The sequence below is a fragment of the uncultured Pseudoxanthomonas sp. genome (genome assembly GCF_947498795.1).
Lineage (GTDB): Bacteria > Pseudomonadota > Gammaproteobacteria > Xanthomonadales > Xanthomonadaceae > Pseudoxanthomonas_A.
In genome coordinates this window covers 1-56,488 of record NZ_CANMLQ010000008.1, presented here as the reverse complement: position 1 = coordinate 56,488, position 56,488 = coordinate 1, and the positions used below count along the sequence as shown (strand labels likewise).

Below are 56,488 nucleotides of genomic sequence, written 5' to 3'. Positions count from 1 at the left end.
GGACGGCGCGGTCAACGACTACGGCATGGACGATGCCTACCCGATCGACGATCTCGACGAGATCCTGCCGGGCTTGCTGGAAGGGCGTTCCCGCGTCTACTACCACTTCGGGCGCGACGCCGACTTCGATCTCAAGCTGATCGGCTGGGTGCGCCACGTGCGCGCTCACGTGAAGCAAGGCGCGCAGCCGCCGCACGAGTTCCTCGAACTCGGCCACCTGCTGCACGACCTGCGGCTGTTCAAGTCGAAGGACGAAGTGAAGCTGATGCAGCGCGCCGCCGACATCAGCGTCCAGGCCCACCTCGCTGCGATGCGCGCGGCGCGCCCCGGCATCCGCGAGTACGAGCTGCAGGCCGACGTGGAGCGCGTGTTCCGTGCCAATGATGCATGGCCCGCCTACAACAGCATCGTCGGCGCCGGCCGCAACGCCTGCGTTCTGCACTACCGAGCGAATACCGCGCAGGCGCGCGACGGCGACCTGGTGCTGATCGATGCGGGTGCCGAATACCGCGGCTACGCCGCCGACATCACCCGCACGTTCCCGGTCAACGGCCGCTTCACCCCCGCGCAGCGCGCGCTGCACGACCTGGTCGGCGAGGCCCAGCGTGCCGCGTTGGACTGCGCCCGCGTCGGCGTGCCGTACGAGGCCGGGCACGTGGCCGCGGTCGAGACGCTGACCGAAGGCCTGCTGAAGCTCGGCCTGTTGAAAGGCAAGCTCGAGAAGAACCTCGCCGAAGGCACGTACCGCCGCTTCTACCGCCACAAGACCGGCCACTGGCTGGGCCTGGACGTGCACGACGTGGGCGACTACCGCATCGACGGCGAATCGCGCCTGCTGGAAGCCGGCATGGCGTTCACCATCGAGCCGGGCCTGTACGTGGGCCACGATGACGAGACGGTGGACCCCAAGTGGCGCGGCATCGGCATCCGCACGGAGGACGACGTGCTGGTCACCGATGGCGAGCCGCGTGTGCTTACCGATGCGCTGGCGCGCAGCGCGGACGAGATCGAAGCGGTGATGGCGGCGGGCTGACCACGCCTCAGGGGCTATCCACCCGCACGTCGCGGATCCACAGCTGCCGCCACCGTGCGGCTTTCTCCTCGGGCGCCAACCGTTGCGGTGAGGCGGGCACGGGCGGCGCGAAGCCGTCGCGTGCATCCAGGCATCCGGCGTTGACCGCGGCGTGGCGCTGGTCGCCCTCTTCGAACACGACCGCCACCAGCACGCCGCAGTCGCCGCACAGCAGGAACTGCGCGGCCTCCGATCCCTGCCGATAACGGCGCAGGCGGTCCGGCCGTTGCACGCGGACGACCAGCTGCGCGTCGGTATCGGAAAGCCATGCGGCGCCGTGCGCGCGGCAGAAGCTGCAGTCGCACGCGCGGGGCGCCGTCGCGGCCGGCACCAGACGCGTGGAGAAGGCAAGCGTCAGCGCGCCGCAGTGGCAGCCGCCATCCAGCACCGAGGGAAGCGCATGCATCGGCAGACCTCAGCCTTCGCCGGAACGCCACGCCGACGGTGTTTCGTTGGCCACGACATCAACACGTGCGCGCGCCGCCTCCAGTGGCCGGATTTCCAGCGTCAGCCCGAAGGCCAGGCAGGGGTTCTCGGACGCGATCCGCGCGGCGTGGTCCAGCGACTCGGCGACGATGAACCAGTAGCCGCCGACCAGCTCCTTGGCTTCGGCGAACGGTCCGTCGGTGATGCCGGTGCGAGATACCTGTCTGCCTCGGTTCTCAAGGCGGCTGCCGGGCTTGAGCACGCCGTCGGCCACGCCTTTTTCGTACCAGGTGTAGAAGCGATCGATGGCGTCCTGCACGTCTTCTTTCGATGCGCTTTCGTCCCATTGGCCGCGGGAGATGAGGAGGTAGTCGGAGGTCGTCATGAGGGGTCCAGGAGGAAGGGCGGATTACGCGTGCGCCAGCGCTGCCTGCAGCAGCAGGCCCCACAGGCCCAGCACCGCCACGAAATTCGCGGTGAAGACGAGCCCCCGCAGGCGTACGTTCGTGGTCGCGACCTGCACGACGCTATGCAGGACACGACCGGCGACGAACAGCCACGCGAGGGCGATGGCAGCGTGGTTCGCGCCAAGCAACATCAGCACGACGCAGGCGACATGGAAGAACAGCGGCCACTCGAACTGGTTGGACAGGTTGGCGTTGATCCGCGGCTCGACCTTCGCCCACGGATTGCTGCCATCCGCGCGGCGGCCGATGCCCCAGATCGCCGGCGCCCGCGCGATCGTCAGCAGCACGTAGAGGCACGCGGCGAGCGCGACATGCGCCGTCATCGGTAGCAGCAGGGCGGTATCGAGGGGCGTGAGCGCGGTCATGGCAGCGACGGATTCGCCAGGTAGGCCGCACCCAAGGCGGCGACCAGGCCGAGGAGGACGAAAAGACCGTAGCGCAGGCGGAACGGGATATCCGGCTTGCCATAACGCCGTTCGGCCTGCAACCGATCCAGTCGCCAGCCATGGTGGCATTCCGGACAGGCCAGCTGGTAGCGCCGACCGTAGACGAAGCCGAACAGCAGGTCGAACTCACCGTACTTGTAGGCCAGCTGCGGCTGGAAGTCGCGCTCCTGATCGCAACGCGGGCAATGCTGCGGCTCCGGTTCGCCCACCGGCACCACGCGTTCGCCCTGGCCGATCATGAACATCATGCGTGCCGTCCGCTTGCGTGCATGCGAATCCTCCGTAGGCGTCAGAGTGGATGAAAGGCGTGGCGCCCGCTCCACGGATTATGTATCGAGGGTGATCGCGCCAGTAAGATCGGCTTGGCGAGGCCGGTAGCCACGGTCGATCAGTGCGCAGGCTAGCGCTGCTAAGCGCTCCTCTTGGCGAGCGCCCTGTCCGGTGAAGTTCGCCAATGGACCTTCGCTTAAAGACTCTGCGATATCCGGGCCTGAGAGGCCCGAGACAAGTTGCGAGGCCTCGTTGATTTCCTGTAGCTCAGGGAGCGAGGGCATATTGGCGAAGGCAGCGGGATTAGTGAAAACGAACTCGTGAGCGCGGTTCGCCGAAAGCGATGCATCAATGGCAGTCGTGCCGGCGCGGTCGTGAGCGACTCCCGTCTCGAGGTGCAGAGCGCCCCTCAGGAGATTGGCTGTCACGCAGGTATCTCTGGTGATCCCGCGTGTAGGGTCCACCAGTCTTATCTTGACGTAGTGAGGCGAAGTGGACATCGTGCGCATCGCCTCCATAAAGGCGTCGTGTGCCTGCACGCCTACGTCCTGACGCGCGCAGGACGCGAACAAAAAGGCGTATAACCCGAATTTCACGCGCTGTCCGACCATGAATAACCCCGTTGCGCACGTCTAGCGACCGTAGCCCGGGTAAGCGTAACGCACCCGGGATGCGTTACGCGGCACGTCCCCGCTTGCGGCCTTCGATCCGTTCCGGACTACGACGCTGTCGCACAGCGCGCCAAGCGTCCGCTGCTACGCATCCGCGTCGCGCTGGAGCGCGGGTGAGGCGGGGCCGTCCGCGACAGCGGACGTGATCGCGGGCCAATGCCTGCGCAGCCTGAGAGGAATGACGACAGCGGCGACCAAGGCTGCGGTACAGGAGACGATAGGCGTACCGTGTTCGGCGGCCACGAAGATTCCATTGGCGAGCGCCCGGTAGCCGCGTGCGTGCAGGTCGGAGGCGATGAATGTCTTGAGGACTTCTAGCGGCAGCAGCAACGCGGCCGCGAACACCATCACGCCATAGCTCAACAGCAGGCATGCGAAAGCGAACGACCGTCTGCAGGACCGTGGCATGCCGGACCGCCAGGCAATCGCCCATGCGATCCACGCCGGCAGCAGTACGGCGGCCACCAGGCCCGCGGCCGCCAGCAGGACTATCGTTGCCATCACGATCAGGTCGCTATCCATGGAGATACCTGATGACGTCGAGCGGTGAGTGGCCGGGATCGCGTTGCGAATCGCCGCCTCAGCCCGCTTTCGCGAACGCCGGCCGCGTCAGGTTGTCGGCATCGCCTTCGGTGCACAGCACTTCGTCCTCGATGCGGATGCCGCCGTACGGGCGGAATGCGTCGACGCGCGTCCAGTCGACGCTGGCGGCGTGGCCGTTCTTCTTGACCTCGTCCAGCAGCAGGTCGATGAAGTACAGGCCGGGTTCGATGGTCACCACCATGCCCGGTTCCAGCACGCGGGTCATGCGCAGGTAGGGATGGCCGGCGGGCCGTTCGATGCGGCCGCCACGATCGCTCGCGGCGAAGCCGGCCACGTCGTGCACCTGCAGGCCGATCGGATGGCCCAGCCCGTGCGGGAAGAACGCCGCGCTGACGCCGGTGGCAACCGCGGCCTCGGGCGATACCGTGATCACGCCGAAGTCCTTCAGGATGCCCATCAGCGTGTGGTGCGCATCCACGTGCAACTGCCGGTAATCCACGTCCGCCCGCACCCCGGCGCACATGCGCTGCTGCGCCGCATCCACCGCGTCGATCAGCGCCTGGAATTCGCCACCGGTGTCGTAGGCGTAGGTGCGGGTGATGTCGCTGGCGTAGCCATGGAAACTGGCGCCGGCGTCGATCAGGAAGCTGCGCAGCGGATCGGGCGCCACGCGCTGCAGTTCCATGTAGTGCAGGATCGCTGCGTGTTCGTTGAGGCCGATGATGTTGCCGTAGGGCAGGTCATTGGCGTCCTGGCCCACCGCCGTGCAGTAGGCCATGTGGATGCCGAACTCGCTCTCCCCCGCGCGGAAGGCAGCTTCGGCGGCGCGGTGTCCGCGCACGGCCAGGCGCTGCGCCTGCCGCATCAGCGCGATCTCGTAGGGCGTCTTGTAAGAGCGCTGGTATTCCATGTACTGGATCACCGGCTCGGGATTGTTCGGCGCGTAGTCGCCGAGCGTGCTCTGCGGCTCGCCGAGGATCGCACTGCGGGCCGCAGGCGGCAGCAGCGCCGCCGCTTCGTCCGGCTTGCGGATGATGTGGACATCGACGTGGTCCACCCACCAGCCGCTCGGTGCCCCTGGCACGACATGCCAGTAGTCGAACGGCTGGTAGAAGATCACCTGCGGCCGCTGGCCGGGCGTGTACACCAGCCAGCTGTAGGGCAGCCGCGTGAGCGGCAGCCAGGCCTTGAACTGCGGGTTCACCGCGTACGGATAGTCGCGGTCGTCGAAGACCTGCCAATGCTGGGTCCCACTGGGCACGACCAAGTGGTCGAAGCCGCCGCGCGCCAACGCTTCGTCCGCCCGCCGCTTCATCGTGGCCAGATGATCGGCGTACAGCGGGACGAGGTCGGTATCGAAGGAAGCGGGGGCATTCATGGCGTCGGCTCGTACTGAAGAGCCGCCATTCTGCCGCAATCGACCGGACCCGGCCGCAGCGGTGCGATCAATCGGCTTCGGGTCCGGCGTTGACCCACTGGCGCAGCCGTTCCAGCGGCTCGCGGTCGATGGTGAGGAAGCGCAGGCCGGCGAAGGCCTGCCCGGGCGTGTTCGCGGCGGCGGACCAGATCAGGTGCGCGCCCACATCGATCGGCTGATCCTGGCCGCGCGCGTCCTGCAAGTGGAAACGCAGCTGGTACAGCGCATCGTCGACCATCGGTTCGGTGGCGACCAGCAGCATGCCGGATTCGGAGAGGTTGCCGAGCCGGCCGATCACCTGTTCCGTCATCAGGTCGAAGACCGGCACCGGCTTCGGGACGTTGCGCCGGCGGGCGCGGCGGAACTCGCGCATCATGCGATGTCTCCTGCGGGTTCGCCGCCACGGCCCGTCAGGCTGCGCAGCGCGCTGAGGGTGGCGTTCCAGGCACGGTCGATCAGGCGGCCGCGATCTTCGGTGACCACCTGCGCCTGGCCCTTGGCCATCAGGTGCGCCAGCGTGTCCAGCGAATGCTCGCCCACGCGCTGGCCGCGCTGGTTGACGAACAGGGCGTTGCCGGTCACCGGACTGAACCACGACAGGCGCTGGCGCTGCACGTCGCCCTGCTGGTTGCGGGTGAATTCGAACCAGGTGCCGAACGGCAGCGTGCGCAGGTAGTCGTAGCACTCCTGCTCTTGCGGCGTACGTGGCTGCACCGGTTTCTTCTTGACCTCGCCCTGTCCGCCCAGCCGCGCGCGCGCCTTCAGCCGCGCGGTCAGCTCGGTGCGCGACGTGGTCTCGTCTTCCTCCGCACTGGAGAGCCGGCGCGAGATCGCGGCGGCCTCGTCCTCGTGGTAGCCCACCTGCACCAGCGACTTCTCGATCTTCGTCGCGAGCGCCGGATCGGCGGGCTGCGCCGAGGTCGTGGCGGCCACGATCTCCAGCGTGGTCTGCAGCTGGTCGGCCCATTCGGTGGAGGATTCGCCATTGCGCAGCTGGGTGAGCGTCAGCACGTCCGCCCACGCCTGGCTGAGCAGCGCCTGCACGAACTTCTGCGGTTTGGCATCGGCCATCGCCGACTCGATGGTGTCCGCGGCGCGCTGCTTGGCCACCTCCAGCCGGTCCTTGCCGCGTGCGGCTTCGATCTGCCGACGCTCGGCCAGCTCCGCCTTGCGCGCGGCCGCCTGCAGGTGCTGCTGCACGTCGCGGTTGGCGTCTTCGAAGACAGCCTCATCGCCCTCGTAGGTCTCGACGACGGTCTCCACCGCCTTGTGCAAGCGTTGCACCAGGTGGGGATCGACATCGTCGTCGCCGAGCCAGGTGGCGCCGGACTCGGCGACCGTGTTGAGCAGGTCGCGCGCCGGGTGCTGCGGCCGCAGGAAGAAATTGCGGTCGCGCAGGGCCGCCTGCACCACGGGTACCTGCAGGCGCACCAGCATGTCGGCGGCCGGCGCGTCGTGCTGCACTTCGCGCTCGATCTCGTTGTAGAGCAGGTCGAGCAGCTCGAACGTGTCGGAATCGGCGCTGGCCAGCGTGGCGCCGGGGCCGTGCTTGGCGCGGACTTCGGCGAGCATGGTCTGCTGGAGGTCCGCCACGGTGCGGCGCGGCTGGTCCGGTGTCCGTGCGGGCAGCGGTGCGCTCTGCAGCATCCGCAGCGTGTCGAGGACGTCCGGCGTCGGCAGCAGGCGGCGTGGCGCCGCATCGCGCGTCGCGCTGCCCCCGTTGGTCGAGGGCATTGCGGCAGCACCGCCCGTGCCTCCTTGTGCCTGGGGCAGACCGCCGCCGTCGCCCATGGATGCAGGGTGCGCGCCAACCCCCCCGTCGCGGGTCATCGCTGCGCCGTCGCCCGCCTGTCCCCCGAGCGACGCGATGTCACCGGCCTGCGCGAGTGCATCGGCCTGGAGTCCGCCGCGGCGGATGGCCAGCAGCTTCTGCAGGACGTCGAATGAGCCCGCCGTCTCCTTCGGCGCGTCCGCAGCGGTCGCGGCATCGGCTGCGGTGGGCGCAGACATTGCCGCCGGCGGGAAGGCGTCTCCACTTGCCTTGCCACCGGTCAGCGCACCCGCCACCGCATGCAGTTGCTCCGGCGTCAGCGTGGCCCAATGCGATCCGGCCGGCTGGCCCTGCCAGCCGGTCATGGGCCGGGCGCCGCCGCCCGCCTCGTCGCGGGGCGGCCGCACGATCTCGAGATTGCGTGCGCGCCGCGGCATGTAGACCAGGCCGGGCAGGATGCCCTCGCGCGCCAGGAACTGGTTCACCGTGTTCGCCCACTCGGTGTAGTTCAGCATCACCTTGTGGTCGAAACTGCGGTACAGCACGAGCTGCGCATCGATGGACAACTCGAGGCAGGCGGCGGCTTCCTTCAGCAGCTGGCACAGGCGGTAAGGGCCCAGCGGCAGCGTCTCGGCCTCGTAGGCCGGTTGGCCGGCGATGACGCCCATCCGCTGGCCCAGCATCAGGATCTGCGCGTTGCCGCGCTGCTCATGCCGGCGCGCGACTTCGCGCAGCACGATTTCCTGGTCCATCACCGCGTCTTCGACCAGGGTCATGGTCTGGAAATCCAGGCGGGCGGGGGCCTGTTCGCCGCCACCGCGCGTGCTGCGGATCGCGGCCAGCTCGGACTCCAGTGCGAACATGTACTGCGGCACCAGGTCCACACGGTTCTTCTGCAGCGACCGCAGGTCGACGAAGATCTGCGTCTGCATGTGGTTGCTGCGGGCCTGCTCGGCCTGCTTGAAGAGCTGCTGCTCGAACTCCACCAGCATGCCGTTCAGCGCGGAAACGAAATCCGGCGCGATGTGGTCGAACAGGTTCTGCAGCAGTCGCCGCACGCGCGGCGGCAGCGCCGACGATGCAATCGTGGTCGGCGCGGCAGCGGACGTCGGCGGTCGTGTCGCGGTCATCGGTGCAGTGGGCTCCCCCGTGGCGGCATCATTATCACACCCTGTGTCGCCTGCGCACCCATCCATCGCCATCTCACGGCAGGCGGGTGCCTAGCTGTCCAGGAACAGTTCGACCACATCGTTGGTGAACCGGCGTCCCAGCGCCGTGGGGCGCACATGGGTCTGCGAGACGTCCAGCCAGTCCCGTTGCAAGGCGTGTTCCAGCGGACCGGCGATGTTCGATACCGGCAGGCCGGTGGTCGCGGTGAAGTCCGCCAGTGCGAAGCCTTCCTGCAGCCTCAACGCGTTCAGCATGAACTCGAACGGCCGGCGATCCGGCGTGATGTCGTCGTCACCGCCGATCGCCGCCGGCGTGCCCGCGGCGGCGAGATAGGCGGCAGGGTGCTTGATCTTCCAGCGGCGCAGGATCCGCTGCGTCGCCCCCGCGGTGATCTTGCCGTGCGCGCCGGCGCCGATCCCGATGTAATCGCCGTAACGCCAATAATTGAGGTTGTGCGCACAGCGGCGTTGCGGACGGGCGTATGCACTGACCTCGTAGTGCGCGTACCCCGCGTCGGCCAACAGCGCCTGGCAATGCTCCTGCATGTCCCATGCGTGATCGTCGTCGGGGATGCCCTGCGGTGGCCGCGCGAAGAACACGGTGTTCGGTTCCAGCGTCAACTGGTAATGCGAGATGTGTGCGGGCTGCAAGGCGAACGCGCGCTGCAGGTCGTGCTCGGCCATGGCCAGGGTCTGGCCGGGCAGGGCATACATCAGGTCGAGGTTGAGGTTGTCGAAGCCGGCATCCTGCGCCAGCCTGACCGCGTGCTCGGCCTCGCGGCTGTCGTGGATGCGGCCGAGTTTTTCCAGGCTCGCGTCATCGAAGCTCTGGATGCCAAAGCTGATCCGGTTGACGCCCGCCGCCCGATAGCGGTCGAAACGCCCGTGCTCGGCCGTGCCCGGGTTGGTCTCCAGCGTGATCTCCAGCCCCGGCGCGAAACGCAGCCGACTGCTCGCACCCTGCAGGAAGCGGTCGATCGCATCCGGCGGGAACAGGCTGGGCGTCCCGCCGCCGAAGAACACGCTGTGCACGGTACGGCCCCATACGAGCGGCAGGTCGTGGTCCAGGTCGCGCAGCAGCGCATCCACGTAGTCGTCGAACGGCAGTGCGCCGTTGCCCTGGTGCGAATTGAAGTCGCAGTACGGACATTTGCGCACGCACCACGGCAGGTGCACGTAGAGCGAGAGGGGCGGGGGAATCAGCATGTCGGGTAAGCCAGTCTTGTCGTCCGTTCAAGCATCGGCAGGAGCGCCCGGTGGGCGCGATGCTTCGTCTCGCGGGGTCTGCGGAAAAGCATCGCGGGCATGGCCCGCGCCTACCAGGTCTCGAGCAGGCGCTGCTTCAGGCCGGCCAGCGCCTTGCCGCGATGGCTGATGCGGTTCTTGTCTTCGAGCGGCATTTCCGCGGCGGATTGTCCGCGCTGCGGATCGAAGAACACCGGATCGTAGCCGTGGCCCCCGTTGCCGCGACGCTCGCGCAGGATCTCGCCGCGCCACTCGCCCTCGACGATCAGGGGCTGCGGATCGTCCGCGTGGCGAAGCAGCACCAGCACGCAGTAGAAGTGCGCGCCGCGACGTTCGCCGTCGACGTCGTCCAGCGCTTCCAGCAGCTTGTCGATGTTGCGCTCGGCGTTGCCGTGTTCGCCGGCGTAGCGCGCCGAATACAGGCCCGGTGCGCCGTCCAACGCATCCACGCAGATGCCGGAATCGTCGGCCAGTGCGGGCAGGCCGGTCTGCAGGCTGGCGTGGCGTGCCTTGATCAGCGCGTTCTCCACGAACGTGGTGCCGGTTTCCTCGGCGTCATCCACGCCCAGGTCGGACTGCGCGACCAGTTCGATGCCGGTATCGGCCAGCAGGCCATGGAGTTCTTCCAGCTTGCCGTGGTTGGAGGAGGCGAGGACGAGTTTCATGGCGGATCAGCCCTTGGGTTGCAGCAGGTCCCAGCGATTGCCGTAGGCATCGCGGAACACGACGACGGTGGCGTAGCCTTCCTCGCGCGGCGTCTCCAGGAATTCGACCCCGGCGGCGACCATGCGCGCATGGTCGCGCCAGAAGTCGTCCGTCTGAAGGAAAAAAGGCCACGCGGCCGCCGGTCTGGTCGCCGATGCGCGCGCGCTGTTCGGCGGTGCTGGCCACGGCGAGCAGCAGGCCGGTGCCGCCATCGCCGGCCGGTGCCACGCGCACCCAGCGCTTGCCGCCGCCGAGGTCGGTGTCCTCGCGCACCTCGAAGCCCAGCGCATCGCGGTAGTGAGCGATGGCGTGGTCGTAGTCGTCGACGACCAGGGTGACCAGGCTGAGGGTCTGGGACATGCGGGGAATCCGTCGAAAGGGACCGACCAGGGTAGGGGTCAGCCCGCCAGCGCCGCACGCTGGGCGGCGAACAGCTCGCCGATGCCCTTCTCGCCCAGCGCCAACAGCGCATCCAGTTCATCGCGGCGGAACGCATGGCCTTCGGCGGTGCCCTGCAGTTCGATGAAACCGCCGCCGTCGTTCATCACCAGGTTCATGTCGGTGTCGCAGTCGCTGTCTTCGGGGTAGTCCAGGTCCAGTACCGGCACGCCGCGGTAGATCCCGACCGACACGGCGGCCACCGCGCCGTGCACCACGTCGCGCTTGATCTCGTTGCGCGATTTCAGCCAGTTCACCGCATCCACAAGCGCGACGTAGGCACCCGTGATCGCCGCGGTGCGCGTGCCGCCGTCGGCCTGCAGCACGTCGCAATCCAGGGTGATGGTGCGCTCGCCCAGCGCGCCGCGGTCGACGCAGGCTCGCAGCGTGCGTCCGATCAGCCGCTGGATCTCCAGCGTGCGACCGCCCTGCTTGCCGCGCGAGGCCTCACGATCGCTGCGGGTATGCGTGGAACGCGGCAGCATGCCGTACTCCGCCGTCACCCAGCCCTCGCCCTTGCCGCGCAGGAAGCCCGGCACCTTGTTTTCCACCGTCGCGGTGCACAGCACGCGGGTGTGGCCGAAGCTCACCAGCACCGAGCCCTCCGCATGGCGGGTGTAGTTGCGCAGGATGCCGACGTCGCGCATCTGGTCGGGCAGGCGGCCGCTGGGGCGGGAGAAGGACATGGGGACATCCGCGATGAGGGGGGGGAAGTTTAGCAGTCGCGTTCCGCCCGCCCCGGCGGCCGCCGTGCGGGCTGCTAAGATGCGCCGCTCACTGGTCCGATGGGCAACCGCATGATCCGCAGCATGACGGCGTTCGCCACCGCCGAACGCGCCACCGACGGCGGCACGCTGGCGGCTGAACTGCGCGCGGTCAACCACCGTTTCCTGGAACTGGGCGTGCGTCTGCCGGACGAACTGCGCGCGCTGGAACCCGCGCTGCGCGAGCGCGTGGCGTCGCGCGTGTCGCGCGGCAAGCTCGACCTGACCCTGCGCCTGCGTGCGCCTGAAGGCGGTGGCGCGCTGCAGCTCAATCCGCGCGTCGTCGCGCAGTTGGCGGACCTGGCCTCGGACCTGTCCGACCGGATGCCCAACCTGCGCACCCAGCTCACCGACCTGTTGCAGTTCCCGGGCGTGCTGCAGACCAGGGGTGTGGACATGGAGGCGCTGCAGGCCGAGGCGCTGTCGCTGCTGGATGCGGTACTCGACCAGTTCGTCGCCGCGCGCGAGCGCGAGGGCGGCAAGCTGGTGGCCGCGATCCTGGAGCGCGTGGACGGCATCGCCTCGCTGGCCGCGGAAGTGCGCACGCTGATCCCGCAGATCCGCGCCGGCCAGCGGCAGAAGCTGGAAGCCCGGCTGGCCGACGTGGCGCAGAACATGGAGCAGGGACGGCTGGAACAGGAACTGGTGCTGTGGCTGCAGAAGCTCGACGTGGACGAGGAGCTCGACCGCCTCGACAGCCACGTCAAGGAAATCCGCCGCGTCTTCACCCAGAAGGAGCCGCAGGGCCGCCGGCTGGACTTCCTGCTGCAGGAGTTCAACCGCGAGGCGAACACGCTGGGCTCCAAGTCCGTCGACATCCGCACCACCAACATCGCGGTGGAACTGAAGGTGCTGATCGACCAGATCCGCGAACAGGCGCAGAACATCGAATGAAGCGCGGAACCCTCTATATCGTCGCGGCGCCGTCGGGCGCGGGCAAGAGCAGCATCGTCAACGCCGTGCTGGCGCGCGATGCCGACATCGCGCTGTCCATCTCGTTCACCTCGCGCGCGGCGCGACCGGGCGAACGGCATGCGCAGCACTACCACTTCATCAGCGCCGACGAATTCAAGGCGATGATCCGGGCCGGCGATTTCTTCGAGTACGCCGAAGTGCACGGTGACTGGAAGGGGACGGCGCGCCAGTCCGTCGAGCCGCAGCTCGACGCCGGCAAGGACGTGCTGCTGGAGATCGACTGGCAGGGTGCCCGCCAGGTACGGGAGAAAGTGCCGGACGCGGTGAGCGTGTTCATCCTGCCCCCGTCGCGCGCCGCGCTGGAGCAGCGCATGCGCAACCGCGGGCAGGACAGCGAAGAAGTGATCCAGCGTCGTCTGGCGGCGGCCCGCGAGGAGATGTCGCACTACGACGAGTTCGACTATGTCATCGTCAACGACGTGTTCGACACCGCGGTCGAGCAGATGCACACCATCTTCACCGCCAGCCGCCTGCGCCGGGAGGCGCAGGACGTGCGCCACGCCGATCTGATCGCCGCGTTGCTGGCGGAGTAGCGCCAGGCTTTCGCAGAGCCTCGCTTGCCAGGCTCCGCGCGTACCGAGGTCCGGCGGGATGCCTACAGCCAGCGGAGCCAGCTCAGCTCTATGACGGCAGGGACCCGTAGCGGCGCCTTAAATCCTTGATTTTCAAGGAAAGGCTTGCATTGCCAGGCCTGTCTGCCTACAATCCCGGCCCCTTTCCGTATTCACTGGGCGGCCAGCCGGTCGCCGGGAGCCCGCATGGCCCGCATCACCGTCGAAGATTGCCTGGAAGTCGTAGATAACCGTTTCGATCTGGTCACGATGGCCGCCAAGCGCGCCCGTCAGCTCGCGAACGGCGTGGAACCGCAGATCGACAACAACGAAGCACAGGACAAGCCCACCGTGCTGGCGCTGCGCGAGATCGCCGCGCGCAAGATCGACAACGAGCTGATCGACCGCGTCGAGAAGGCCGAGCGCGAGCGCGCCGAACGCGAAGCGCTGGAATGGGCCGCAGCCGAAGTGGTGGCCGACGACGACCTGTCGAAGGGCGACGACTGATCGACGGCGTCTGACGTTCCCATCGGGACGGACGATCACCGGAAAGCCCGCGCAAGCGGGCTTTCCGCGTTTCCGGGGTCCGGTTCCGCGTTGCCGTGGAGACGCGACTGGCATAGTCTGGCGGCATGAATTCCGGCCGTACCGCCAAGGCGCTCCGCAGCCCTGCTTCGTCCCGTGACGAAAGCGTGCCGGAGTATGTCGCCCAGTTCGAGAAGTTGGTGGCATACCTGCCGAAGGCGCAGCTGCCGTTGCTGCGGCGCGCGTGGGAAGTCGGCGCGGCCGCGCATGCCGGACAGACCCGCAAGTCCGGCGAGCCCTACATCACCCATCCTGTGGCGGTGGCCGGAGTGCTGGCCGAGCTGGGGATGGATGCCGAAACGCTGATCGCCGCGATCCTGCACGACACCATCGAGGATACGCCGCTGACCGGCGCCGACATCGCCGCCGAGTTCGGCGAATCGGTCGCCGAGCTGGTCGAAGGCGTCACCAAGCTGGACAAGCTGAAGTTCCGCGATCGCCAGGAAGCGGCGGCCGAGAGTTTCCGCAAGATGCTGCTGGCGATGTCGCGCGACCTGCGCGTCATCATGATCAAGCTGGCCGACCGCCTGCACAACATGCGGACGCTGGGCGCGCAGAGTGCCGAGGCGCGCGGGCGCATCGCGCGCGAAACGCTGGAGATCTACGCGCCCATCGCGCAGCGGCTGGGCATGAACCTGGTCAAGTCGGAACTGCAGGACCTGGGGTTCCGCGCGCTGCATCCGTGGCGGCACGCGGTGATCGAGAAGCACATCCGCAGCCAGCCGGTGATGCGTCGCGAATCGATGGCCCAGATCGAGGCGCACCTCTCGCAGCGCCTGGCGAAGGAAGGCATCGAGCATCGCCTGGTCAGCAGGGTGAAGACGCCCTGGAGCATCTACCAGAAGATGCGCGGCGAAGGCAAAAGCTTCGATCGGGTGATGGATGTGTTCGGCTTCCGCGTCGTCGTGGATTCCGTGCCGTCGTGCTACCACGCACTGGGTGCGGTGCATGCGCAGTACAAGCCGCTGGACGGCCGGTTCCGCGATTTCATCGCCATTCCCAAGGCCAACGGCTACCAGTCGCTGCATACGGTGCTGTTCGGTCCCTACGGGTCGCCGATCGAGGTACAGATCCGCACCACCGAGATGGACCTGGTCGCCGAGCGCGGCATCGCGGCCCACTGGACCTACAAGTTCGGCACCGATGCCCCGAACAGCGCGCAGAACCGTGCGCATGCGTGGATCGTGGAGCTGATCGACAACCAGCGCGCGGCGGGCTCGTCGCTGGAGTTCCTCGACAACGTGAAGGTGGACCTGTTCCCGGACGAGGTCTATCTGTTCACGCCGAAGGGCAAGATCCTGTCGCTGCCGCGCAATGCCACCGCGCTCGACTTCGCCTACGCGGTGCACACCGATGTCGGCAACCAGGCGGTCGCATCGCGCGTGGACAAGAAGCTGGTGCCCTTGCGTACGAAGCTGGCCAGCGGGCAGAGCGTGGAGATCATCACCGCCAAGTCCGCGGCGCCGAAGCCGCAGTGGCTCGAGTTCGTCGTCACCAGCAAGGCGCGGACCGCCATCCGCCACCAGCTGAAGCAGCTCGAACACGAGGACGCCGTGCAGCTGGGCCACCGGATGCTCGACCGCGCGCTGGAGGACCTCGACAGCTCGCTGGAGCGGCTGCCGCAGCAGCGCCTGGAGGCCTTCCTCAGTGAGCACAAGTACCCGCGCCTGGAGGCCTTCCTGGCCGATGTCGCGCTGGGCAACTGGATGCCGTCGCAGGCGGCGCAGGCGCTGACCGCGTTCGCCGAGCTGCGCGGTGGCGGGCATTCCAAGCATTCGCAGGAAAAGATCCTGATCACCGGCGGCGAACGCGGCGTGGTCAGCTTCGCGCAGTGCTGCCAGCCGATTCCGGGCGACGAGATCATGGGTTACCACACCGCCGGCAAGGGCATCGTGGTGCATCGGCTCGACTGCCCCAACGTCACCGAGTTCCGCAAGTCGCCGGAGCGCTGGGTGCCGATCGCATGGGACGCGAAGGTCACCGGCGACTACGACGCCGCGTTGCTCATCGACGTGGAGAACCGTCCCGGCGTGCTGGCGCAGGTCGCCGCCGCGGTGGCCAAGAGCCAATCCAACATCGAGCGCGTCGAATACCTCGAGCGCGACATCAACGTCGCCGTGCTGCGCTTCTCGATCCAGGTGCGCGACCGCAACCACCTGGCGGAAGTGATGCGCCGGTTGCGGCGCCTCAATGTCGTGCACGGCGTCCGTCGCCAGTAAGGCATCCACGAGCGTATGCGACCCGCCCACGAGATTGTCGGCGTCGAGTTCGACTGGCTCGCAATCGATCGGGAGGGGCGCTTGGCGCTATTCGCTACTGCGGGCTCGGGGATGGCGCCAGGATTCGCCATGGAGGCAATGGAATCGCTGGATGCCGTGCTGTCACTGATCGAGACACCCAACTGGGGGTCGGCGCAGGTGTGGGATGACTATGCGTCCGTTGGTCTGTATGTGTACGACTGGGATGTCTCGATTGGCGCCTTCCGTCGTCTGAGAACGCCCGAAGGCGCGCCCGACCCCATGTTGCTGGCATCGATGGGAGCGATGGGCGACAGGGTTCGTATCGATTGGGACTTCACGCTTGGGGATGACATTCGCCCCGAGATTCTGCGTTGACGCTGCCAAACCTTTCATCATCGAGGACGAACCATGACCAAGCAGATCATCCACACCGAGCAGGCACCCGCCGCCATCGGCCCGTATTCGCAGGCGGTTCGCGCGGGCAGCACGGTGTACTTCTCCGGCCAGATCCCGCTGGATCCGGCGACCGGCAATCTGGTGGATGGCGACATCACCGCGCAGGCGCGCCGTGCGTTCGACAACCTCAAGGCGGTGGCGGAAGCGGCCGGTGGTTCGCTCGATCGCACCGTGCGCCTCGGCCTGTACCTGACCGACCTGTCGCAGTTCGCTGCAGTCAATGCGGTGATGCAGGATTATTTCGCCGCGCCGTATCCGGCACGCTCGACGATCGAAGTATCCGGCCTGCCGAAGGGCGCGGCGTTCGAGGTCGATGCCGTGATGGTGCTCGACTGAGTCCTGCCGGGCGTGCGTGCTTCAGGCCGTGCCGCGGGATGAGGGCGGCCGCCGGGTTTCGCTGGGCGTATGCCCGGTCCAGCGTTTGAACGCGCGCCGGAACTCGCGCACGTCGTTGAACCCGATCTGGGTGCCCACCGTGGCGATGGTCATTTCCGCGTCCTGCAGCAGTTCCAGTGCGCGCTCCGTGCGCACGCGGTCGTGCACGGCGCTGAAGCTGGTACCTTCCTCGGCGAGCTGCCGACGCAGCGTGCGCTCGCTGAGGTGGAGTGCTGCCGCCACGTCGGTCATCTGCGGGTTGTCGCGCAGCCGTGGACGCAGTTGCCGTTCGACGGCGGCGGTGGTCTCGCCGCGCAGCGACATCGCCGTCAGTTGTGCACGGCACAGGGCCAGCGCCTGGCCCGAGGTCACCGGGTTGTAGCTGGCGAAGGGCAGCTCCAGCCAGCGCCGGTCGACCACCATCGCGTGCTGCGCTTGGTTGAAGCGGACGTCGCACCCGAACAGGTCGGTGTAACGCGCGGCGTAGCGCGGCGCCGGATAACCGAGTTCGAGACGCAATGGCCGGAACTCCGGCCCGACCAGTTCACGGGCCAGCATCAGCGTGCTGGCGAACATCTCCTCGCACAGGAACGGCAGCAGGTCCGCGGCCTCCTCCGGCGCGGTCGCGACCACGGCCAGGCTGCCGTCGTTGCGGTCCTGCATGTCCAGGTCCATCAGGGGGCCGAGGTTGCGCTGGTACTCCAGGCCGATCTGCACGGCGTCGCCGAACGTGGGTGCCGTCTTCATCGCCAGGCCCAGCAGGCCGAAGTTGCCGCCGTTCTGCTTCTCGCCCATGGCCAGCCCCACGCCGTCGATGGGCAGGGTCGGCAGCGCGCGGCGGATGATCTCGCTGGCCTGGCGGTAGGACACGCGCGCCTGCGGGTCGTGGATCTCCTGCACGTTCAACCGCATGCCGGCGAACCAGCTCTCCGCTTTCACGCCGAATTCGCCGGCCAGCAGCACCAGGCCGCACAGCATGTTGGTGGGCAGGTTGGCGATCGACAGGCGATTGCCCAGTCCGGTTTTCCAGCGCATCGGAGCTCCTCCAGCTTGTCCGCTTTGCCCCCCGTAGTATGCCGCTCCCGCCCTCCGCGTCACATAGGCCGGCGCACCAGACTGACCGGCACTACGCAGGCGTATGGGAGGGGAGACTCATGCAGCGCACCATTTCCGTGGCAGTGGCGGGCGCGCTGGCGCTCCTGGCGGGAGCCTGCCAGCAGAAGGCTTCCGACGCTGCCGCCGTGGCGGCGGCCGATACCGCGTTCGCTGCCACCCTGCAGGAGCGCCTGCTTGACGCCAAGCCGGGCGATGTCATCGAGATCCCGGCCGGCCGACATGCGTTTGATCGCAGCCTCAGCCTGCGCGCGGACGGGGTGACGATCCGCGGGGCCGGCATGGACAAGACGGTGCTCAGCTTCAAGGGACAGAAAGCCGGTGCCGAGGGCCTGCTGGTCAACGGCGACGACTTCACCATCGAGAACCTCACCATCGAGGACTCCAGGGGCGACGGCCTGAAGATCAGCGAGTCGTCCAACATCACCATCCGCGGCGTCAAGGTGCAATGGACGGGCGGACCCAGCACGAAGAACGGCGCCTACGGCATCTATCCGGTGCTGACGAAGAACGTGCTGATCGAAGACACGGTCTCCATCGGTGCGTCCGATGCCGGCATCTACGTGGGCCAGTCGGACGGCGTGATCGTGCGCCGCAGCCGCGCGGAGCAGAACGTCGCGGGCATCGAGATCGAGAACACCATCAACGCCGACGTCTACGAGAACGTCGCCACTGGCAACACCGGCGGCATCCTGGTGTTCAACATGCCGGGCCTGTCGCAACAGGGCGGCAACATCCGCGTCTACGCCAACAAGGTGATCGCCAACAACCACGAGAACTTCGGTGCCAAGGGCACCCCCGTGGCCAGCGTGCCGGCGGGATCCGGCATCGTCATCAATTCCAACGACGACATCGAAGTGTTCGGCAACGAGATCCGCGACAACGCGACCGCCAACATCATCGTCTCCAGCGTGTACTCGACCGGTTACAAGGACAGCAGCGCGTCGCCGAACTTCGATCCTTATCCGGAGCGCATCCATGTCCATGGCAACACCCTGTCGGGTGGCGGCGACTCGCCGGACGGCTTCGACCTGAAGGCGCTGAAGGTGGCCACGTACGGCCTGCGCGGCAACTTCCCCGACGTGCTGTGGGATGGTTACTTCAACAAGGAGCGCGTGGTGGACGGGAAGAAGGTGGGTCCGCAGATATGCCTCCGCAACGTCAATGGCGTGGTCAACGCGGACGGTCCCGGCGGATACAAGGCGCCCAGCAAGGACGCGAAGATCCACGAGTGCGAACTGCCGCGCTTGCCGGCCGTCGACCTGAAACGCGGCTGAGACGACGCATGCGGTCGCGCACGGCGGCAGGGATGATCGTGCTGGTGGCCTGCATGGCGGTCGCCGCGTGCCGGCCGGCGCATCGCGTGCACTTCTTCGCCACAGGGCAGCCGGCGACGCTGGAGGAATGGGGCGTGGTGCGCATCGAGGACGGACGCCTGCGCCTCAGCGAGGGCGTGGTGCCTTACGACCTCAACACGCCGTTGTTCAGCGACTACGCCCACAAGCTGCGCACCGTCTGGATGCCGGCAGGCACGTCGGCCACCTACCAGGCCGAGCGGAGCTTCGACTTCCCCGTCGGCACCATCCTCAGCAAGACGTTCTACTACCCGTTGCCGGAGGGAACGACATGGGACGGCACCTCGGTGGCGCGCACGCCGCCTGCACAGTCGTCCCTGCAGGGCGAGGCGCTGGACCTGGCCAAGGTGCGCCTGATCGAAACGCGCCTGCTGGTCCATCGGGCCGAAGGATGGGTGGCGCTGCCCTATGTCTGGAATGCGGCGCAGACCCAGGCCACGCTCAAGCGCACGGGCGACCTGGTGCCGCTTGCGCTGGTGGATGCGCAGGGTATGCGCGAAGCCGCCGACTACCAGGTCCCCGACCAGAACCAGTGCGGCGGTTGCCACATCACCGACAACAGGTCGCGCAAGCTGTTGCCGATCGGGCCGAAGGCACGACACCTGAACCGGGATTTCGACTACGCGGGCGGCACGGAGAACCAGTTGGCGCATCTCGTGCGTGTGGGCTATCTGACCGGCGTACCGGCCGCTCCCCCCCGGCTGGCCGACGCGATGGATCCGCAGGCATCGCTGGATGCGCGTGCGCGCGCCTACCTGGACATCAATTGCGGTCACTGCCACAGCGCCACCGGCCCGGCGATCACGTCCGGCCTGTGGCTGGACGCGCACACGCAGGACCGGTTGAAACTGGGCTTCTGCAAGCAGCCGATCGCGGCGGGCAAGGGCACGGGCAACCGGCGATACGACATCGTGCCGGGCCACGCCGCCGATTCCATCTTCGACTACAGGCTGGACAGCGACGACCCCGCGATCATGATGCCGGAGGTCGGGCGCTCGGTCGTCCATCGCGAAGGCGTGGCGCTGATCCGCGCCTGGATCGATGCGCAGTCCGGCAGTTGCGATACGGGGATGACTACGGGCAATGAAACACCGCCGGCCATCTGAGGCCGGTATCCGCACAACGCTTCCGGGAGGGCGTGATGAAAGTGATGCAACGGAATCTGGTGGTGGGGCTTCGGCGCGCGCTGTTCGGCGGCTGCGTGGCACTGGGTGCCAGCGGGACGGCGTGGGGGCAGGCGACGCCCGAGGGCGAACAGCAGGCCACCAATCTCGACACCATCACCGTCACCGCGCAAAGCCGACAGCAGGAGCTGCAGGACGTGCCGATCGCGCTGCAGGTCGTGGACCAGCAGCTGCTGGATGACGTGGCGGCGGAGAACCTGGGCGACATCGATGCGTTCGTGCCCGGCCTAGTGGTGGACGCCGCCCAGCCCACGCAGCCTTCGTTCCGCTTGCGTGGCGTGGAGACCAACGATTTCGGCATCGGTACCGATCCGGCGGTGGGCATCTTCGTCGACGGTGTCTACGGCGGCCGGGGCGGCGGCGTGCTGCTGCCATTCCTGGATGTCGAGCGCATCGAAGTGCTGAAGGGACCGCAGGGCACGCTGTTCGGGCGCAATACCGCGGCAGGCGCGATCTCGCTGGTCACGCGGCGGCCGCAGGACGAAACCGAGGCGAGGCTGCGCTTGCGGCTGGGCAACTACGGCAAGCAGTACGCCTACGCGATGTGGAACATCCCGACCGGCGACACCTCGGCGCTGCGGGTCAACGCGCTGTTCAACCACAGCGACGGCTGGTTCCAGGATGGCACCACCGGCAAGGACCTGGGGGGCGAGAACGTCTGGGCGGCGCGCGCGGCATGGCAGGTGCGCGTTGGCGACAACACCACGGCCCTGCTGAGCTGGGACCACGAAAGTCTGGACCAGAATGGCCGCGTCACTACCGGCATCGTGCCATTGCCTGCGTACCCGCTGCGGCCGCCCGTACCCGTGGATCCGGACGACTACCTCGATCCCCGCGACGTGCCGACCTACAGCGACGCGGACAACGCCGAGTGGCGCACGTTCGATGGCGTCACCCTGATCGTCGACCACGCCTTCACCTGGGGCAACCTCACTTCGACCTCGTCATGGCGACAGTACGATGCGCTCAACCAGACCGAAGAGGACGGCACCAACCGCGCCGACCTGTACATCGATTCGGTGAACACCGAGAGCAACGAGACCTTCTACCAGGAGTTCAAGTTCGCCGGCAGCAATGCGCGGCTGGACTGGGTGGCCGGGGCCAGCTTCTTCAAGGAGGATGCGCGGCAGACCAGCGAAGTGAACACCAATACCGAAGCGGTCGACAATATCGTGCGCAATCTCGGCATCGCGCCGACGCCGGACGGCAGCCTGTTCGGTTTCACCTCTCTGCTGGCGCAGATGAGCGGCATACCGGTGTCGCTGGTGGGCGACCGCTGGAACGAGCGCTTCAACAACACCTTGTCGACCACGGCGTACGCGGCATTCGGCGACGTCATCTGGCGCGCGACCGACAGGCTCAACCTCACCTTCGGCCTGCGCTACACGCGCGACGAGAAGGACTTCACCTGGCTCAATACGCCCCGCAACGCGCCCGAGCTGGAAGCCAAGCTGGCATTGCTGGAATCCCTGGGCTTCTTCGCCGCGCTGGGCCAGATGGGCATCCCGATCAGTCGAGAGACCCTCACGTTCGACATGGCCTTCATCGATCCGCCGGCGATGGTGAACAAGGGCGTGCTGGTACGCGACAAGCGCAGCTGGAGCGACGTCAGCCCGCGCTTCGTCGTCGACTACCACCTGGATGACCGCACCATGGTGTTCGGTTCGCTGGCGAAGGGCTACAAGGCGGGCGGCTTCAACGCGCTGCAGATCGGGCCGGCGTTCGAGAACGAGGACGTCTGGAACCTGGAAGCCGGCATCAAGCAGTCGTTCGGGCGCTTCGCCTGGAACGCGTCGCTGTTCCACTACCGCTACGACAACCGTCAGTCGGTGCGCCTGATCGATCCTGACCCGAACAATCCGGTCGACATCCCGCGCTTCGTGTTCGACACCGGCGACCTGGAAGCCACCGGCCTCGACGTGGACCTGCGCTGGAAGGTGACCGATGGCCTGACACTGGATGCGCAGGCGGAATGGATCGACTCCAAGTACAAGGATTACGTGACCCCGGAGGGCGTGGACCTGGACGGTGAGCCGACGGGCGAGCCGCGCTTCACCGCGTCACTGGGCGCGGCTTACCAGGTCGATCTGGCCGGCCATGGCGCGCTGCGCGTCTCCGCGCGGCATGCCTACCGCGGACGCAGCCGCTGCAACGCGGGCTCGGACCTGCAGGGCGATTGCGGCGTCAACGCGCTGCTCGACATCGGCGAGGCGCGCGATCGTACCGACGTGCGCATCGGCTGGACCGCGCCACAGGGTCACTGGAGTTGGGCGATCTACGGCAACAACGTCTTCGACAACCAGTATGTGAAAGGGCTGAATACCTATGGTCGCGGTCCGCTGGGGGTGGTAGGTGCCACCATCACCGAGCCACGCACGTACGGGATGGAAGTCGCCGTGAAGTTCTGATCCACGCGAAGACGCGGCGGGCACGATCCCCGGCATCGCGCGATGCCGGGGTTTTTGTTTTGCGTGGTTCCCGGCATCCTTGTGCGATGCCCGCACGTCGCGACACGCCGTCCATCGATCTCTCCGCCGAACCCCTCAGTCGCCTGCCCGGCGTCGGTCCGCGCGTGGCGGAGAAGCTCGCCGCGCGCGGGCTGCAGACGATGCAGGATCTGTGGCTGCACCTGCCGCTGCGCTATGAAGACCGCACGGCAATCACCCCGATCCGCCTGCTGCAACCGGGCGTGCCGGCGCAGGTGGAAGGACGCGTCGAGGCCGTCGAACGTGGATTCCGGTATCGCCCGGTGCTGAGGGTGGCGGTGGGCGATGCATCGACCGGGTCGCTGGTGCTGCGTTTCTTCCACTTCCGCGCCGCCCAGGTCGCGCAGTTCGCCGTGGGTGCGCGCATCCGGTGCTACGGCACGCCGAAGCCCGGCCAGCACGGATTGGAAATCGTCCACCCGAGCTATCGGATCCTGGGCGACGACGATGACGCGGCGCTCGGTGACGCCCTGGATCCGGTCTATCCGGCCATCGAAGGGCTCGGACCGGCGAGCATCCGCAAGCTGGTCGGGCAGGCGCTGGAGCGGCTGCCGGACAACGCGCGCCTGGAGCTGTTGCCGGCCACGCTGCTCGACGGGCTTGGGTTGCCGTCGCTGCGCGAGGCGCTGCTCACCATGCATCGGCCGCCGCGCGATGCGGACGTCGCCGCGCTCGCCCTCGGTACGCATCCGGCGCAGCGACGCTTGGCGCTCGAGGAGCTGCTGGCCCACCACCTGAGCCTGCGCCGGCAGCGGCTGGCCCTGCAGCGGCACGGAGCACCGGCGCTGAAGGGCAAGGGCCGGCTGGTGAAAGCACTCCTGAAGGCGCTGCCCTTCACGCTGACCGGCGCGCAAAAGCGGGTATTCACGCAGATCCGCGACGACATCGCCAAACCGTCGCCGATGCTGCGGCTGGTGCAGGGTGACGTAGGCACCGGAATGTTAGCATCGATGGGCGTACACAGAAGACCTTTTCGATGCAGAAGAGCTCCAATAGGCTACCAAAGCCTGAAGGAAAGAGGGCGGGGCTTACCTTAAGCGCTCAGAGTAAGCGGGGTGCCCTTCGATGGCATGTCAAGTTGTTCCTGGCGTACTTACTAGATGCCATCCAGGAGTCCTGGCGGGAAGGCGCTCGGGCGCGCCGTCCAAAAGACATCAAGGCAACGGTGGCTGTCCACACCAAATGTGGCGCGATCCAAATCCCCTTGCTTCGGCCAGCAGGTGGATGGACTGAAAAGCTTCTGGAGCGCATTCAATCCACATTGAAAGAGCAGGCTGATCTCGTGTGGGTCGGAGCTACACAGTGTTTGGAAAGCGAAGCGTTTCCCCGCTCTTCACTGAAAGCCCTGGTGACGCGTCTAGTGGGGCGGGTTTATCCGCCCTCTAGAATGGAAGCGGTGATTAAGAAGATGGAAGCATTCCTCGCAGACTATGCAATCTGCGAGAAGCGTAACGAAGCGAAAGTCTGCCATGCCAGCGCAATCATCGAACAAGCCGAAGCCCGCGGCTTCTCTAGCAGCGCGATAAGCGTAACGCCAAAGGGGCCACGAGCGCGCCTGGTTGTCATCTTCTCGCAGCTACGGCTGCGACTTCCCGGCGGCCCTGGAACCGGGGAGTGGGCGGCACTTCAAGAGAGAATGAACGCGGCCGCCGTCAAATTCAAAGCGTGCCAAGGCAACTTAGTCTTCCTCCCGACAGAGAACAACCCCCACGGACGTAGGACATACCCAGGGTACGTTGTGGACTTCGAACAACTGGGAGTTCGGCAGGGCGGCCTCTTGACGGAAGTGTTGGATGCGATGCCAACTCCCGTAAGTCATCAGTACTTCCAAAGGCTGATGCGTCACGTTGAATGGATCTGCGCGACGTCGTGCATTTCGCAAGCTAGGGTTCGTGCAATCCTAAGCTCACGATCTGACATTCTTCAGGAAGATGATCTCCAAGTTCTCACCAATGCACTGATCTCATGTTGTGATGCCCGCCCTCTAGAGCCGCGGTCAAGAAGCGGCTACCTGAGCGCGTTCCAAGAGGCCTTTCATGGCGCATTTCAATCGCTAGGAACTCGTGCGAGCAAGGTTCAACTGGATAGCACGAAGCACTGGGCGAGAAGAAGTCGCGGACTCATCAGTGAGGTTGCCGATCCTGGAGCGATATCGCCGGAGAACCGCCCTCCAATCATTCACGTCGTAGGAGGTGATGGCGCACTGAGTAGAGAGCGTGCTGCGGAACACTTGGAAGATAGGCTGAAGCGTATCGAGAATGCGTGTGACCATGCATTAGCAGAGTTCATCAACTGGCGGAAATTCATGCTTCGCGCCGGTGAGATGGGCGTTGATGACTCTTTCCGGTCCTACGTGGATCAAATGAAGGGGCTTGGTGACGGGCGAGAGGATTTCCGGCAATGGCTGAGAGGTGCTGCCACTGAGGACATTGCAAGAGTCACCTTCTTTGCCGCTCAGAAGCACGAGCTTTATCGAGAGGCTCGCGATAGGGAGCTTCGTTCGAATGTCCACCAAGGTCGCTTCAACCGCGCATTCGGACGGATCAGCGAAGAGTACCCAGAACTGGTGAACTGGTGCGGAGGTCGTTCATCACCATTCTACTCTTTTGCCATTCAAATGATCTGGTGGGTGCCACGCTGGGTTCAGTTGGCAATTGAAATGAAGATACAGATAGTCACTTCATGGAATCGCGACACGGTGAAGCATCTGGAGGCTAATGGGGTTCGTCGCGAGGGGGCGCGATTGGAGTTCCAGTCATTGAAGGGAAAAAATGGAGAGATGGAAAACGCCAGTGTGGAGCCGGTCGATAAGCTCCTTCAGGCTGGCATCGATCTTATGATTGAGCACAACGCCAACGTCGATCGCTACTGGTCTCGCGAATCGCCAGGCTTGTTTGTTACCTTCATCGAGAAAGGGGTGGGCCGTCGAGTCTTTGGGCGAGGTACAGACCATAAAATTCTGTCGAGATTCATTGCCTACTACGAGCTTCCGCACTTTACACGGGAGCAGCTTCGAAATCAGAGCGCGGGTGCTGACTATCTTAGCCATGACGATCCACATGCGACACAAGGACGCCTGGGGCACACAAGCATCAGGACAACTGCGGGCTATCTTGACGGTACCGTATTTCGGGTATTGAACTCAGCCAACATTGCGAAGTTCCAGAAGGTGCTAAGCGCCTCGATTGTGTGGGCCGCTGGTGGCGAGGATGCGGTGACAAAGAGCGGGATGCCTCTTTCGTACGTGGACAAGAGGCTGCTATTTCCCGTGAGTGACAGTGCGGTGACGGATCGTCTGATGCCGCCGGAGTGTGACGTCTGGATGGTTGACCCAGAGCAGCCTTTGGTACTGGACAAGATCAGGGTCATGCATCTCATTCGACAGAGGGCCTACTACGCACAGAACTGGCAAAGATTACGCGCTGAATCATCGGAGAGATTCTCCAAGGTCCATCTTCCACGGATCGAGTTTACAGCCGCACTCTGGGCACTCATCTCGGACTCCGAGTATGCGTGTTTGCTGGAGCAGAGGGTATGAAAAAAGGCGTGAAAGTTGACGCTGGTTTGATTGCGCCATCGCCAAACCGAGATTCAGATGAGGGCGCTTGGCCCACGGGAGTTGCACGAGATAGAAGGATTCTAAGCGATTGGAATGACCCGGTTCTACGGGTGGCCAACGGTGACAAGATTAGGCTCATCGACCTCTCCCGAATTCCGCTGCCAGCCAATGGTCCTGACGGACCCTTCTCGGAAAGCTTCACTCTTGGGAAATTTCCGCACTGGGTAGATGTTGCGCGCGCGCAATTTTGCAACGTTCTGTCAGCCGGGACCGGGCATGACGCTCTAGGTAAAGCGGTCAACTCGCTCAATCATACGTCCAGGTTTTTCGCATGGTGCGTGAAGAATCGGATCTACAAGTTGGCCGATGTGACCTTGGACGATATGAGGAGGCTGGCGCTCGAGTTGCAACCCAAGGGGTGGTTCAGCGCCCTAAACACGGAGGCCGAGCTGAGGGAGCTAGTCAGGCGCTGCGAAGACGATAAAGCCCTACTTCTGCAGGTTGCTTCATCTCATGATGGGGCGACTTGCAGCATCTCTTCGGAGCGACTCTCCTCTTACCTTGGATACGTAGTCACATCGCGGGAGTATCCGATGTTCCTCCGTAAGGAAATAGCTGGTCTGATGCAGAAGGTGACAGTCGGGGCGGAACGGAGAAGCGACGATATGCAGCCCTGGTCCGAGGCGTCGTTCAAGAACTGCTTCGGTGCACTGAATGGACTTTGCATTCTTCCCGCGACGCTTGACAGGCTGAGCTTTGAACCCTTCGCTAACGCCCGGCTTCATGCGCGCCTTGCCAACGGGATTCCGGATGGGCGGACCGCCAACTTGACGGTGGAGGATGCTGCTAAGTTGCTAGCGGAGTCGCTTGAGTGGCTTTACAACAAGGCTGATGCAGTTATCGAGCTCGTGGCGTTCTGGCGAGAGACGCTTGTTGGGACAGCATCTGAGTACAAAGGCGAGGCGAACGTCAGCACGCGCGTGAATGCAGCGATACGTGAACGATACGCAGAGCTAAAGTCGCGTGTGGACTTTCCCTATGAAGTGGCCTCGTTCACCACTGCAACCGGTGAGAGCATCTCCCTGCTGGTGAAGAATCTCTTGACGGCGGCTTTCGTCCTGATTGCCATTACGCAAGCAAGAAGAAAGAATGAGGTAGTCGGAGAGGGGAGTCGGCCATGGGGCATCTACGCGGCGTGCCTTGAGAAGATTGATCCCGATATCGATGCATATGCCCTGGACATCTACATCGAGAAGACCTGGAATGCCTGGATGAAGATGCCGGCATCAGCGCTGACGGTGCATGCAGTGGACGTGCTGACAAGATTGAGGGCCGCCGCTCTTCCCGGCGAGGAGGTCGGAACCTCGGATCAGGATAGGCGTGCCCAGAAGCTGTTCTCCTTCCCCGGCAGCGCGGCGCTTCTCGGGGATGCGAGCGCCATGTTTGGTTTTTCCTTTGACGAACACAGCGGGGAACTGTATTCGCTGGCGGGAGTTGCTGATTCTGAACGCAAGACTCACATGTTCCGACGTTTCTTTGCGCTGGTGTACTTCTATCGATGGGAACACCCCAAGTTGCAGGCCTTGTCGGAGTTCCTTGCACACTTTGATCTCGAAACGACCAGGGTCTACATCACCGACCCAGCCATGCGAGACAAGGCAGATCGAATTGAGGCACTACATCGGCACAGAGCGGATTGTTTCCCAGAGCAAGAGATGTCAGAAGCCCAGCGCCACTACGCGGATGCGCAGTTGGATGCGATGCTAACTTCCGACGGTGCCGGGGGGCCAATGACGAGGCGTGTACATCGTTGGATTCAGCGCATCTGGCGGCACGTCGAGTTTCCTGATCGCGACCCAGCGACCCTGAAAAGCGAAATCCGAAAGCAGTTTAAGAGCAGGGGGTACGCGCCAACCCCGATGTCTCATGGGGTCTGTTGGGCGGAAGAATCTGGCGCGCGGGTCGGCTTGAGAGGGCGTTGTAGCAAGGAGGGGACAATTCGTAGGGAGCTGGCAGGAGTGGATATCTGCGGCGCCTGTGTATTTCACAGTACATCGAGCTCCTTTTTGCTGAACGTGGAGCAGGATGCCAAGCGCCTGGATGAGCAGGCAGCTCTGGCAACCGACCCGCGAGAAGCGCAAGTTCTTCGCGCCACCGCCTCGTGCTCTCGAGAGCTTGTAGAGTTGGAACTGTCGCTTATCCAACGTCAGCGATGCCCACTGACCAAGCCACCAGGAAAGAAGGTGCCGGAATGAGTGTCTCTGATCAGCATGTTTCACGTCGCTTGCGTGCTCAGGCAGATCTTGCCATGAGTGCAAAGAAGGATCTCATGACGCGCTGGGCGCGTGATGGAGTTCCCGTGTGCGTCGGCTCGGAGCATCCAAAACAGCTTGAGTGGTATCCGACCAGTCTTCGGAGCTTCAGTGCCTGGGATGGTAGTCAGAACTCTGCGGCGGTCCGTGAGTCCGAACCGCTTCTTCGCAAGACGGCGTTCCAAACGCTCAAATCTAATGCCTCGCTGCATCTGGCTATCAACCAGTTGCTTCGCCAGTTGGAGGTCACAGCCGAAGCTTGTCGGAGAGCCTTGAATCCTGAGCTTGCTGTGGAAGATGCAAAGGAGAAGGCGGAGGTCGAGCGCGCTAAGCGCGCCGGAGCACTACTGGGGTATCGTCAGGCAAGAGCCGAAGTCCGCACGGCCCGGAGAGATCTCGGTGCCGAGAAGAGGGCGCACCAGGGAACCTTGGGGCTGCTAAGGGAGAAAGAGCGCGAACTGGCTCAGGCACATGAGCAAATCGCAGCGCTAACTAAGACCTTGCGTAAGACGACGAGCCTCAAGTCGGTTCGATAGATGATGCCGCCAGAACAGAGACAGCAAATCACCGCCATGTATCACCATCATGACCTCGCTCCTGGCCTGGCACTTGCTGTGGCTCTGGGTGCGGGTATAGAGCCCGCGAAGGGCTTTAAAAAGCTCCAGTCCACGGGCCTGGTGGAGCGGTGGCAGGTACCGCTCTACCTTCCGTCGCGCTATCTAGATGCGCGAGTACCCATTGAGCGCTTCTTTGGCCTTACCGGCCAGGGACAGGAAGTTGTAGTTGTGGGACGTTACGCAGGCAACATGCGTACGAAGTGGGGTGCAGGGCGCTGGGGAGGCAAGCGCAGCCCGCAAGCGCAAGGGGCACTCCTTGATGAGGAGGGGATGCAGCTACGTTTCTCGGTCTTCGGCGATGCGCGAACGCTGCAGAAGACACTCGAAGAGTCCGAGGGGCCGATCGCACTCGCGGGTACGCTTACCCAGGTGGGCGCGCATGTCTATTTGAACAATCCGACATTGCTGGATCAGAGTCTGATTGGTGCGGTAGTGCCCCACTACCCAGGCAAGGCGCGGGTGCTGTCCCTGGCCATGGCCCGTCGAGTCATGGCAGCTCTACTGCCGTCTACCATCCCCCTGTGTGCTGCAGAACTCCGAGCAAGGGCACGAGCCTTTGTGAGCGACGGGCAACTGAGAAGACTGCTGGGAAGGCCCGAAGGAACCCTAGAGGACTTGCTGGTTAGAGCCCACTTCCCTTCGTCGCCGGACGTGGGAGAGCGCGCGCAATGGCACCTTGAGCGTTTGTCAGCGCTCATCACGGTGGGGGATCTTAGGGCAGCCAAGCAGTGTCCAGTCGCGGTGAGAAAGCCGCTGGCCCTCTCGCCTTGGCAGGATCTCGCATCGCGTGCGCCTTTTGTCCTCACGCACGAGCAGGCTAGGGCGGTCGATCGCCTGACAGAGCGCTTTGGTGGGACAGAGGCGTCCTCTACCTTAATCAATGCCGATGTCGGCATGGGGAAGTCGATCGTCTACCAAATGGCGGTTGCCTCCGCTGTCCGTTCGGCTGCACGCGCGGCCGTTCTCCTGCCCAACGAACGACTGGCTGTGCAGGCTCATCAGGAGATCTGTCGTCTATTTCCTGAGTTCGATGCCGCCCTGGTTACCGGGAAGACGAATGATCGAGCGATGACGAACGCGCGTTGGCTCGTCGGAACAACGGCCCTACTGTTTCGTGACATTGGCCACTTGGATGTGTGCGTCATCGATGAGCAGCATCGCTTCTCGGTGGAGCAGCGACGTGCCTTGGTAAAGGATGGAACGCATGTTGTCGAGATCAGCGCCACTCCTATTCCTCGCACACAGGCCATGCTGCTGTACGGGAAGTTGGATGTGCTGCGATTGACGGAACGCCACAGTCCGCAAGACATCCGTACCCAGATTGTGCATCGAAACGGCACATCGGACATGGTTGAGCATCTCAGGAGCCTGCTGAATGCAGGCGCTCGAGTTCTGATCGTGTGTCCTCGGAGGGAGGAGGGGGAGGACGATGAAGGGCCTGACCTTCCATCGGTGGCGCGCGTGGCACATAAGTGGAGCACCATGTTCCCTGGATTAGTGCGCGCCCTGCATGGGGCCTCGGGTGAGGCGGATGTACACCAGGCTTTCGAAGACATGGCAACGGGCGCTGCCCGCATCTTAGTCGCCACAACCGTGGTTGAGGTGGGCTTGAACATTGCCAATCTGCGAGGCGTCGTTATCGTCCATGCAGAACGCTTTGGTCTGTCGCAGCTACACCAGTTGCGTGGGCGCTTGGCACGGGAGGGGGGAGAGGGTCACTGCTACTTGTACCTGCCCCGCGCGGTGGGTTTAGATGCAGATGTAAGGCTACAGGCGCTGGTTGATACCAACGATGGATTCGTTCTTGCCGAACACGACATGAGAATACGCGGCATTGGGGATGTCTCAGACGCCGGTGCTCGCCAGCATGGCAGCGCCGGTAGCCTTCTGATGAATCGCCAAGTAGGTATGTCCACTGTCATGGAGATCATGGAGATGCTCGGTGACGAGGACTGAAGCTTTGGTGGAGTGGGTAGGAGTCGGCACTGAGCGTTTGCCAGTCTTCTACAACGCGAAGCTACGTCTCATGGACGAGTTTCATGACTACGTGTGCTATGTCGCCGAGACCGAGGCCAAGAGTGGATCGAGCCAAGCGTACACATCCAAGGTGCAAGCAGTGTCATACGCGTTGCTGGCGTGGCTGCGATTTCTGGACGGCACAAGCGCCAGTTGGAAGGATGCCGACAATGCCAAGCTACGGGGATTCAAAGATCTTGCGCTTAAGCGGGTGAAAGCATCGGTGCGTGGCAAGGGGAATGAGAACGCAGCAAAGCGAACGGTCAATATCCAGCTCAAGTGGATCTACCGCTACTACGCTTGGGCAGAGCGGACGGAGCGATGCGGAACGATTCTTGGGCCCGGCGAAGACGCGCCGATCAAATCGACACTCAACATGCCCTCGGCTAACAGTAAACGGAAAAGTGGTCTGGACAAGAATGCCTATCCGCTGCTGTTCGGGAGATTGGGGAATCGATCGGGTGCTCAGTACTTTGCGAGCGGCCAAGACAAAAGGAAGGTCGCGGAAGTCCTGTCCGAGGCAAACGACCCTTTCATCGCTGAGCGAAACCTCATCATTCTTGAGCTCGCATCACGTGTAGGTTGGCGTGCCGGCACAATGACGTTTCTGGAGAGCGGTGACTTTCCAACGCATCCGAATGAGAAAATGCCTGGCGATGGCGTTCCGATCCGACCCGCGATTCAGAAAGGCGGACACTCTGACTCATTTGGCGTTCCTCTAACGCTTGCTCTACGCATCTCACGATTCATTCAATGGCGAGAGCGCTGGCTGATTCAGGGGGGATGGAGTGAGAAAGAAGCGAAGGGTCGACTCTTCGTGAGTGGGAAAACCGGCACGCCCCTGGGCAACAAGACGATAACGCAGATGATTGGCTCTGCTTTCAGGAAAATTGGGGTTGAGGCCGGTCGCGGCGCGGGCGTTCACTCGTTTCGTCGCAAGTATGCAGAGGATTCCACGCGCGACGATCTTTCCTCGCGGCGCGCGGGCGGCTACTCGACCGCGATGGAGGATGTCATGCACGGCACCGCTCATAGGCTGGGGCACAGGAGCTTGTCCTCTCAAGTGGCCTATCAGCGAGCAGTCCATGCCAGTACGCATAAAGACCACACACATGAGCTGCGAACGAGCTTGGAAGAAGCCGAATCAGAGCTCGCAGTAGCCAAGGCGGAGAACGCTGCGCTGCGGGCGGAGCTATCTCGACGAGGCGCTCCTGCTAACCCGAAAGGCGGAAAGAAGAAGTTGCGATAGGGCGCACGGCGCCAGCGACTACTCGGAATTCATGGGCCGCAGCACTTCTTCCACTTTCGTCCGCTACCGCATGGGCAAGGATCATTTCGACCGATTTTTTGGTTGCCTTCTCCGCCTCGAAGCACTTGCCTCATGGCGGCATTCCGTGACACTGGCGGGACCTGTTCCTCTCGGGCCACAGCGGCATCGAGTTGATCATCCTGATGCCAAGGTTCTGCCAGTCGCATGCCGAATCTTAGCCGGGCCTGGTCTGGGGCCAGGCACAGGCCGAACCATAGGTCGGCCTTCTGCAGGTATTTTCGGCGCGTCGTCAGCACGGCCAGCCTCTGAGACGCCTCTAGGTCATTTTCCGCACTGATCAGCACCGTGAGTCCACTCTTATCCGCGAACATGAGCGCGAGGCTGTGCGGCTTGCCATCACGGGCGGCCTGCTGCGCCTGCCCGTCAATCAGCCGGTTGAGATCGTCCCGCGTTGGGCCATCTAACTCCAACAGTTGGAATCCCTGATCAAGAACCGCAGGCTCAGGTCTGACTTGAATCTCTTGCAAGATGCGGCTTAGCGTCGTTCCTTCATGGTGGGTCAGTAGCCCTGGTGGCGTCGCGGCGCCAGGTAGTGCGCGTCGTCGCGCGGCCATAGCGATGTCAATGCCGAGCGAGAACCCCTCATCCATGTGCACCAGTTTCTGCTCGTCATCAAACCAGAGGTTGTGCCGAAGGTGATAGCCCAGGATGGTCATCTCCTGAGCAGCCATCAGTCGATCTCCGTACCGCGTCCGGCGGGCGATGTAGCTCAGCAAATGCAAGGGACTGGTGAGTAGCTCTGTCAGTACATCAATGAGAAATACGTCGGTGATGAACGCAGCGCGCACGCGCGGTACATCGCGCGTTTTCAGGAACTGACGAGATTGGAAGGTAAGAGCGGGGTAGTGGTCACTGACGACACAGAAAACGAAGATCTCGTTAATCTGAGGGGGTAGTACGACTTCTGACCCATCCGATAGCGTGACTTGATACTTCGCGTCTCCCAAGCACTCCGCGCATAGCAAGCCTTGGTCATAAGCATCCTGAACGCCCTTCTGAAAGTCGTCTCGGATGACTTGGTCATTCCCCTTGCGGGCTTCGATGGTCAGTCTCTTTGACTTGGCCTGGACGATGATGGCTCTGTCAGCCCACAGCACCAGTACGTCGATCTCGCCAGCCTTCTTGCCTTTGGCTTCCCAAAGATCAACGTTGAGAAAGACGTTCTCTGCTCCGAATACGCTTGCAAGGCGCTCGGCTACAAAGTTCTCGGTGAATGCTCCGCGGTTCTTGTCCTGCTGTGCGCGGTAGGACTTGTCTGTCAGCATCCAATGAAATGGTGAATCGTATATTGCCTCTGCAAGCGCGTAGTTTTGCAGTGACATGTACTGGCCATCGGGCTGTCGAATCAAAGGCGTTGCTGTGACGTGATTGAAGTCCTGTAGGCTTGAAAAGGAGGCATTGTTTGCGCTATCGGGAAGTGTGAACGCGTCTAGGACCCGCTCGACCAAGCCTGTGTCTAGGCCGCAGTGCGCCGCGATGTCCGAAGCTGTGAAGGAAAAGCCGGGCACCATGGTCCACTGGTCGGCCGGGCGATCGCGCATTTCCTCACGCAAGGACTCAAAGCGCACCTGGCACTGGAGGCTGATGCTATCGGCCACCTGGCAGGCCTGACCGATCGTGAAGCCGCGGTTTCGCTGGAGCCAATCGTTGTCGGCCTCATAGCGCCGGACTGCTAAATCCAAGTACTGAAAGTCGTACGCCGACTCGGCTGCGTAGAAGATGGGCTCTCGCATGACGGCACCCGAATCGAAGGGATTGACGTCCTTTCCTTGCTTGAGTGCTTCGGCTACCTCGCCGATATCAAAGGCAGCCGATAGCACATGATGTAGCTCCAGGAGTAGGCTTTCAGCGTGGTCTACGTACCGCTGCTGAAGTTCCCGTGATGGCAACGTCCAATCAATGGGTGCCTTGACCATCAGGCCGTGCAAGGTGGTGAGCTCAGTCCGCATCAATCTGTCGGGACCAGAAACCTCACGCAGGTCATCGACCGTGACATCCTTCTCATACAGAATCATGTTGTCTCTGAAGCAAAGGTAGGCCAGCGCATGGACAAAGCCGGGCTGTAGGCAAAGCGCCTCTAAGTCAGCAAAGATCTCTCGTTCGGTGCGCGTTGTGTTTTTCATAGGACGCATCAAGAAGCGCTCTGTGTGTTCTCGTCAATCGGACTGGAGCGGGTTGCTATCGAACGAGCTTCTGTTTCGACCATAGCGTCGTGCAGAAACGTGCGCTTTCTTACGCGATAGATGCAAGGCAGCCCTGTTTCGTCGTAGATGTCCAGCCGTGCGAGCCAGTCTTGGCCGAAATCTATGTAGACGGGGCAGGTCGCATCTAGCCAGGTGCGTCGCGGTCGGATCCATACGTACTGGTGATGGCCACGGTAGACCTGAGAAACTTCTCTCTCGATGTCGCGTAGGGGGTGTATGAATCCTCCGCCTGGCGCTTTCTTGGTGGCCAGCGGGTTTTGTTTCAGGCACTCAGACAGGCGCAGGAAGATTCCCCGGTTTGCACCTTCCATGCGCGGCGCAGCGGGATACCAGATCAGGTCCTGGGCAATGTCTGAAGTTGGGTCGGGCAGCATGTGGTGGATCTGGAAGTTATCCACGAACGTACTGCCGTTGATCACCCAAACCAGATTTCCATAGAAGCGCTCACGTGAAAGACGCTCTCCATCCGTCATCGACGAGTGTTGAACTTCGATCACGATTCCGGCAGGCGTCTTGATGTCCGCGCGATGAATTTCGCCGTTGGGCGCGACATGGCTGATCTCGCGGCACGACTCAGGGAAGAGCGCCTTCCAGGCACGGTGCCAAGGAGTCTCGTTCTCCCACCACGGATCGCAGTCACGTCGGCTGGCGTGCGCCCAGTGGTGCATTAGCCGCGGGCCGCACTTGGCGACCATGGCGGAGCCGCAGGTTTCGCACACGCCGGGAGCGCCGGGCGAGGGCTCCTGGCGGCGGCCGTCAACGAGGGCGTACTGCATGTGCGTCCGAGCGAAGGAAATACACGTAGTTTATGGCTTGCTGCGGGAAACAATCGCTGGGTGCTTGACCGTCGGACCTTGTGCTCCGGACATGCCACACTACTCGGCAGTGTTTCCGAAGGACCGGGTAGCGCTTTGCAAAAGGTCTTCTTGAACAGTGGATGGTATGACGCCGGACAACTGGACGGGCGGCTGTCCCAAGTAGTGCGCGGCGGGCAGGGGCTGGCGCTACATTTCGGCCAAGAAACGAAGCTGACGATCGCTGCGTGTGTACGCCTGCGTGCCTATCTCGACGCACTCGGCGATCAGGGGCTACCTGTCGAGTTGCACGATCTGGCTACCTGGGGTCTGGGCGCGTACCTGGACCGGGTAGGCGTGTTCGAGCAACTGACCCCTTCAGTGTCTGTCGTTGGGCTGGAGCCTGCAGGGCAGTCGCAAGCTCGTCGCGGTCAGAGCGAGGCACTGGAGGAGATTGTTCGGATCCCGATCAGTGGTCCCATGGACCGAAGCGTCGCTGAGCGTTTGTCCGGGAAACTGGCGGCGTGCGCGTTGCCCCAGGTGCGGGAGGCTTTAGCCAACACGGCCTTTACGTGCTTTGCTGAGTTGATCGGCAATGTCCGCACGCACAGTGCTTCGCCTATCCAAGGGCGTCATTTCCCAGTTTCTGCGCACCAACTGTCGACGCCAGTTGTACCTGTCCATCTACGCGCCCCTGCATGCGCACCCCACCATGCAGGCGTTGGGCATGCCCCCACCGGCCAAGTGGCGGCCAGGTATCGTGGCGTTGACGCGATCTGGGCGGGATCTGGAAGGTCAGCGGTTCGAAGAGCTCGAGCACGCGTTCCCCGGAGCCATGCGCAACTTTGCGCCCAAGGGCAAAGCTAAGGCCAAGGCCGGCGGCAAAACCGCCTTCCGGGATCACGCGCCAGCGCGGCGGCGAAGCCATTGTCGAAGGCGGCCGACATCGCCGTCGCACGCTCGGCCGTGGACTGGCCGCGGGTCTGCTCGTGGACCTCCATGAAGCGGTCGTAGCGCCCATCAAGCGTTTGGCCAGCCAAGGTGTTGGCCGGCCAAGCGCTCAAGGCGCCGATGCCGATGAGAAACAGTGCGCAGAACTGCTGCTGGATCCTGTGCATGGATCTTCCTGAGCATCCGGTAGCCGAAAGACTAGCAATTTCTCATGCAGATCGTGTTGATGTTGTAGGAACAGGTCGCCTTCTTGGCGCACTCGTAGCCTTCGTAGTCACAAGGCTGAGAAGGGCACACGGGACCTGGCGGGCCGCCCAATGGACGCATGATTTGCTCATCGACTGCGTTCTGGATGCGCACATTCCGCATCATGGCCACGGTGTGCTGGGCACCAAACAGGCTCATCACCTGATAGATCTGCGAGGCGTTGAGTTCAGTCTGCAGGTCGCCGTAACTGAAGCTCGTGATGCCGCTTTCATTGAACTTCAGACTGGCGATGAAGCGACGCTTGCCCGATTCCGAGAGCGCGGCCAGTGGCGAAGCGCTTCCCGAGTTGCGTAGATATTGCTCGAGATCCTGGCGCGATTTGATCGAGGCCAATTGCAAGGCCACGTCCTGTTGCAGCATCTCCTGCTGTTGTGCGGCGCCGTTGACATGCGTGGATTCGACACTGGCATTCTGTGCGTGTAATGACGTACTAGCGGCCAAGACTGCGAGTAGACCAACTAGTACCGTAGTGAATCGGCCCATCGTTAGTTCCTCCATGCGACGTCGGAAGTAGTTGCTGGAGCCCGCCGCCTGCTCAGCACGCAGCACGCTAGTTCGCTGATGTTAGTGATGTGTGGTAGGCCAGACACCTACATGAACGCATGATCGCCATCTAGTGCCTGCTTAGCCGCGAATGTGCCAGTAGGCGGTAGCTTGCGGCCCGCGCAGGAGTAGAGCCGTTAGAGCGAAGAGAAGTCCTCTAGCAAGCTCATTGCAACATAAATGCGTGAATTCAGATCGCAAGCAGACAAATGCGACAGAACATCAGTACCCGTCACCCTTGCTCACGGGGTGCATGACGCAACTGAGCGACCGAAACGGTGCTGCGCTGGGCAAGGCCAGACTCACCTGCATCGGTTGTCACGTTCAAGTCGGACAACACCGCACTCGTAGCTGAGAGAACTCCTACAAAAAGTCAGAACATGCCACTCTCGGGCGCCACTGATCGTGGGCTATGCTGTCAGTCAACAGAGACTGTATTCCCAGGCCCATCGATTGCTGACCTGATGATCTACTTGGGTTTATTCTTGGCTGCGTTCTTGGCCGCCACGCTAGTGCCGGCACAGTCCGAAGCCGTGCTGGTGAGTTTGCTGGTCGCCGGCTATCCGGTGTGGGCACTATTGCTTGTCGCAAGCGCCGGCAATGTGCTCGGTTCGGTGGTGAACTGGTGGTTGGGCGAGCAACTGCTGCGCTTTCGCACCAGTCGCTGGTTTCCGGTATCGGCCTCGGCCCTGGAGCGCGCCCAGCGCCGCTACCAGCGCTATGGCAGTTGGTCGTTGCTGCTGAGCTGGGTGCCGATCATTGGTGATCCGCTGACCTTGGCCGCCGGGGTCATGAAAGAGCCGCTCTGGCGCTTCCTGCTGCTGGTGACGCTGGCCAAGGTGGGCCGTTACCTCGTGCTGACGCTGATTACCCTGCAGGTGCTGTAGCCGTCGCTGCGCTCGTGCGCAAAGCTATGACGGCTGGCCGCGACGTGCCTGGATCTTGGCCCGCCGCCGCGGCACGTGCGACAGAATGCTGCGTCGCTTGTGCTCGGTGTACTTGCGCCAACTGCGGATCTCCTCGGTGGTGCGAAAGCAGCCCACGCATACGTCGGTCTTCCGATCGAACTGGCAGATGTCCGTGCAAGGGGAGGGGCGGCTCATCGCGGCGTTTCACTGAGCGCGGTCCGCGCCTCGATGGTCACGTGCACGATCTCCTCGTGAATGGCCAAGGCATGCTTGAAATGATCCGGATGCACGGGATCTTCGGTCACGACCTCGGCCACACAGGCGAACTTGCCACGGCCTACCTGCCAGACGTGCAGATCGCTGATACGCGCCGGCACCGAGCCTTGCTCGATGGCTTCGCGGATTTCTTCCACTACGGGAGCATCCATCTGCGCATCGAGCAAGACCTTGCTGGTCTGGCGAATCAGGCCCCAGGCCCACACCGAGACCAGGGCCGCGCCCACTAGCCCCATCACCGGGTCCAGCCAGGCCGCACCGAAGTACATGCCACCCAGCAGCGCGATGATCGCCAACACGGAGGTCGCCGCATCGGCGATGACATGCAGGTAAGCCGAGCGCTGGTTCAGATCGTGATGGGCGCTGTGTCCGTGATCGCCATGATGCTCATGGTGATGGTGATGGTGATGGTGATGGTGATCGTCGTGCCCGTGCCCGTGCCCGTGATCATGGTGATCCCGCAGCCACCAGGCGCACAGCAGGTTGACCGCCAGGCCCACGATGGCAATGGCAATGGCCTGCTCGTAGTGGATGGTGCTGGGGCGGAACAGGCGCTCGATGGACTGGAAGGCCATCAGGCCTGCCACACCCAGCAGCAGGATTGCGCTGGTGTAACCGCCCAGGATTTCGATCTTCCACGTGCCGAAGGCAAAGCGACGGTCCTGCGCGAAGCGGCGCGCACAGGCGTAGGCGAAGACCGACAGGCCCAGTGCCAACGCGTGGGAGCTCATGTGCCATCCATCGGCCAACACGGCCATCGAGTTGTACCACCAGCCTCCGGTGATCTCCACGACCATCATGATCAGGGTCAGGATCATGGCCCGACGCGTGTTGCGCTCGGCGAGCGGGTTGCCTTGGTCGAAGGCGTGGGAATGGCGCCGCGTAGCGGCCAGGGCATCGAGGTTCATGACGGGGCAGGGATGGGTTGCTGGATACCCCCATAGGGTATATGATCGCTTCCATGGCGCATACCCACCGCGACAAAAAGAAGCTGCTCACCCGCGTTCGCCGCATCGGCGGTCAGGTCGCGGCATTGGAGCGCGCACTGGAAGCCGAAGGCGACTGCGGTGATCTGCTGATCCAGATTGCCGCGGCTAAGGGCGCCATGCATGCGCTGATGATGGAAGTGCTCGCCGGTCATCTGAGCGAGCATGTGGTGACCGCCGAAACCGAGGCCGAGCGGGCCAAGGAAGCCGGCGCCATCATGGACTTGCTGACCCGTTATGCCCGTTGATCGCAGACCGTTGGTGGGTGCTGCTTTCCCGAACGTCTGTGCTGGACAGGCCCGTCCTTAACCCCGTAGGCTAATGCAGTGATCCGGTTTTCCGCCCGCGCCAAGAGTGTCTTGCACGTCAGCATGCTGTTGCTGCTGGTGCTGGGCGTTCTCGTGCGGCCGGCACTGAATTTCGTGGGTGAAATCCACGGGGCCGCGCATGCGGCCGAAGTCGCGAGCGAGCACGGCCACGGCCATCCTGGCGATGCCCTCGATGCCGATCACGACCAAGACCACGCCTCGGGCACGCACCTGCTGATGCACCAGGCCGATTCGGGTTCTTCCTCCGGCCTGCTCACCAGTTTCCGCCTGCCGCCCGTCGAAGTGGCTGCCTCTCAGCGTCTGCAGTGGACGCCGGCTTCTTCGCTTCCCCAGCGACTCTCTTCGCCGTTTAGACCTCCGATTGCCTGATGACAGGGCCGGCCGCCGTTAGCGCGGCCTGAGTACGTCTGTCCATCAACCAATCGGAGATGTTCCGTGAACTTGTGTTATGCATGGGTTCTGGCCTTGGCCGGAGCCTGTGGTGTTGTGCCATGGGCACACGCCACTGAACCTCTGCGCCTGCAGGAGGCGGTTTCCCGCGCCTTAGGTGCAAATCCGGCCCTAGCGGCCGAAGCAGCTCAACTCGATGCCGTCCGTGCCCGCGCCGAGCGCGAGGGCTTGGCCCCGCAGTACTTCGTCACCGGCGAACTGGAGAACGTGGGCGGTACCGGTTCACTCAGCGGAGTGAATTCGGCCGAAAGCACCTTGCGGATCGGCCGTCTGATCGAGTTGGGCGGCAAGCGCGCCGCTCGCCAGGCCTTGGGCGCTGCCGAGATCGATCAGCAGCAAACCGCTGCCGACGCCACGCGTATCGAACTGACCAGTCGCACGGCGGCCCGCTTCATCGAAGTCGCAGTGGATCAGCAGCGCCTGGACTTTGCCAACGAACGCGTTCGCCAAGCCGAGCGTACGCGCCGCGAGGTAGCAGGCTGGGTCTGGGCCGCACGCAACCCCGAGTCGGATCTGCGTGCGGCTGAAATCGTCGTGGCCAACGCAGAGCTGGATCGTGAGCATGCCGAGCACGAGCTCAGCAGCGCCCGCACCACCTTGGCCGCGACCTGGGGCGACACGATCCCGGACTTCGACACGGTGGCTGCTGATCTGACCGATCTGCCCGAGGTCGAACCGCTGGACACGCTGCTGGCGCGCTTGCCGAACACGATCGATCAGCAAGCCTTCTCGCGTGAGGCTCGCCTGGCCGAAGCCCGTCGTCGTATCGCTGAGGCGGCTCGCAAACCCGATCTGAACTTCAACGTCGGCGTGCGTCGTCTGGAAGGGCCCAGTGATCAAGGTCTGGTGATGTCGGTGTCCGTACCGTTGGGCAGCCGCACGCGGGCGGGGTACTCCATCGCCGAAGCCGACGCGCAACTGGCGGCCATCGAAGCGCGCCGAAAAGCCGAGCAGTTCGAGCGCCATCAACTGGTCTTTGAGAAGTACCAGGAACTGGGCCATGCACGCACCGAGGTGGAGTCGTTGCGCGGACGTGTGGTGCCCAAAGCCGAGCAAGCCCTGGCCTTTACCCGGCGCGGCTTCGAAGCAGGGCGGTTCTCATTTCTCTCGCTCTCCCAGGCGCAGACCACGCTCTTTGAACTGCGCGAGCGCCTCGTCGAGGCCTATGCGCGCTATCACACCTTGCTGGTGGAGCTCGATCGGCTCACCGCAACCACCCAGGACACCTTTCCATGAGTCGTCATCTCACTCTCTTGCTGTTGCCTTTGCTGTTGGTGGCGTGCGGCGGTGAACCGGCATCCAAGGCCGGTGAAGCCGCCGCTGAAGCGGCCCCGGCCAGCGGCGACTACGAGCGCGGTCCCAATCGCGGCCGCATGCTGCGTGATGGGGATTTCGCCATCGAAGTCACGATCTTCGAAACTAACGTTCCACCTCAGTATCGTTTGTATGCCTACAAAGATGGAAAGCTGATCAAGCCAAGCGAAGTGGTTCCCACCGTGACGCTCAAGCGATTGGACGGGGAAACCAATATCTTCACCTTCACGCCTGAAGACCAGTACCTGACCGGCAGCGGCCAGGTGACCGAGCCGCATTCCTTCGATGTGGAAGTCAAAGCCCAGTACGCGGGGAAAACCCATACTTGGACTTACGACTCCTATGAAGGCCGCACGACGATCCCGGCCCAAGCCGCCAAAGACGGCGGCGTGGTCGTCGAGAACGCCGGACCGGTGGTGATCCGCGAGACCATCCAGGTGATGGGCAATGTGGCCGTGGATGACAACCGGCGCGCGCAGGTCAAGGCACGCTTCCCCGGCATCGTGCGCTCGGTCCAGGTCCAGCAGGGCGATCGCGTCAAGCGTGGCCAGACGCTGGTCACGGTCGAGGGCAACGACAGCATGCGCACCTACGCCGTCACCGCGCCCTTCGATGGCATTGTGTTGCAACGCCCGACCAACGTGGGCGATGTGGCCGATACCAACACGCTGGTGGAGATCGCCAACATGTCGGATGTGTGGGTCGACTTGCGCGCCATTGGTCCGGATGCGGAAAAGATCACGCCCGGCCAGCAGGTCAAGGTCTCCTCGGCCACGGGCGGTACCAGTGCCGAAGGCACGATCGAGACGCTGCTGCCGCTGGCCACCGGCCAGACGGTGGTGGCACGCGTGACCCTGCCCAACGCCGAAGGGCGCTGGCGCCCGGGCATGGCGGTCTCGGCAGAGGTGACGGTGGCCTCGCGCGAGGTCCCGCTGGCGGTCAAAGAGTCGGGCCTTCAACGCTTTCGCGATTTCACCGTGGTCTTTGCCCAGGTAGGGGAGACCTACGAGGTGCGCATGCTCGAACTGGGCGCACGCGATGGTGAGTTTGTCGAAGTGCTTGGGGGTCTGAAACCCAACACGCCCTACGTCAGTGAGCAGAGCTTTCTGATCAAGGCGGACGTCGACAAGTCTGGCGCCAGCCACGACCACTGAGGACAGGACAATGCTAGAACGCGTCATAAGAGCCGCGATCGCGCATCGCTGGCTGGTCCTGCTGTTGGTGTTAGCCGTCAGTGCGCTGGGCGTCTGGAACTATGGGCGTCTGCCCATCGACGCCGTGCCTGACATCACCAATGTGCAGGTCCAGGTCAACAGCGAGGCGCCCGGCTACTCACCGCTTGAAGCCGAGCAACGGGTAACGTTTCCCGTTGAGACCGCCTTGGCCGGCATGGCCGGCATGCAATACACCCGCTCGATTTCCCGCTATGGCCTGTCCCAGGTCACGGTGGTGTTCGAAGACGGTACCAACATCTACTTCGCCCGACAGCAGGTCAGCGAACGGCTCCAACAAGCCGCCTCGCAATTACCCGCTGACGTGAAGCCCACGCTCGGTCCGGTCGCCACCGGTCTGGGTGAGATCTTCATGTACACGGTCGAGGCCGATGCCGGCGCCAGGAAGCCCGATGGCACCGAGTGGACATCGACCGATCTACGTACGTTGCAGGACTGGGTCATTCGCCCGCAGCTGCGTAATCTGAAAGGCGTCACCGAGGTCAACACCATCGGCGGCAATGTCCAGCAGTTCCACATCACGCCGGATCCTGCCAAGTTGCTGGCCTTCGATTTGAGTATCGATGACCTGCTCACGGCGGTGGAGCGCAACAACGCCAGTACCGGCGCCGGCTATATCGAGCGGGGCGGTGAGCAGAACCTGATCCGCATCCCCGGTCAGATCGGCGATGAGGCCGGCCTGCGTCAGGTGGTGGTGGCGACCCGCGAAGGACTGCCGCTCAAGGTGCAGGACGTGGCCGATGTGCATATCGGCTCGGAACTGCGCACCGGTGCGGCGACCAAGGACGGCCATGAGGTCGTGCTGGGTACGGTATTCATGCTGGTAGGCGAGAACAGTCGCGAAGTGGCCCAGCGCGCTGGCGAGAAGCTCAAGCAGATCGAAGCCGGCCTGCCCAAGGGCGTGACTGCCAAGGCGATCTACGATCGCACCAACCTGGTCGATCGCAGTATCGCCACCGTGCAGAAGAACCTGCTCGAGGGCGCGCTGCTGGTCATCGCGGTGCTGTTCCTGCTGTTGGGCAATATCCGCGCGGCGCTGATCACCGCGGCGGTCATTCCGGTGGCGATGCTGCTGACCATCACCGGCATGGTGCAGAACCGGGTCTCGGCCAACCTGATGAGCCTGGGTGCACTGGACTTCGGTCTGATCGTGGACGGTGCGGTGATCATCGTGGAGAACTGCCTGCGTCGCTTCGGCGAACGGCAGCACCAGTTGGGCCGTCTGCTCACCCGTGAGGAGCGATTCGATCTGGCCGCCGTGGCCAGTGCCGAGGTCATCAAGCCCAGCCTGTTCGGCTTGTTCATCATCGCGGCGGTGTATCTGCCGATCTTCGCCCTGACCGGTGTGGAAGGTAAGACGTTCCACCCGATGGCGATTACCGTGGTGATGGCGCTGACCGCGGCGATGGCCTTGTCGCTGACCTTCGTTCCGGCCGCGGTGGCCCAGTTCGTCACCGGCAAGGTCGAGGAGAAGGAAACCAAGATCATGCGCGGTATGTCGCGCCTGTACGGCCCATTGCTGGAAAAGGCATTGGCTATGCGGGTGGCGGTGGTCTCGGCGGCAGCAGTGTTGGTGGTGCTGTGCGGTGTGCTGGCCACGCGACTGGGCACGGAGTTCATTCCGAACCTGGACGAGGGTGATATCGCCTTGCACGCCTTGCGCATTCCCGGCACCAGCCTGACCCAGGCCGTGGGCATGCAGGAGCAGTTGGAGACGGTCATCAAGGCCTTCCCGGAGGTCGACAAGGTCGTGGCCAAGCTCGGTACGGCCGAGGTGGCCACCGATCCGATGCCACCCTCGGTGGCCGACACCTTCATCATGCTCAAGGATCGGGATGAGTGGCCCAATCCGCGCAAGCCCAAGGCCGAGCTGGTAGCCGAGCTGGAGAAGGCCGTTCGCGCCATCCCCGGCAACAACTATGAGTTCACCCAGCCGGTGCAGATGCGCATGAACGAGCTCATCGCCGGCGTGCGCGCGGAAGTGGCGGTCAAGGTCTTCGGCGATGACATGGCGCAGCTGGAAGCCCTGGGCTCGCAGGTCGAAGACGTGGCCAGTCGAATCGAAGGCAATGCCGACGTGAAGCTGGAGCAGGTCACCGGCCTGCCGCTGTTGGTCATCGACCCGGACCGTGCCGCCTTGGCGCGCTACGGCTTGGCCGTGGCCGACATCCAGGACACGGTGGCTGCCGCCCTGGGCGGCGCCAACGCGGGCCAGCTGTTCCAGGGTGATCGACGCTTTGACATCGTCGTGCGACTGCCCGAAGGCAAGCGCCAGGATCTGAAGGTGCTCGCTGCACTGCCGATCATGGTGCCGGCACAGCGTGATGCCAGTACTCAAGGCATGGCGTTGCCATCCTCGGTCCCGTTGGGTGCGGTAGCCAAGATCGCCATTGAGCTGGGGCCCAACCAGGTCAGTCGCGAGAACGGCAAGCGCCGCGTAGTGATCACCTCCAATGTGCGGGGTCGCGATCTGGGCTCCTTTGTCGAAGAGCTGCGCGGCAAGGTAGCCAGCGAAGTGGAGCTGCCTGACGGTTATTGGATCGAGTACGGCGGTACGTTCGAGCAGTTGATCTCGGCCAGTGAGCGTTTGACGGTCGTGGTACCCGTGGTGCTGGTCATGATCTTCGGCCTGCTGTTCATGGCCTTTGGATCGGCCAAGGACTCGGCGATCGTCTTCAGCGGTGTGCCACTGGCGCTGACCGGCGGTGTGATGGCATTGGTGCTACGCGGCATCCCGTTCTCCATCTCGGCAGGCGTGGGCTTTATCGCCCTGTCCGGTGTGGCGGTGCTCAACGGCCTGGTGATGATCACCTTCATCCGCAAGTTGCGTGAGGACGGCAAGTCCTTGCACGAGGCGGTGGTCGAAGGAGCGTTGACGCGCCTGCGGCCGGTGTTGATGACTGCGCTGGTGGCCAGCCTGGGCTTCGTGCCGATGGCGCTCAACGTCGGCACCGGTGCCGAGGTGCAGCGTCCGCTGGCCACGGTGGTCATCGGCGGCATCATCTCCTCCACCTTGCTCACCTTGCTGGTCCTGCCGGCGTTGTACCGCATGGTCCATCGCAAGGAAGAGCCGCGCGCCGAGGCGCCGCCGAAAGTCGAGCACGTTCCGAGCGCCCCGTAATCCAGTGGGGTGGGGCGCGCGTGCGCTCCACCCCCTCCTGATCCCTTCCACATACCTATAGATGCGAATGAACTCACTTCTCTACAAACCCTCCGGATGGGGCGGCATGATCTCCGCCTCCACCACGCGCACGCTGGTTCTGTTGGCGGGCCTGCTGCTGTTGTTGTTCACCGCCAACGGCGCGCTGGCCCATGCCGTAGCCGAAGGTGATAAGGGCTACATCCAGGAAATCAGCGGGGTGCACCTGCTGTCGTTTGCCTACCTGGGCGCCAAGCACATGGCCACCGGGTACGACCACATCCTGTTCCTGCTGGGCGTGATCTTCTTCCTGTACCGCATGAAGCAGATCGCCTTGTACGTCACGCTGTTCGCGGTGGGTCACTCCACCACGATGCTGTTGGGCGTGTACTTCAACGTGGGCATCAACAGCTTCCTGATCGACGCGATCATCGGCCTGTCGGTGGTCTACAAGGCGCTGGACAACATGGGCGCCTACCAACGCTGGCTGGGTTTTCAACCCAACACCAAGGCGGCCACGTTGATCTTCGGTCTGTTCCACGGCTTTGGCCTGTCGACCAAGATCATCGAGTACGACATCTCTCCCGATGGTCTGGTGCCCAACCTGTTGGCCTTCAACGTCGGCGTGGAAATCGGCCAGCTGCTGGCCTTGGGCGCAATCCTGATTGTGATGGGCTACTGGCGCCGCTCGCGCGGCTTCTGGAAGCACGCCTATACCGCCAACGTCGCGATGATGTGCGCCGGTTTCATCCTGATCGGCATGCAGCTCACTGGCTACTTCGTTTCCTAATTCAAGACATTGCGAGAACACACCATGTACAACAGCAAGCCTCTCAACACCGATCTGCCGTCCTCGCGCCAGTTGCTGCGCTCGACCATCATCGCCTTCATCGTGGCCGTCGTCCTGTTGGTCACCGTCGTGCTGCCGTCCGAGTACGCCATCGACCCCACCGGTGTCGGCCGCATGCTCGGGCTAACCGAGATGGGTGAGATCAAGGGTCAGTTGGCTGAAGAAGCCGCCGCCGATGCCGCACGTGATGCGGCCGCGGCCGCGGCAGGCGCGCCGATCTCATCGGCCGCCTCATCCGCCAGCCCCGCAGCACCGGCAGCGGCGGCAGCACCGGCCGTGGACACCACGCAATGGCGCGATCAGATGCAGGTCGTTCTGGCGCCAGGAGAAGGCGCGGAGGTCAAGTTGGCGATGACAGCCGGTCAAAAGGCGAACTTCACCTGGACCGCGCAGGGCGGTGTCGTGAACTTCGACACCCATGGCGATGGCGGTACCGGCGGCGAATCCACCAGCTACGAAAAAGGACGCGGCGTGGCCGCCGACGAAGGCGTGCTGGAAGCGGCCTTCAACGGCAGCCACGGCTGGTTCTGGCGTAACCGCAGCGAGGCCACGGTGACGATCACCCTGCGTACGGCCGGCGACTACGCCCAGATCAAGCGCGTGATGTAACCCCGTGGCGGCCAGGCGCCTTAAGCGGGTCGTGGCATCGCCTCGACCCACCGTCGCGAGCCTGGGTCCTCGCGACACCTACCCATCCTCGGCCACGCGCCGATCACGAAGGAACTGAAGATGAAAGCTCGTTCACTGTCCATTGCCGGCCTGGTTGCGCTGTCGCTGGTCTCGCTGTCGGCCCTGGCCCATCCGGGCGCGCACGACGAAGAGAAGGAAATCCCCAAGACCTGTGAGGATCTGAAGGACACCAAGCGTTTCACCGACGACTCCGCCTTCCCTGAAGTCAAGGCGCTCAAGCAGAAGTGCGGCGTGCCGGAAAAGCCGGCCAAGGCCGACGGCGCCAAGAAGCCGGCCCCGGAAGCCAAGAAGACCAACTGATCGTTCGCCGTCCCAGGCGGTCGGCTTCCCGATCGCCTTGGGACACCTTCTCTGTCGAGGTGAGGTATGTCCGCTCAATCTAGCGCAGACCAAGGGCGCATCAAGCACGCCGTGGTTCGCCTGGCACGCGAGGTGATGGAGCTGCCCGGACTCCGGCGTGTCGGCAAACCGATGTATCGACGGTATTTCTCCAAGCCCTACGAGCACGGCAATCTGTACTACGGCATCTACCGCAGCTACGAGGACGCGCTGCTCGATGCCGAGCGCCTGTCCTCGGAGGTCTTGCCCGCCAGCTACGACCTGGATCAGGTCACGATCATGTACCGCCAGCAGCTCAACCGGCTGCGTGCCTGCGACTACCCGGCGCTGTACTGGATCCATCAGCTCATTGCTGATGGCGCCAGGCGCATCTTCGATCTGGGCGGACACGTAGGCTTGGCCTACTACGGCTTTGGTCGCTACATCGACTATCCGGCCGGACTGATCTGGAACGTCCATGACCTGGACAAGGTGCTGCAGGCTGGTCGGCTGTTGTCCGCGCGACGGGATCGGTCGGGTCAGTTGCGCTTCGTCCACATTCCTGAGGTCGCCGACGGCTGCGATGTCCTGATCAGTACCGGCGCACTGCAGTACCTGGAGTACAGCCTGCCCGAGTTGCTGGACCGGCTGATCGCGCCGCCGCGCCATGTCCTGTTCAACCTCACGCCGCTGCATGCCACCCGCGAGTTCTTCACCTTGCAGAACCTGGGTGTGGCGGTGTGTCCGTATCGGGTCCAGTCCGATGCCGCGCTGGTGCAACAGATGGCCGAACGCGGCTATCAGATACGCGATCGCTGGGAGCTACCCGAGCGCCATCTGCGCGTGCCCTTCGAGCCGGACTACGAAGTGAATGCCTACTCCGGCATCTATTTCGAACGTCAGAGGCTGTAGCGATACCCGTACTGCCGCCACCACTGCTGAGGTCTTCCCATGTTGGATGTCCTGACCAACCTCACTTTCCGTAAGCTCTTTGCCGCCCAGGTCATCGCCTTGCTGGGCACGGGCTTGGCGACCGTGGCGCTGGCCTTGCTGGCCTACGACCTGGCCGGCGATCAGGCCGGGCAGGTGCTCGGCCTGGCCCTGGCCATCAAGATGATCGTGTACGTGCTGCTCTCGCCGGTCTCCGGTGCGGTGGTGCCGCCGCACCGGCGCAAGATCGTGCTGATCGGGCTGGACGTGATCCGGGCCCTGGTCGCACTGGCGCTGCCGTTCGTCACCGAGATCTGGCAGATCTACGTGCTGATCGCCGTGCTGCAGTCGGCCTCGGCGTGCTTTACGCCCCTGTTCCAGTCGGTCATCCCGCAGATCCTGCCCGATGAGGCCAAGTACACCCGGGCCTTGTCGCTCTCGCGGCTGGCCTACGACCTGGAGAGTCTGCTCAGTCCGGCCCTGGCCGCCGCGCTGCTGACGGTAATCGCGTTCCAAGGATTGTTCGTGGGCACCTCGGCCGGCTTCCTGCTGTCGGCGCTGCTGGTGATGTGGACGACGTTCCCTGTCGGTACGCGCAGCGCCAGCGCCGGTGGTCCCTACGCGCGGGCCATCCGCGGCATGAAGATCTACCTGCGCACGCCACGCCTGCGCGGCTTGCTGCTGCTCAATCTCTGCGCCGCCGCCGGCGGGGCGATGGTGTTCGTCAACACGGTCGTGGTCGCGCGCACGGTGTTGCAAGGCGGCGAGCGGGAGGTGGCCTGGCTGTTGGCCGCCTTCGGCGTGGGCTCGATGCTGGTGGCTCTGTGCCTGCCGCGCCTGCTCGATCGCATCGCCGATCGCCGCATCATGCTCTCGGCCGCCACGGCGATGACGGTGGTGCTGAGCGCGGCCACCGTGTACTGGTTCAGTGTCGGCGGCAAGCCTGCCTGGCCGGTCGTGGCGGGCATCTGGCTGCTGCTGGGCATGTCGTACGCGGGCCTGGTAACGCCCGGTGGCCGACTCATCCGTCGTTCCGGCGCCGAAGAGGATCTGCCGTTCCTGTTCGCCGCACAGTTTTCCCTCTCGCACGTGTGTTGGCTGCTGGCGTACCCGATCGCAGGTTTCCTGGGCGCCAAGCTGGGATTTGCAGCAGCGTTGGGGATTTTGTCCATGGTGGCCTTGCTGAGCGCAGTGCTGGCCCGCTGGGTGTGGAGCTCTCGTGATCCCGAACAGATCACACATACCCACGAGGAGCTGCCCGAGGGTCACGCCCATCTGGGGCAGGGCGGAAAGCAGCATGCCCACCGCTATGTCATCGACGACCTGCATTCGCGGTGGCCGCAGTGAAGGCGTACGCACGCGTCCTGTCAGGAACCGCGACGTGATCTACGCGCTGTCGGCCATCTTCATGCTGGGCGTGGGCCTGGGCACGGTCGGTGCCTTCGTGATGCCCTGGAGCGGGATGCACTTCGCGCTGGCGTGGCTGGGATCGGTGATCGGGGCGGTCTTCCTTACCTTGCTCGCGCTGCACGGATGGGACGTCAGGCTCGCGGCCACGCAGGGGGATCTGGCCTCCCTGAAACGCTTCTGGCACGCGCTGCGTCCTTCGCTAGCCGACATGCTATTAGCGGGGGTCCTGACAATCGCCGGCCTCTGGCTGGCAGGTACAGCCACCTCGCTCTCGCTGCTGCAGATCGCCGTGTCGGGTCTGCCGGTGTATCTGCTGGCCGTGGCGCGGATCGCGACCAAGCTCGGACGCCCCCATGTGGCGGCGCCCAAGACACGGGCCCTTGTTTTGTGTGCCGCGCTGCTGCTGATGAGCGTGGGCAGCCTGTACATGATTTGGCTGGTCGTCGCCGGCGATGTACCGGTGCTGGCGCAGGCCTGGGTGATCGCTCTGCAGCTGGTGAGCGCGCTGTGCTGTTACATCGCTGCCTCCAACTATCAAGTGGCGATGGCCACCGGTGAGATTCGGCGATCTCCCACCGTGATGCTGATGCTCAAGGAGCTGTCCGCGGTGGGCATGGGCGATATCGCCACGCCCGATCCCAAGGGCAAGCGGGTCACGCAGGACGCGTTGCCAACCTTCAGGAAGCGGCCGAACAAACGACCGCGACGATCGCGCAACCGATAGGCCGCATCCACGCTCCAGCGTGCTGCCGCCTCGCCAGAGCACCTTGCATCACTACGAGGAAAGGGCCAGCCAAGTAGGCCCGGCCCCAATCAAGAATGAGTCTCAGTTGACGTTTGCGGCTGTGGCCGTCATCCTAATATTTCATCATATGTTGAAATATTGAAATGAACGAGACCGCGGCGCTACGGGGATTCGGGGCCATCGCCCATGCGGATCGTCTGCGCATCGTTCGCATGCTCGTCGTGGCCGGCGCGGACGGCATGTCTGCAGGCGCGATCGCCGCCGCGCTCGATGGCGCACAACCCTCCCGGGTGTCATTTCACCTCAAGGAACTGGAGCAGGCTGGGTTAACGCTGGCTCGCCGAGAGGGCAAATCGATCATCTACAGCGCGGACTTCCCCGCGCTCTCGGATCTTGTCGCGTTCTTGATGCACGACTGTTGCCATGGGCACTGCATCTACTGCGACAAGGCGATCAAGTTGTTCGCGCAATGCACTGGACGTCCCACGGGACCTGACGAACTGCCGTGATCAGCCGCCGCCATCACGCATAGCCGCCAGCCGGCCCCTCTCCCTACTGTTGATACCTACATGACCTTTCGATCGATCGTCCTCGTGCTTGCAGGCCTGGCGGCGCTCCTGCATAGCAATGTCTCCTTTGCGTCCGAGAAGAACGTGCCCACGACGTGGCGGCTACTGGACTACATCGCCGTCGACTATCGGGAGGCCGTCCGCGAGGGCGAGGTGGTCAACGAGGTTGAGTACGCCGAGATGAAGGAATTCTCGGCGACCGCTGCCGAGGCCATCGGTCAGCTGCCCGCTAAAGCCGAATCCGCGCAGTTGAAGCAAGATGCGACTGCACTGCAGGGGGCAATCCAGGCAAAAGCTGCGCCTGAGCAGATCGCAGAGCAAGCGCGTGCGCTGGCTGCGCTCCTGGTGAAGGCCTATCCGATTCCCCTGCTTCCAATGCAATCGCCCAATTACGGACGTGGCAAGGTTCTCTACGCGCAGCTGTGTGCGGCCTGCCATGGCCCCTCGGGTGCAGGTGATGGACCCGCCGGTGCAGGCTTGGATCCCCCACCGATTGATTTCACCGATCGCGCGCGCGCCGAGGAGCGCAGCGTCTTTGCCCTTTACCAGGTCATCGACCAAGGCCTGGAAGGCACCTCGATGGTGAGCTACGCGAGCTTGCCGGTCGAGGATCGCTGGGCACTGGCGACCTACGTAGGGGCCATGGCGTATCCGGAAGATCAGGTCGATGCCGGAAAGAAGCTGATTGAAGGCGATGCGGCGCTGCGCGCCAAGCTCAACTTCGATGCCTACGTCAGCACTACGCCCGCCGCATTGGGCACAACGGTGGGATCGGCAGAACAGGCCTCAGCCATCGTGGCGTACTTGCGTCGTCATCCGGACGCCTCACAGGCACAGGATGTCAGCTCGGCGTTGGCGACCTCGCGCAAATTGCTTGAGGAGGCGATGACGGCCTACCGCGCCGGACAACCTACACAGGCCAAGGATTTGGCACTGTCTGCGTATCTGGACGGATTTGAGCCAGTGGAGCCGCTGCTGGCGGCACGCGACAACGCCTTGATGGTGAAGATCGAAGCGGCCATGGCGCGCGTGCGATCGGGTATTGCGGCCAATGTGGCTGCCGATGAACTCCAAGGCCAGGTCACGGCCCTGGACGATCTCTTCGCCCTAGCCGAACAGGTGCTAGATCAGGGCCAGACATCGGCCGTAGCCAGCTTCGTGGCGGCTTTCACCATCCTGCTCCGCGAAGGGCTGGAGGCGTTGCTGATTGTTATCGCGATGATCGCACTGCTGCGCAAAGCCGAGCGGACCGAAATGCTGCCATGGGTCCATGCAGGCTGGGTGTCGGCATTAGGGGCCGGCATCGTGACGTGGGTGCTGGCCACTTGGGTCATCTCCATCAGCGGGGCCAGCCGAGAACTGTCCGAGGGGTTCGGATCGTTGCTGGCGGCGGTGGTGCTGGTGTGGGTGGGCATTTGGATGCACGGCAAGAGCCATGCGGAGAACTGGCAACGCTACGTACGCGATAAGTTGGGTCAGGCGCTGAGCCGGAAGTCGGGTCTGTTCCTGCTGGGTCTGATCTTCGTGGTGGTCTATCGGGAAGTGTTTGAGACCATCTTGTTCTATGCCGCCATCTGGAGCCAAGGCAATGCCAGCAGCGTTATCGCTGGCGGCCTTTCGGCATCCATCGTTCTGGTCGTCATTGCCTGGTTGATGATGCGATACAGCCGGCGCTTGCCGATCGGCCAGTTCTTCCGGTACAGCTCGCTGCTGATTGCCGTGCTGGCTGTAGTGCTCATCGGCAAGGCCGTCTCGGCGCTGCAGGAAGCAGGCTACTTGCCCATCTCTTGGCTCGACGGTGGTCCGCGGGTCGAGTTGCTGGGCTTGTATCCGACAGTTGAGGGCATCGGCGCGCAGATCACCACCGCGTTGATTCTGGCTGTCGGCTTCTGGCTGGCTAATCGGCCCGCCAAATCCGAGGTAGCTGCCCCATGAATCGGGAGCTGACGCGCGAGCGGCTTGAGCACGTCCAGACGCCCATCTACTTTGTGGCGCTGGTGCTCGGATTCGTACTGGCGATGCTGGTGCCTGGCACAGAGGCGCTTGAGTCGGCGATCAACCCTGCACTGGGCGTCATGCTCTTCGTGACCTTCCTCCAGGTTCCCCTGTCGCGCATCCGGGACTCGCTGCGGAACGTACGCTTCATGGGCGCCTTGCTGGTGGCCAACTTCATCGTGATACCGATGTTGGTGGCCTTGGCCTTGCCGTTGTTCCCTGGGGATCCTCTGATCCGCATCGCGATGCTGTTCGTGCTGCTTTGTCCGTGCATCGACTATGTCGTGACGTTCTCGCACCTTGGGAAGTCTGATTCCTCGTTACTGCTGGCCGCCACACCCGTGCTGTTGATTGTGCAGATGCTGCTGTTGCCGGTGTATCTGAATCTGCTGCTAGGGGCTGAGTCCTCGAGCTTGGTAAAACCAGGACCGTTCCTGCACGCGTTCGTCATCTTGATCGTCATGCCGATGGCGCTGGCTGCCACCCTGCAAGCGCTATCTCCAAAGTTCAGCGGCATTGCGACGCTCACACGTGTAGGTGGGCTTCTTCCTGTGCCAGCCACGGCACTTGTGCTACTGATCGTCATTGCGGCTGTGACGCCCCAACTGAGCTTAGCAGTAAGCGCTGCTATGGACGCGCTACCTTTCTATCTAGCCTTCGCGATCATCGCGCCCATCTTGGGACTGGTCGTGGCACGCGCATTCAAGCTGCCAGCACCAGCAGGCCGAGCGGTCGGCTTTGCAGCAGCAACTCGCAACTCGTTGGTAGTTTTGCCGTTGGCGCTCGCCGTGCCCGACGCCTTACCGATCATCCCAGCCGTCATCGTGACCCAAACCATTGTCGAACTGGCCGCGATGCTTCTGTATATCCGTGCGATACCCCTCCTAGCCAAGAACTAGACTCGTATCGGTATCGATATCCCCGCTTCTGGACGAGAGTTGACATTCATTGAGAGTCGATATTCTTTATCCGGAATTGGCTGACATAACGTCGAAAAAGTCGTGCACTCAGCCCGCTGCACCCCGTGGTGGCTGACGATGACGCGCTCGCAGCATGAATAGACTCGCAGGCACGACCCAGCAGATCAGCGCGGTCACGACATCGTGCGAGAGAAAGTGCGCTCCCCGTAGTTGCTGACCAATGCCAAACAGAAGTCCTACAGTCATGCCCACCGCCAGCCCTGTCCATCTATGCTTGACGCGGACCTCGGCAAAGAAGAAGTACAAGGCAAGCCACGCGTATCCACTGCTAGCGTGTCCGGAGGGGAAACAGCCGCTCTTCAATGGCCTGAAGTCGAAGAGGGTGAGATAGGGGTTGCTTCCCCCCAAGCCTGCAATGCTCCACGGACAGTCCAACCCCGAGTATCGCTTCAGGATGGACACCAGCGCCGTAGAAATCGCGATCGCGGTGAACAGCCTGATCGCCGGTCCTCGCCAGCCCCGAAGGCGCGGGCGAAGGTAGGTCATGGCGATCAGGACAAGGACCGTCAGCACACCGACAGTGGTAACAGCTCGTCCGGCCTTGTGGATGATCTGCTCCGTCCAGAACCCGTTCTTGTAGCTCCACGCGTTGTCGCCCCAGGCGTAGACCCAAGAGGCCACGCGCATGTCCCACTCACCAGTCAGGACGACGGTGAGCGTCATCAGGGTGGCGGCCGGTAACAGTAGGCCCCACCAGACGTTGAAGTGAGCGGGCAGAGAGATGGGAGTGTTGGGCGGACTTGCCGCCTCTGGGACAGGCCTAGGGCGCGTGTCGAATGCGGAGACCTCCTCAGTCATTGAGGCGATCCAGCGCGCCCGCTTCACCCGGTGCTTGCTGGCCCTGGCGACCAGCCCGGTCGTGCCTTCGGTGCACGCGGATATCCAAATACAGGCTGTAGGCGGCGGTAAAGGCGGGCAGCAGGTTCTGCACGACGCCCACGGCATCTTGCTTGGAAGAGAACAGGAAGTAGCTCAAGGCCATCAGGCTGCCGCACAAGCTCATGTACCAGAACAAGCGCGGGATCACCGGCCGGCCGGCGCGTCTGGACGCCACGAACTGGACCAGCCAGCGCACGCCGAACAAGGCCGCGCCAGTCAGGCCAATGAGCTTCCAGGGCGTGGTGTGCAAGCCCGTCCAGCTCAGCCACAGGATTTCCTGGTCCATGACGCTCATGACTTGGAGCCGGCACTGAGCTCGCTGGTGGCGGTCACGTGGCTGCGCTGGATCAGCCAAGCCACGCCCATCAGGTCACGGATGCCCACCAGGGCACGGCCTAGGTTGGTGTACTTGGACTGGCCCGATCCCCGCGATCGGTGGGAGACCGGCACACTGAGGGTCTTCCAGCCGGCGCGCTGCATCAGTGCCGGCAGGTAGCGGTGCATGTGGTCGAAGTAGGGCAGGTCCAAGAAGGCAGCGCGGTCGAACAGCTTGATGCCACAGCCGGTATCGGGCGTGTCATCCCGCAGCAGCGATTGCCGGATGCGATTAGCCCATCGCGAAGCCCAGCGCTTGCTGGCCGTGTCCTTGCGCTCGGTGCGCCAGCCGGCGAACAGCCGCACCTGCGGTGACGCGGCTTGGCGAGCCGCTAGCAGTTTGAGGATATCGGCTGGATCGTTCTGGCCATCGCCATCGAGCGTGGCGATCCAGGGCGAGAACGCGTGCTTGACGCCATTGCGGATGGCGGTGCTTTGCCCACTGCGTTGATGGTGCAGCAACACCCGCAGTTCGGGCACCTCGGCTTTTAGCCAGCCGAGCACCTCGCGTGTGTCATCGTCGGAGCGATCGTCCACACAGATGATGTCGAAGGCGATCTTGCCGCGCAGGTGGTGCACCACCTCCTGCACGAGCGGGCCGATGTTGCCGCGTTCATTGAAGACGGGAATGACGACCGACAGACTGGGCATCCGGGGCAGCGACGGGCTTTGCATGGCGAAGGACTCAGTAGAAGGGCGTGCGGGAAAGGAGAAGGAGGGGTGAGTTCAACCCGTCGACGCAACGGCTTGGCTCAGCTTAGCGGCTGGCGTCTGGAAGCCCAAGGTCTTACGAGGT

Annotated in this window: 52 protein-coding genes and 2 pseudogenes (1 of these 54 cut by a window edge); 31 read left to right on the top strand and 23 right to left on the bottom strand. The window is 63.7% G+C overall.

What is annotated here, in order from left to right:
* Window positions 1–1,033, top strand: partial view of an aminopeptidase P N-terminal domain-containing protein gene (locus Q0907_RS16115; protein WP_296278183.1) — the 3' portion only. Its footprint begins 293 nt before the window's first position; the window shows 1,033 of its 1,326 coding nt (coding positions 294–1,326); the start codon falls outside the window, past its left edge; its stop codon occupies window positions 1,031–1,033.
* A 7-nt stretch (window positions 1,034–1,040) separates the two neighbouring features.
* Here the strand turns inward: Q0907_RS16115 and Q0907_RS16110 are convergent, their stop codons facing one another.
* The 13 genes and pseudogenes from Q0907_RS16110 to rph all read right to left on the bottom strand — a co-directional run bounded on the left by Q0907_RS16110 (window position 1,041) and on the right by rph (window position 11,326).
* Complete coding sequence (locus tag Q0907_RS16110) at window positions 1,041–1,478, bottom strand: GFA family protein (protein ID WP_299346769.1); 438 nt, start codon at window positions 1,476–1,478, stop codon at window positions 1,041–1,043.
* A 9-nt stretch (window positions 1,479–1,487) separates the two neighbouring features.
* On the bottom strand, window positions 1,488–1,883 hold the full coding sequence (locus Q0907_RS16105) for a YciI family protein (protein ID WP_299346767.1): 396 nt from the start codon (window positions 1,881–1,883) through the stop codon (window positions 1,488–1,490).
* Between the two features lie 24 nt (window positions 1,884–1,907).
* Window positions 1,908–2,330 (bottom strand): MAPEG family protein, encoded by a 423-nt coding sequence (locus tag Q0907_RS16100; RefSeq protein WP_299346765.1) that lies wholly within the window; start codon window positions 2,328–2,330, stop codon window positions 1,908–1,910.
* On the bottom strand, window positions 2,327–2,659 hold the full coding sequence (locus Q0907_RS16095; protein WP_343125232.1) for a hypothetical protein: 333 nt from the start codon (window positions 2,657–2,659) through the stop codon (window positions 2,327–2,329). The genes Q0907_RS16100 and Q0907_RS16095 overlap by 4 nt, the downstream gene beginning before the upstream one ends.
* A 78-nt stretch (window positions 2,660–2,737) precedes the next feature.
* Window positions 2,738–3,292: a hypothetical protein gene (locus tag Q0907_RS16090; RefSeq protein ID WP_299346763.1), complete on the bottom strand. Its 555-nt coding sequence runs from the start codon at window positions 3,290–3,292 to the stop codon at window positions 2,738–2,740.
* Window positions 3,293–3,436: 144 nt separating this feature from the next.
* Window positions 3,437–3,874, bottom strand: coding sequence for a hypothetical protein (locus Q0907_RS16085; RefSeq protein ID WP_299346761.1), 438 nt, complete (start codon window positions 3,872–3,874; stop codon window positions 3,437–3,439).
* Between the two features lie 58 nt (window positions 3,875–3,932).
* The gene (pepQ, locus tag Q0907_RS16080; protein WP_299346759.1) at window positions 3,933–5,273 is read right to left on the bottom strand and encodes a Xaa-Pro dipeptidase; all 1,341 of its coding nucleotides are present in this window, start codon (window positions 5,271–5,273) and stop codon (window positions 3,933–3,935) included.
* Window positions 5,274–5,340: 67 nt separating this feature from the next.
* Window positions 5,341–5,688, bottom strand: a complete 348-nt coding sequence (locus tag Q0907_RS16075) for a PilZ domain-containing protein (RefSeq protein WP_296278190.1) — start codon at window positions 5,686–5,688, stop codon at window positions 5,341–5,343.
* Complete coding sequence (locus tag Q0907_RS16070) at window positions 5,685–8,213, bottom strand: DUF1631 domain-containing protein (protein WP_299346758.1); 2,529 nt, start codon at window positions 8,211–8,213, stop codon at window positions 5,685–5,687. Before Q0907_RS16070 ends, Q0907_RS16075 begins: the two co-directional genes overlap by 4 nt.
* Window positions 8,214–8,303: 90 nt before the next feature.
* Window positions 8,304–9,458 (bottom strand): radical SAM family heme chaperone HemW, encoded by a 1,155-nt coding sequence (hemW, locus tag Q0907_RS16065; protein WP_299346757.1) that lies wholly within the window; start codon window positions 9,456–9,458, stop codon window positions 8,304–8,306.
* Between the two features lie 110 nt (window positions 9,459–9,568).
* A complete protein-coding gene (gene rdgB, locus Q0907_RS16060) occupies window positions 9,569–10,162 on the bottom strand; it encodes an RdgB/HAM1 family non-canonical purine NTP pyrophosphatase (protein ID WP_299346755.1) in 594 nt (197 codons plus the stop codon).
* A 6-nt stretch (window positions 10,163–10,168) separates the two neighbouring features.
* A pseudogene (locus tag Q0907_RS16055) lies at window positions 10,169–10,562 on the bottom strand (VOC family protein).
* Between the two features lie 38 nt (window positions 10,563–10,600).
* Complete coding sequence (rph, locus tag Q0907_RS16050; RefSeq protein WP_296278195.1) at window positions 10,601–11,326, bottom strand: ribonuclease PH; 726 nt, start codon at window positions 11,324–11,326, stop codon at window positions 10,601–10,603.
* 111 nt (window positions 11,327–11,437) lie between these two features.
* Between rph and Q0907_RS16045 the strand changes: the two genes are divergently transcribed.
* The 6 genes from Q0907_RS16045 to Q0907_RS16020 all read left to right on the top strand — a co-directional run bounded on the left by Q0907_RS16045 (window position 11,438) and on the right by Q0907_RS16020 (window position 16,547).
* Window positions 11,438–12,298: a YicC/YloC family endoribonuclease gene (locus Q0907_RS16045; RefSeq protein ID WP_299346888.1), complete on the top strand. Its 861-nt coding sequence runs from the start codon at window positions 11,438–11,440 to the stop codon at window positions 12,296–12,298.
* A complete protein-coding gene (gene gmk, locus Q0907_RS16040) occupies window positions 12,295–12,912 on the top strand; it encodes a guanylate kinase (RefSeq protein ID WP_296278196.1) in 618 nt (205 codons plus the stop codon). Before Q0907_RS16045 ends, gmk begins: the two co-directional genes overlap by 4 nt.
* A 225-nt stretch (window positions 12,913–13,137) precedes the next feature.
* Window positions 13,138–13,437, top strand: coding sequence for a DNA-directed RNA polymerase subunit omega (rpoZ, locus tag Q0907_RS16035; RefSeq protein WP_296278197.1), 300 nt, complete (start codon window positions 13,138–13,140; stop codon window positions 13,435–13,437).
* A 125-nt stretch (window positions 13,438–13,562) separates the two neighbouring features.
* On the top strand, window positions 13,563–15,734 hold the full coding sequence (locus tag Q0907_RS16030; RefSeq protein ID WP_296278198.1) for a bifunctional (p)ppGpp synthetase/guanosine-3',5'-bis(diphosphate) 3'-pyrophosphohydrolase: 2,172 nt from the start codon (window positions 13,563–13,565) through the stop codon (window positions 15,732–15,734).
* Window positions 15,735–15,749: 15 nt separating this feature from the next.
* Window positions 15,750–16,130, top strand: a complete 381-nt coding sequence (locus Q0907_RS16025) for a hypothetical protein (RefSeq protein WP_299346752.1) — start codon at window positions 15,750–15,752, stop codon at window positions 16,128–16,130.
* Window positions 16,131–16,163: 33 nt separating this feature from the next.
* Window positions 16,164–16,547 (top strand): RidA family protein, encoded by a 384-nt coding sequence (locus Q0907_RS16020; RefSeq protein ID WP_299346751.1) that lies wholly within the window; start codon window positions 16,164–16,166, stop codon window positions 16,545–16,547.
* Between the two features lie 21 nt (window positions 16,548–16,568).
* On the opposite strand, the gene Q0907_RS16015 is transcribed toward Q0907_RS16020, so the two are convergent.
* The gene (locus Q0907_RS16015) at window positions 16,569–17,621 is read right to left on the bottom strand and encodes an AraC family transcriptional regulator (protein ID WP_296278201.1); all 1,053 of its coding nucleotides are present in this window, start codon (window positions 17,619–17,621) and stop codon (window positions 16,569–16,571) included.
* Window positions 17,622–17,740: 119 nt separating this feature from the next.
* Here Q0907_RS16015 and Q0907_RS16010 point away from each other — a divergent pair, with 119 nt between their 5' ends.
* The 9 genes and pseudogenes from Q0907_RS16010 to Q0907_RS15970 all read left to right on the top strand — a co-directional run bounded on the left by Q0907_RS16010 (window position 17,741) and on the right by Q0907_RS15970 (window position 32,477).
* The gene (locus tag Q0907_RS16010) at window positions 17,741–18,976 is read left to right on the top strand and encodes a parallel beta-helix domain-containing protein (protein WP_299346749.1); all 1,236 of its coding nucleotides are present in this window, start codon (window positions 17,741–17,743) and stop codon (window positions 18,974–18,976) included.
* 8 nt (window positions 18,977–18,984) lie between these two features.
* Window positions 18,985–20,160: an SO2930 family diheme c-type cytochrome gene (locus Q0907_RS16005; RefSeq protein WP_299346748.1), complete on the top strand. Its 1,176-nt coding sequence runs from the start codon at window positions 18,985–18,987 to the stop codon at window positions 20,158–20,160.
* Window positions 20,161–20,195: 35 nt separating this feature from the next.
* On the top strand, window positions 20,196–22,646 hold the full coding sequence (locus Q0907_RS16000; protein WP_299346747.1) for a TonB-dependent receptor: 2,451 nt from the start codon (window positions 20,196–20,198) through the stop codon (window positions 22,644–22,646).
* Between the two features lie 86 nt (window positions 22,647–22,732).
* Window positions 22,733–23,662, top strand: a pseudogene (locus Q0907_RS15995) (OB-fold nucleic acid binding domain-containing protein); the annotation flags it as partial.
* A 140-nt stretch (window positions 23,663–23,802) separates the two neighbouring features.
* The gene (locus tag Q0907_RS15990; protein ID WP_155944770.1) at window positions 23,803–26,262 is read left to right on the top strand and encodes a hypothetical protein; all 2,460 of its coding nucleotides are present in this window, start codon (window positions 23,803–23,805) and stop codon (window positions 26,260–26,262) included.
* Between the two features lie 614 nt (window positions 26,263–26,876).
* Entirely contained in the window at window positions 26,877–28,538 is a 1,662-nt protein-coding gene (locus tag Q0907_RS15985; protein ID WP_155944769.1) for a hypothetical protein, read from the top strand.
* Window positions 28,539–28,591: 53 nt separating this feature from the next.
* Window positions 28,592–29,131 (top strand): hypothetical protein, encoded by a 540-nt coding sequence (locus Q0907_RS15980; RefSeq protein ID WP_056881692.1) that lies wholly within the window; start codon window positions 28,592–28,594, stop codon window positions 29,129–29,131.
* Window positions 29,132–31,168 carry a DEAD/DEAH box helicase gene (locus tag Q0907_RS15975; RefSeq protein WP_056881691.1) on the top strand — a complete coding sequence of 679 codons (2,037 nt, stop codon included), beginning with the start codon at window positions 29,132–29,134 and terminating at the stop codon, window positions 31,166–31,168. It abuts the gene before it with no gap.
* Window positions 31,155–32,477, top strand: a complete 1,323-nt coding sequence (locus Q0907_RS15970; RefSeq protein WP_235578071.1) for a hypothetical protein — start codon at window positions 31,155–31,157, stop codon at window positions 32,475–32,477. The genes Q0907_RS15975 and Q0907_RS15970 overlap by 14 nt, the downstream gene beginning before the upstream one ends.
* 29 nt (window positions 32,478–32,506) lie before the next feature.
* On the opposite strand, the gene Q0907_RS15965 is transcribed toward Q0907_RS15970, so the two are convergent.
* From Q0907_RS15965 to Q0907_RS15950, 4 genes are all read right to left on the bottom strand, one after another.
* Complete coding sequence (locus Q0907_RS15965) at window positions 32,507–34,681, bottom strand: SEC-C metal-binding domain-containing protein (protein WP_056881690.1); 2,175 nt, start codon at window positions 34,679–34,681, stop codon at window positions 32,507–32,509.
* Window positions 34,682–34,689: 8 nt separating this feature from the next.
* Entirely contained in the window at window positions 34,690–35,538 is an 849-nt protein-coding gene (locus Q0907_RS15960; protein ID WP_056881689.1) for a CoiA-like domain protein, read from the bottom strand.
* An 881-nt stretch (window positions 35,539–36,419) separates the two neighbouring features.
* Window positions 36,420–36,674, bottom strand: a complete 255-nt coding sequence (locus tag Q0907_RS15955) for a hypothetical protein (protein WP_299346737.1) — start codon at window positions 36,672–36,674, stop codon at window positions 36,420–36,422.
* 31 nt (window positions 36,675–36,705) lie between these two features.
* Window positions 36,706–37,257 (bottom strand): hypothetical protein, encoded by a 552-nt coding sequence (locus tag Q0907_RS15950; protein ID WP_155944766.1) that lies wholly within the window; start codon window positions 37,255–37,257, stop codon window positions 36,706–36,708.
* A gap of 524 nt (window positions 37,258–37,781) precedes the next feature.
* On the opposite strand from Q0907_RS15950, the gene Q0907_RS15945 reads away from it, so the two are divergent.
* Complete coding sequence (locus Q0907_RS15945) at window positions 37,782–38,204, top strand: YqaA family protein (protein WP_056881680.1); 423 nt, start codon at window positions 37,782–37,784, stop codon at window positions 38,202–38,204.
* Window positions 38,205–38,228: 24 nt separating this feature from the next.
* Here Q0907_RS15945 and Q0907_RS15940 read toward each other — a convergent pair whose 3' ends face one another.
* Both Q0907_RS15940 and dmeF read right to left on the bottom strand, forming a co-directional pair.
* Window positions 38,229–38,420 (bottom strand): DUF1289 domain-containing protein, encoded by a 192-nt coding sequence (locus Q0907_RS15940; protein WP_056881679.1) that lies wholly within the window; start codon window positions 38,418–38,420, stop codon window positions 38,229–38,231.
* Window positions 38,417–39,409, bottom strand: coding sequence for a CDF family Co(II)/Ni(II) efflux transporter DmeF (gene dmeF, locus Q0907_RS15935; RefSeq protein ID WP_299346733.1), 993 nt, complete (start codon window positions 39,407–39,409; stop codon window positions 38,417–38,419). Before dmeF ends, Q0907_RS15940 begins: the two co-directional genes overlap by 4 nt.
* Window positions 39,410–39,462: 53 nt before the next feature.
* Here dmeF and Q0907_RS15930 point away from each other — a divergent pair, with 53 nt between their 5' ends.
* The 14 genes from Q0907_RS15930 (at window position 39,463) to Q0907_RS15865 (ending at window position 54,357) form a co-directional block, all read left to right on the top strand.
* Window positions 39,463–39,735 carry a metal/formaldehyde-sensitive transcriptional repressor gene (locus tag Q0907_RS15930; protein WP_056881807.1) on the top strand — a complete coding sequence of 91 codons (273 nt, stop codon included), beginning with the start codon at window positions 39,463–39,465 and terminating at the stop codon, window positions 39,733–39,735.
* Between the two features lie 123 nt (window positions 39,736–39,858).
* Window positions 39,859–40,185 (top strand): hypothetical protein, encoded by a 327-nt coding sequence (locus Q0907_RS15925; RefSeq protein WP_155944765.1) that lies wholly within the window; start codon window positions 39,859–39,861, stop codon window positions 40,183–40,185.
* 66 nt (window positions 40,186–40,251) lie between these two features.
* On the top strand, window positions 40,252–41,502 hold the full coding sequence (locus Q0907_RS15920) for a TolC family protein (RefSeq protein ID WP_081420489.1): 1,251 nt from the start codon (window positions 40,252–40,254) through the stop codon (window positions 41,500–41,502).
* Complete coding sequence (locus Q0907_RS15915; protein WP_056881675.1) at window positions 41,499–42,734, top strand: efflux RND transporter periplasmic adaptor subunit; 1,236 nt, start codon at window positions 41,499–41,501, stop codon at window positions 42,732–42,734. Before Q0907_RS15920 ends, Q0907_RS15915 begins: the two co-directional genes overlap by 4 nt.
* Before the next feature lie 10 nt (window positions 42,735–42,744).
* Window positions 42,745–45,933, top strand: coding sequence for a CusA/CzcA family heavy metal efflux RND transporter (locus Q0907_RS15910; protein ID WP_056881674.1), 3,189 nt, complete (start codon window positions 42,745–42,747; stop codon window positions 45,931–45,933).
* 106 nt (window positions 45,934–46,039) lie between these two features.
* Window positions 46,040–46,741 (top strand): HupE/UreJ family protein, encoded by a 702-nt coding sequence (locus tag Q0907_RS15905; protein ID WP_056881673.1) that lies wholly within the window; start codon window positions 46,040–46,042, stop codon window positions 46,739–46,741.
* A gap of 24 nt (window positions 46,742–46,765) precedes the next feature.
* Window positions 46,766–47,410, top strand: a complete 645-nt coding sequence (locus Q0907_RS15900; RefSeq protein ID WP_056881672.1) for a hypothetical protein — start codon at window positions 46,766–46,768, stop codon at window positions 47,408–47,410.
* Window positions 47,411–47,530: 120 nt separating this feature from the next.
* Window positions 47,531–47,791, top strand: a complete 261-nt coding sequence (locus Q0907_RS15895) for a hypothetical protein (protein WP_056881671.1) — start codon at window positions 47,531–47,533, stop codon at window positions 47,789–47,791.
* A gap of 66 nt (window positions 47,792–47,857) precedes the next feature.
* On the top strand, window positions 47,858–48,721 hold the full coding sequence (locus Q0907_RS15890) for a methyltransferase, TIGR04325 family (protein WP_081420488.1): 864 nt from the start codon (window positions 47,858–47,860) through the stop codon (window positions 48,719–48,721).
* Window positions 48,722–48,760: 39 nt separating this feature from the next.
* On the top strand, window positions 48,761–50,086 hold the full coding sequence (locus Q0907_RS15885) for an MFS transporter (protein WP_056881669.1): 1,326 nt from the start codon (window positions 48,761–48,763) through the stop codon (window positions 50,084–50,086).
* Window positions 50,087–50,120: 34 nt separating this feature from the next.
* Entirely contained in the window at window positions 50,121–50,873 is a 753-nt protein-coding gene (locus tag Q0907_RS15880) for a hypothetical protein (protein WP_155944764.1), read from the top strand.
* 164 nt (window positions 50,874–51,037) lie between these two features.
* The gene (locus Q0907_RS15875; RefSeq protein ID WP_056881667.1) at window positions 51,038–51,403 is read left to right on the top strand and encodes a metalloregulator ArsR/SmtB family transcription factor; all 366 of its coding nucleotides are present in this window, start codon (window positions 51,038–51,040) and stop codon (window positions 51,401–51,403) included.
* Between the two features lie 60 nt (window positions 51,404–51,463).
* A complete protein-coding gene (locus tag Q0907_RS15870; RefSeq protein WP_056881666.1) occupies window positions 51,464–53,398 on the top strand; it encodes a cytochrome c/FTR1 family iron permease in 1,935 nt (644 codons plus the stop codon).
* A complete protein-coding gene (locus tag Q0907_RS15865; protein ID WP_056881665.1) occupies window positions 53,395–54,357 on the top strand; it encodes an arsenic resistance protein in 963 nt (320 codons plus the stop codon). The genes Q0907_RS15870 and Q0907_RS15865 overlap by 4 nt, the downstream gene beginning before the upstream one ends.
* Window positions 54,358–54,465: 108 nt before the next feature.
* On the opposite strand, the gene Q0907_RS15860 is transcribed toward Q0907_RS15865, so the two are convergent.
* The 3 genes from Q0907_RS15860 to Q0907_RS15850 form a co-directional block, all read right to left on the bottom strand.
* On the bottom strand, window positions 54,466–55,101 hold the full coding sequence (locus Q0907_RS15860) for a phosphatase PAP2 family protein (RefSeq protein ID WP_162108746.1): 636 nt from the start codon (window positions 55,099–55,101) through the stop codon (window positions 54,466–54,468).
* Window positions 55,102–55,228: 127 nt separating this feature from the next.
* Window positions 55,229–55,612 (bottom strand): lipid-A-disaccharide synthase N-terminal domain-containing protein, encoded by a 384-nt coding sequence (locus tag Q0907_RS15855; protein ID WP_056881664.1) that lies wholly within the window; start codon window positions 55,610–55,612, stop codon window positions 55,229–55,231.
* Complete coding sequence (locus tag Q0907_RS15850) at window positions 55,609–56,343, bottom strand: glycosyltransferase family 2 protein (protein WP_056881663.1); 735 nt, start codon at window positions 56,341–56,343, stop codon at window positions 55,609–55,611. The genes Q0907_RS15855 and Q0907_RS15850 overlap by 4 nt, the downstream gene beginning before the upstream one ends.
* Window positions 56,344–56,488 lie beyond the last annotated feature (145 nt).

Excerpts from the sequence above, each read along its gene's own strand:
- Q0907_RS16110 (WP_299346769.1), bottom strand. The coding sequence starts at position 1,478 with ATGCATGCGCTTCCCTCGGTGCTGGATGGCGGCTGCCACTGCGGCGCG.
- Q0907_RS16105 (WP_299346767.1), bottom strand. The coding sequence starts at position 1,883 with ATGACGACCTCCGACTACCTCCTCATCTCCCGCGGCCAATGGGACGAA.
- Q0907_RS16100 (WP_299346765.1), bottom strand. The coding sequence starts at position 2,330 with ATGACCGCGCTCACGCCCCTCGATACCGCCCTGCTGCTACCGATGACG.
- Q0907_RS16095 (WP_343125232.1), bottom strand. The coding sequence starts at position 2,659 with ATGATGTTCATGATCGGCCAGGGCGAACGCGTGGTGCCGGTGGGCGAA.
- Q0907_RS16090 (WP_299346763.1), bottom strand. The coding sequence starts at position 3,292 with ATGGTCGGACAGCGCGTGAAATTCGGGTTATACGCCTTTTTGTTCGCG.
- Q0907_RS16085 (WP_299346761.1), bottom strand. The coding sequence starts at position 3,874 with ATGGATAGCGACCTGATCGTGATGGCAACGATAGTCCTGCTGGCGGCC.
- pepQ (WP_299346759.1), bottom strand. The coding sequence starts at position 5,273 with ATGAATGCCCCCGCTTCCTTCGATACCGACCTCGTCCCGCTGTACGCC.
- Q0907_RS16075 (WP_296278190.1), bottom strand. The coding sequence starts at position 5,688 with ATGATGCGCGAGTTCCGCCGCGCCCGCCGGCGCAACGTCCCGAAGCCG.
- Q0907_RS16070 (WP_299346758.1), bottom strand. The coding sequence starts at position 8,213 with ATGACCGCGACACGACCGCCGACGTCCGCTGCCGCGCCGACCACGATT.
- hemW (WP_299346757.1), bottom strand. The coding sequence starts at position 9,458 with ATGCTGATTCCCCCGCCCCTCTCGCTCTACGTGCACCTGCCGTGGTGC.
- rdgB (WP_299346755.1), bottom strand. The coding sequence starts at position 10,162 with ATGAAACTCGTCCTCGCCTCCTCCAACCACGGCAAGCTGGAAGAACTC.
- rph (WP_296278195.1), bottom strand. The coding sequence starts at position 11,326 with ATGTCCTTCTCCCGCCCCAGCGGCCGCCTGCCCGACCAGATGCGCGAC.
- Q0907_RS16045 (WP_299346888.1), top strand. The coding sequence starts at position 11,438 with ATGATCCGCAGCATGACGGCGTTCGCCACCGCCGAACGCGCCACCGAC.
- gmk (WP_296278196.1), top strand. The coding sequence starts at position 12,295 with ATGAAGCGCGGAACCCTCTATATCGTCGCGGCGCCGTCGGGCGCGGGC.
- rpoZ (WP_296278197.1), top strand. The coding sequence starts at position 13,138 with ATGGCCCGCATCACCGTCGAAGATTGCCTGGAAGTCGTAGATAACCGT.
- Q0907_RS16030 (WP_296278198.1), top strand. The coding sequence starts at position 13,563 with ATGAATTCCGGCCGTACCGCCAAGGCGCTCCGCAGCCCTGCTTCGTCC.
- Q0907_RS16025 (WP_299346752.1), top strand. The coding sequence starts at position 15,750 with ATGCGACCCGCCCACGAGATTGTCGGCGTCGAGTTCGACTGGCTCGCA.
- Q0907_RS16020 (WP_299346751.1), top strand. The coding sequence starts at position 16,164 with ATGACCAAGCAGATCATCCACACCGAGCAGGCACCCGCCGCCATCGGC.
- Q0907_RS16015 (WP_296278201.1), bottom strand. The coding sequence starts at position 17,621 with ATGCGCTGGAAAACCGGACTGGGCAATCGCCTGTCGATCGCCAACCTG.
- Q0907_RS16010 (WP_299346749.1), top strand. The coding sequence starts at position 17,741 with ATGCAGCGCACCATTTCCGTGGCAGTGGCGGGCGCGCTGGCGCTCCTG.
- Q0907_RS16005 (WP_299346748.1), top strand. The coding sequence starts at position 18,985 with ATGCGGTCGCGCACGGCGGCAGGGATGATCGTGCTGGTGGCCTGCATG.
- Q0907_RS16000 (WP_299346747.1), top strand. The coding sequence starts at position 20,196 with ATGAAAGTGATGCAACGGAATCTGGTGGTGGGGCTTCGGCGCGCGCTG.
- Q0907_RS15985 (WP_155944769.1), top strand. The coding sequence starts at position 26,877 with ATGTTCCTCCGTAAGGAAATAGCTGGTCTGATGCAGAAGGTGACAGTC.
- Q0907_RS15980 (WP_056881692.1), top strand. The coding sequence starts at position 28,592 with ATGAGTGCAAAGAAGGATCTCATGACGCGCTGGGCGCGTGATGGAGTT.
- Q0907_RS15975 (WP_056881691.1), top strand. The coding sequence starts at position 29,132 with ATGATGCCGCCAGAACAGAGACAGCAAATCACCGCCATGTATCACCAT.
- Q0907_RS15965 (WP_056881690.1), bottom strand. The coding sequence starts at position 34,681 with ATGAAAAACACAACGCGCACCGAACGAGAGATCTTTGCTGACTTAGAG.
- Q0907_RS15960 (WP_056881689.1), bottom strand. The coding sequence starts at position 35,538 with ATGCAGTACGCCCTCGTTGACGGCCGCCGCCAGGAGCCCTCGCCCGGC.
- Q0907_RS15955 (WP_299346737.1), bottom strand. The coding sequence starts at position 36,674 with ATGCACAGGATCCAGCAGCAGTTCTGCGCACTGTTTCTCATCGGCATC.
- Q0907_RS15950 (WP_155944766.1), bottom strand. The coding sequence starts at position 37,257 with ATGGGCCGATTCACTACGGTACTAGTTGGTCTACTCGCAGTCTTGGCC.
- Q0907_RS15945 (WP_056881680.1), top strand. The coding sequence starts at position 37,782 with ATGATCTACTTGGGTTTATTCTTGGCTGCGTTCTTGGCCGCCACGCTA.
- Q0907_RS15940 (WP_056881679.1), bottom strand. The coding sequence starts at position 38,420 with ATGAGCCGCCCCTCCCCTTGCACGGACATCTGCCAGTTCGATCGGAAG.
- dmeF (WP_299346733.1), bottom strand. The coding sequence starts at position 39,409 with ATGAACCTCGATGCCCTGGCCGCTACGCGGCGCCATTCCCACGCCTTC.
- Q0907_RS15930 (WP_056881807.1), top strand. The coding sequence starts at position 39,463 with ATGGCGCATACCCACCGCGACAAAAAGAAGCTGCTCACCCGCGTTCGC.
- Q0907_RS15925 (WP_155944765.1), top strand. The coding sequence starts at position 39,859 with ATGCTGTTGCTGCTGGTGCTGGGCGTTCTCGTGCGGCCGGCACTGAAT.
- Q0907_RS15915 (WP_056881675.1), top strand. The coding sequence starts at position 41,499 with ATGAGTCGTCATCTCACTCTCTTGCTGTTGCCTTTGCTGTTGGTGGCG.
- Q0907_RS15910 (WP_056881674.1), top strand. The coding sequence starts at position 42,745 with ATGCTAGAACGCGTCATAAGAGCCGCGATCGCGCATCGCTGGCTGGTC.
- Q0907_RS15905 (WP_056881673.1), top strand. The coding sequence starts at position 46,040 with ATGATCTCCGCCTCCACCACGCGCACGCTGGTTCTGTTGGCGGGCCTG.
- Q0907_RS15900 (WP_056881672.1), top strand. The coding sequence starts at position 46,766 with ATGTACAACAGCAAGCCTCTCAACACCGATCTGCCGTCCTCGCGCCAG.
- Q0907_RS15895 (WP_056881671.1), top strand. The coding sequence starts at position 47,531 with ATGAAAGCTCGTTCACTGTCCATTGCCGGCCTGGTTGCGCTGTCGCTG.
- Q0907_RS15890 (WP_081420488.1), top strand. The coding sequence starts at position 47,858 with ATGTCCGCTCAATCTAGCGCAGACCAAGGGCGCATCAAGCACGCCGTG.
- Q0907_RS15885 (WP_056881669.1), top strand. The coding sequence starts at position 48,761 with ATGTTGGATGTCCTGACCAACCTCACTTTCCGTAAGCTCTTTGCCGCC.
- Q0907_RS15875 (WP_056881667.1), top strand. The coding sequence starts at position 51,038 with ATGAACGAGACCGCGGCGCTACGGGGATTCGGGGCCATCGCCCATGCG.
- Q0907_RS15870 (WP_056881666.1), top strand. The coding sequence starts at position 51,464 with ATGACCTTTCGATCGATCGTCCTCGTGCTTGCAGGCCTGGCGGCGCTC.
- Q0907_RS15865 (WP_056881665.1), top strand. The coding sequence starts at position 53,395 with ATGAATCGGGAGCTGACGCGCGAGCGGCTTGAGCACGTCCAGACGCCC.
- Q0907_RS15860 (WP_162108746.1), bottom strand. The coding sequence starts at position 55,101 with ATGACGCTCACCGTCGTCCTGACTGGTGAGTGGGACATGCGCGTGGCC.
- Q0907_RS15855 (WP_056881664.1), bottom strand. The coding sequence starts at position 55,612 with ATGAGCGTCATGGACCAGGAAATCCTGTGGCTGAGCTGGACGGGCTTG.
- Q0907_RS15850 (WP_056881663.1), bottom strand. The coding sequence starts at position 56,343 with ATGCCCAGTCTGTCGGTCGTCATTCCCGTCTTCAATGAACGCGGCAAC.